The following is a 57671-nucleotide window of genomic DNA, read 5'->3' on the forward strand; positions in this document are numbered from 1 at the left end:
ATGTTACCTATGCCCATATGATCGGATTGATTTCCGAAAGCGAGCTGGATCGAATTATCCGTGTTTTTGAGGCTATCGGTTTTGATCTACATTTTCCTGTGGAATCCGAAGCTGAAATCAACCGTTTATTAAATGGAATCGAGGAATTTAGGGAGCATCTCGGTGGACAGCTGACCATAACCCTGATTTCCGGAATCGGTAAAAAGCATGACGTTCACAAAATCGATAACTTTCTTATGAAAAAAGCGTTACAAAGCGTCAATAAAACAAGTAATTCAAAAATTCTCTAGTGTGCGAATCTCTAACAATTCTCATCTAACTTATTGCACGAACATCCATCCCGGACAGGATTGGATAACCACGTTCGACAGCCTAAAAACAAATGTTCCCAAAATAAAATCCCGGGTTTCCAAGGATAAACCTTTCGGATTGGGACTGCGCCTATCCAACAAAGCCAGTGAAGAATTGGGGTTGGGGGAAAAGCTGTCGGATTTCCGAAAATGGCTGTCCGACAACGACGTTTATGTGTTTACGATGAACGGTTTTCCCTATGGAAATTTCCACAACGAGCGGGTAAAAGATCGGGTGCATGCGCCGGATTGGACCACGGATGAACGGGTGACCTATTCGAAACGCCTTTTCGATCAACTTTCCGCCCTTTTACCGAATGGTATGGAAGGCGGAATTTCAACCTCCCCTATAAGCTACAAATATTGGCATTCATCGGATGATGCCACGAAAAAAGCCTTCACCAAGGGCGCTGAAAATCTAACAGGAATTATTCTTTATTTGTACCATCTGGAAGCTAAAACGGGAAAGTACCTGCATTTGGATATCGAACCCGAACCCGACGGGATGCTGGAAAACAGTGACGAAGTAATCCAATTTTTTGCGGGGTATCTATTGCCTATCGCCAAGCCCATCCTTAAAAATACCTTAGGGAAGAATGATGCGGAGGTCGTAGCGCTCATCCACAGATATATTACCGTATGTTATGATATCTGCCATTTTTCGCTTGCCTTTGAAGAACCTGAGGCGACTTTTGCGAAGTTTTCCGAGGCGGGCATCAAGGTTGGAAAGATTCAGGTAAGCGCCGCTTTGAAAATACTTTCAGATTCCAGTGGAAACGATGCCGATGGCAACGATACCATTTGGGAGGCTTTGTCACAATTCGACGAGCCAACCTATCTGCATCAGGTCACCGAGAAAGTAGAGGGAAAGGTCTTGACCTATAACGATTTACCAATTATCTTAAAGAACAGAAAACCATTCAAAGAATTGCGGGCGCATTTTCATGTCCCCATCTTTTTGGAACAATTCGGAGTACTCCATTCCACTCAGGATCATATTTTAAAAGTAATCGAATATTTGAAAAGCAACGTAGTATCCCAACATTTGGAAATCGAAACCTATACTTGGGATGTGCTTCCGACTGCGCTTAAAAGGGATATTTCGGAATCTATCATACGGGAAATCGAATGGTTTACCGATACCCTTTAGAACGTCTTAGAAATGAAAAAAACAGTAGTGATAAATGTAGTGGGTTTGACCCAACGACTAATCGGAGAGCATACCCCCTTTATCGAATCCTTTTTGAAAAAGGGGAAATCCGCCTACATCCATCCCGTGGTACCGGCCGTTACGTGCTCCGCGCAGTCCACGTATCTGACCGGCACACTACCTTCGGAACACGGTATCGTCGGCAATGGATGGTATTTTAAGGATGAATGCGAGGTAAAATTCTGGCGGCAATCCAACAAATTGGTACAATCGGAAAAGATTTGGGAGAAATTGCAGAAGATGGATCCGCACTTTACCTGCGCCAATCTCTTTTGGTGGTACAATATGTATTCCACCGCAGATTTTGCAGTAACCCCACGGCCCAATTATTTGGCCGATGGGCGCAAGATACCCGATATTTATTCCCATCCCGCGGAATTACGGGATACCCTACAGACGGAATTGGGACAGTTTCCGCTGTTCAATTTTTGGGGTCCTAAAACCTCCATCAAAGCTAGTAAATGGATAGCGGATGCCGCCATACGCACCGATCAAATCCACAATCCGACCCTATCACTGGTGTATCTGCCCCATTTGGATTACAACCTGCAACGCCATGGCATCGATTTTCAGAAAATAAAAAAAGATCTTAAGGATATCGATGCTGTTGTACAGGAACTGGTCGAACATTTCCAAAAGCGGGATACGAACATCATATTGTTATCCGAATACGGAATCACCGACGTTAAAAACCCCATTCATTTAAATCGGATTTTGCGTTCAAAGGGCTTTTTGGCGATTCGTGTGGAAAGGGGATTGGAATTATTGGATGCCGGCGCCAGTCGTGCATTTGCGGTGGCCGACCACCAGATTGCCCATGTGTATCTGAACGACCCATCTGCAAAATTGGAGGTAAAAGCTTTGCTCGAAACAGTTTCGGGCGTAGAAAAAGTGCTTTCCGGGGAAGAGATTAGGGCAGCAGGCCTGAACCACGATCGCTGCGGCGACCTAGTGCTGCTTGCAGATGCGGATTCATGGTTTACCTATTATTTCTGGTTTGATGATGCCAAGGCTCCCGATTATGCCCGAATGGTCGATATCCATAAAAAACCAGGTTACGATCCGGTCGAGATGATGACCGACCCGAAAGATTCTATGGTAATGGCCAAAGTAGGGGGGAAACTGCTAAAAAAGAAATTAGGTTTTAGAACCGTTTTGGACATTATCCCCTTGGATGCCACCCTGATAAAAGGTTCGCACGGGCGTGTTCCGGAAGACAAGGCCGATTATCCCATTTTTATCTCCAATGATACCACAGCCGATTTCAAGGATGAAATCGAAGCAACCGATGTTTTTGGTATTTTGGAGGGGCATATTGTGAAATAAGTTTATACAAAGGCTATTCTTAGTAACGCTTAGTTTATTGGTGTAGGAAAACTGCTGTTACGTTAAAAAGCGTTCCATCTGCGATTTCTACAATGAGTAAGTGTATTCAAAGGGTTTTATCATTTTTCGATTTGAAATAGCTTGAGAGTTTTTAGACAACCCTCAAAATTTCAATTTTTACAATTATCTGTATATCGGCATTTTAAAAATTAATGCGCTGTATACATACTACAAATGAGCCAATCTCTATATTTTAACACAACAGAACTAGTTTAGGAATTCAAATGTATAAATAGAGCAGTTTAAAGGTCAGATTGGACAAATCATCCAGAGGACCAATTAGAACAAGCAAATAATACACAGTCCATACAGAGTATAGTAATACTATGAAAACTTTCTTCAAAATCTTCGCCGTTATTTTCGCAGTTTTGTTTGTATGGGCAGTCGTATTACAGTACAACGACCCCGACGCCTTGCTCTGGTATGTCATTTACGGATTGGCAGCATTGGGATCGGTAGTCTTCACTTTCGGTCGCTTGAACCTTATGATTGCCACCCTGTTATGCGTTACCTATCTGGTCGGGGGCTTCCTATCTTGGCCTGAAACCTTTGAAGGTTTTGAAATCGGCGCAGGTGATATCGTAAACGTTGAACGTGGCCGAGAGGCTTGTGGGTTGCTCATTGTAGCCAGTGTGTTTTTAGTATACGCGCTGCGGATTCGATACAAAAGTAAACGCTTTGAAAATTTTAGGAAACATTAGAAAATTGCAGCTCTAAGTTCGATTTAAAGTAAACTGAAGGGGCGCTTAAGGCAAAAGACGAATTGGATCATGCGACGATTTTAGGTAATATAGCACGAGATATCACAAATCCAAATCAAACGTCTGTCGCAGCAAATCAATAGCGGGATTTTTCTCCCGTAACTTTTCGTACTTTTCCTCGGGAGTGAAGGCGTATTTCTTGGCGGTATCTTCGTTTACGGTAATTCGAAGGGATATAAAGTGATTTTTTAACTGGTGCTTGAGATAGACCATCAGGTCGTACTGTTCCCTTTCTACCTCTTTTTTCATGGTATCGTTGGGCAGTTCGATCCAAATAGTGGTTTCGTCGAACATTTTGGGGACATCGGTGGTCAGGCTCGAGGCTAATATTTTCTGGCCATCGCTATCAATTTTTTCTACGAATTCCGCCCAATGCTTTTGCATCTGTTCTTGGGTGAATGCCTCATTGGGCAATTGACTTTCATCGATTTCTTCTCCCTTTTTCGAGAGTTGATGCTCTTTTTTGGCCTTTAGACTTGAAATGGACAGTGCCGAAACCCGCTTGGAAGCAAGATCTAGCTGTATTTTTTTTTGCGAGTCCGGTTTTTTGATTTCTGTTTTTAAGGGGGATTCCGCAACTTGGGTCTCTGTCGTATTGACCGCAACTTCGATGTCGTGTTCTTTTTTATCCACACGCTGTCTTTCTGGCCCATCGACGTTTATTTCGACGTCGTTTTCCTGTTCCCCCGTAATTTTTGTCCGAGCCTCATTGACACGTATTCGCGAATCATTTTCCAATGCTTCCGCAGCATCCTTCACCAATTTACCGCTAGCGATATCCGTGTTTTTTTTCTGGGGTGCTGCAATAGGATTGGGGGAGTGGGCCACCGGAATCGCTACATTTTTTTGATCGGTTTCTACCTCGGAACCTGAGGCTTGAATATCGCTTGCCGGTTTCGAATCTGAATGCGCCCCTTTTCGATCCTTAAAATAGGAAGCCGGAACAATAGCATTAACCCCAGAATCGTCAGATGCTACGGATTCAGGATTTTTTTTTTGCCCATCGAAGTCGATAGAGGCTAGTTTCATCAGCGTAAGCTCTACTAAAAGCCGCTGGTTTTTGCTGGTCCTGTATTTAAGGTCACAATCGTTGGCCAGATCCAAAGCCTTCAAAAGAAAGGGATTGGCGGTCTTTTTAGACTGCTCTAAATAATGTGCTTTGGCCGTATCGCCCACTTCAAGCAAGGCTATGGTGGCCTGATGTTGGCAAACCATGAGGTCGCGGAAATGCGAAGCGAGTCCGCTTATAAAATGGTGGCCGTCGAATCCTAGGGACAGGGTCTTGTTAAAAAGTAATAATAGTTCGGGAATGTTATGCTGCAAAATAAGATCGGTCGCGGAAAAATAGGTGTCGTAATCGAGTACGTTTAGGTTTTCGGTGACCGCTTTTCGGGTGAGCTGTTTTCCTGAAAAACTGACGACCCGGTCAAATATAGAAAGTGCATCACGCATGGCACCGTCCGCCTTTTGGGCGATGATATGTAGGGCATCGTCCTCGGCATCTACGCCTTGTTCCTTGGCGATGTATTTCAGGTATTCTGCCGCATCCTTGACGGTAATCCTCTTAAAGTCAAATATTTGGCAACGAGACAAAATCGTCGGGATAATCTTATGCTTCTCGGTAGTGGCCAAGATAAAAATGGCATGTTTCGGCGGCTCTTCCAAGGTCTTTAAGAAGGCATTGAATGCGGCTTGGGAGAGCATGTGCACCTCGTCTATGATGTATACCTTGTACTTACCCACTTGTGGGGGTATCCTGACTTGGTCGGTCAGGTTACGGATATCGTCGACGGAGTTGTTCGAGGCCGCATCGAGCTCAAAAATATTGAAGGCAAAATCCTCATCCTTTTGCTCGGTGCCGTCCTGATTGATCTGTTTGGCCAAGATTCGGGCACACGTAGTCTTGCCTACCCCACGTGGCCCACAGAACAATAGCGCCTGGGCCAGATGATGGTTTTCGATCGCATTGGTCAGGGTATTGGTAATGGCTTCTTGGCCCACAACATCCTTAAAGGTCTGGGGCCTGTATTTCCGTGCCGATACGATGAAGTGTTCCACTGGGCTTGTTTGTTGCAAATATAAAAATAGCAAGCCTTCTACATGGGTATTTCAACGGGATTAAATCCTTTTTTATCAACAATTCGGCTACCTTTGTCCAAAGCAGGCCACTCTATCGCTTTATGCTGAACTTGTTTTAGCGCCTTCCGATTGAGATGGGTCCCGAATCAAGTTCGGGGTGAAGAGGAAAGTCCGGACACCACAGTGCGGCATAGCGGGTAACACCCGTCTCCCGGTGTTACATCGGGACGGACCAGTGCAACAGAAAGAATGTACAGGTTATGCTGTAGTGAAACCAGGTAAACTCTATGCGGTGAAACGTCATGTAAATCGGTGTTTGAGGGCTGCACGTCCGAGCCGAAGGGTAGGCGGTAAGAGCTTTTGGGTAACTGAAAGCCTAGATAAATGATAGGGAGACCCTGAAATTGTTTCAGGGTATACAGAATCCGGCTTATGGCCTGCTTATTTATAAAATTCCAAGCACCAAATTCCAAGCACCAAAATCTAAAACACCTTTATGGTTCCACACAGGTTTTATCCTATCCATTCAAAAACCCCTAGGTCTTATTAAAAAAACTAAAAGCACTCCCCCCATACTTTCGTTTTTCGCTAAAGTGATCGAGTGGAGACAGATCTATCCGGCTGGTATGTTCGATAATCAGAGTGCCGTTTTCCAATAGCAGATTCCGCTGGAATACCAATCTCACCACTTTCTCGAAATCCTCTTCGGCCATATTGTAGAACGGGTCGGCAAAAATAATATCCGCTTGGGCAGTGGATTTTTCCAAATAGTCGAAAACATCCTTTTTAAACGTTGTAATACCCAAGTCCATTTCCTTCGAAATACGATCTATAAAACGGATGCATCCCGAATCGGCATCCACGGCCGTGATATGTTCCGTACCTCTTGAGGCAAATTCATAACTGATGTTGCCCGTACCCGCAAAGAGGTCGATGATCGAAATATCCGCAAAATAATAGCGATTGTTCAAGATGTTGAAAAGGGCCTCTTTGGCCATGTCCGTTGTAGGACGTACCGGCAGGTTTTTGGGTGCCAAAATACGTTTACTCTTGTATCGACCGGATATAATGCGCATTACAGGGCGTTTAATACGGTGAAATCAATGCTTTCTTCATGTGGACTGGTCAAAGAATGATCAACGGCGTAAGGAGAGAAAATGGCCACGTTGCGTATATACTGGTAGCATAGCTCATAGATGTCGTCATCTTCATCGATATCACCGAAAAGTTTAACGGTAACGGATGCGGTATCAAGTTGTAACTGCTCTAAGGTAAAGAGTAGATAGTACAGAAAATCTTCTTTGGTGACGAAACTGAAATTATTGTACAGCAGTAATTTATTTTGTGCGATGATGGTGACATCCATTTGTCCTTCGAAAACATACACGTAGCAAATCGGTTCTTTGCCATGGGCCTTGGATTGTTCCCCCAGACGACGCTGCCCTTCCGGTAACTGAATCGTTTGGTTACCTAGAAGTTTGTGCCGGTTAAGTAATGATTCAACCATTACGGTGCCGTGATGTTTGAAGGTAAACGCCCCGAAAAGTCCATAGATATAGTTATTGATGTTTACAAATGGAACATATACATTGACAAGACCGAAAGCATCTATTTCATCGTAGGCTATATGATCGTTGACCAGTATCTTGGTGTTGAACTTCACATAATTGGCCAATTCATCGGGATCAAAAAATGGCTGGGGTACGAACCCGAACAGATTGTTCCGGTGTACCGCTACAACTTCCGAAAATTGGCCTTGATCTATTTTATGTTGCTGAAAAAGCTGCTTTACCCGTTTAAGAAGGGCATAGGGAGTAAGCTGTTTCACGAAAACCACGTTTTCGGTCTGGATAACGGTATTCGCCGGAGTATCCAGAATACAAAAAGAAAGTCCATTCAAGCTAACCTGAATGGACAATTTAGTATGATTTTCCACGGATGTCTACCTATTACTGTTGATCTCCTCTTCCGTCATAGATAGGTGGCCAATTTCCGCTGGTACTGACTTCGGAAAGTGATCCGACCTTTATCCAGTTGCCGTTCACTTCGTCCACCCCGATTTGGGAGTTTTCGTTATCCAAAAGGGCTTTTGGCTGATCGTACAGCACCACCTTTTTTTCGACCTTCGCCTCGAACACTTGAGCTTGAAAGCCACTTTTATTAAGTGTGTTGGCCTCCATTTGAAATTCTGCATCACCTTCAGCGGCAGGCACTTTGGCCAAGTTTTTATAGCGTCCGTCTTCCCCAAAGAGAGAATCCTTGACGGAAACCGTACCCAGGGTATCGATGAGCCTGACTTCTTTCAACATATCGATTTGATAGGTCTTGTCATATTCCATATACGATGAATCCCTTTGTTGGGTAATGGTATAGTTTGCCGTGTCGATAAACTTGATCAAACTGGGGAAATCTTTGGCGTATCTTCGGTTGACCGTTTTGTACGCTTCTTGCGCCGAACGGATATCCTTTAGTTTTGCGATGACCTGAGCATAACGTTCCTGTTTGACTTCGTTAAAACGGATGGGTCCTGTAACGGATTGATAGATAAGATAGCCCAAGCCTATACAAACTATCCAAAGTACGATTTGAATTACGGTTTTCATTTCTTAGTGTTATTTAATTTAGTGGTTAAGAGCCTACGCCGTAAAATCGGGACGCAGAATTCGTTTATCCTCATATAATTTACAATAGCCTCTAACACAAATCTACAATTTTTTTTCAATCGTAAAAGTTTTTCTCCTAAAAATACTGATTATCTTTGAACCTATGGCTGCTCTTACCGATGCTTCGTTCTTTAAACTACTGTTAGAAAAATTCCCCCATGAACCTACTCTAAAGCAATCGGTCGCACTACAAAATTTTGCGGGCTATATACTTTCCAAGGATACCGATAAGGTATTTTTGTTAAAGGGATTTGCAGGTACCGGAAAAACAACTTTGGTCGGTACCTTGGTCAACAGTCTCTGGAAAACGACCCAAAAGTCCGTTTTGATGGCACCAACGGGAAGGGCCGCCAAAGTCATGGCGAACTACGCTAAAAAACAGGCGTTTACCATTCACCGAAAAATATATTTTCCTAAAAAACAGCGGGGCGGGGCCATACATTTTGAGTTGGCGCCCAACAAGCACCGCGATACTATTTTTATTGTGGATGAGGCCTCGATGATTCCCGATGCGCCGAGCGATTCAAAACTTTTCGGGAACGGTTCACTGCTGGATGACCTTATATTCTATGTGTACTCCGGTCATAACTGTAAACTGATCTTGATAGGGGATACCGCGCAATTACCTCCCGTGCATTTGAATTTGAGTCCTGCCTTGGATGCCGATAAATTAAGCCTGAACTATAATAAGGAAGTCATCAAACTGGAATTGGACGAGGTGGTGCGCCAAGCGGAAGATTCAGGAATATTGGTCAACGCGACGCTACTTAGAGAGCAATTGCAAAACGGATTTTGCGATGCTTTCCAGTTCGATGTCGATCCGTTCAAGGATATCGTCAGGTTGGTAGACGGTTATGAAATACAGGAAGCAATCGATTCTTCCTACTCGGAAAACGGGAAGGAGGAGACCGCATTTATAGTCCGTTCGAACAAAAGGGCGAACCTGTATAACGAGAGCATCCGCAGTCGGATTCTGTTTCTGGAAAACGAACTCGCCGTTGGCGATTATATGATGGTCGTCAAGAACAATTATTTTTGGCTCGAACCGAAATCCGAAGCCGGATTTATAGCCAATGGGGATATTATCGAGGTACTCGAAATCTTCGCCATCAAGAATCTATACGGGTTCCGTTTTGCGGAAGTCCTCGTAAAAATGGTCGATTATCCCAACCAAAAACCCTTGGAGACCGTCTTGCTATTGGACACCGTAACCGCCGTTACTGCCTCATTGTCTTACGAAGACGGCAACCGATTGTACCAAGAAGTGATGATGGACTACGCCGAGGAGAAATCCAAATATAAAAAATTCCAATCCGTAAAGAACAACAAGTATTTCAATGCCCTGCAGGTAAAATTCTCGTACGCCATAACCTGCCATAAATCACAAGGCGGCCAGTGGGATACCGTTTTCGTGGAGCAACCCTATTTGCCCAACGGTGTGGACAAAGAATACCTGCGCTGGCTCTACACCGCGGTCACCCGCGCCAAAAAACAGTTGTACCTGATCGGATTTAAGAGCGATTTTTTTGTTGGCGGGGAATAAAGTAAATTCGTGTATGACTTCCGAAACCATAATCAGCATTTTCTTGGGCATAGGCCTGTCCGCCTCAGTAGGCTTTCGCGTCTTTCTTCCCCTGTTCGCGTTGAGCTTGGCCTCGTATGTCGGATTATGGGATTTGAACGATAGCTGGCAATGGATTGGGAGTCTTGCTGCGATCATTGCCCTGGGCGTTGCTACCATTGTTGAAATTTTTGCCTATTTTATTCCTTGGATCGACCATCTTTTAGATAGTTTTGCAGTGCCATTGGCGGCCATAGCAGGTACGGCGGTCATGGTATCGACGGTAGCCAACCTCGATCCGGTAGTCACGTGGTCGCTAGCTATCATCGCAGGTGGCGGCACGGCGACCGCTATAAAGGGTGCCAACGCCGCGGGCAGGGTAGCCTCGACCGCCACGACAGGGGGTTTGGCCAACCCCCTGGTTTCCACCGTGGAGACCGGCACGGCCGTAGTAGTCACCGTAGCCTCTATTTTTGCGCCTATAGTTGCTGCCCTATTCGTCATTATTATCCTTTTTATAATTTTCAGCATATATAGGAAGATCAGACCAAGGATGAGTAAAGAGTGAACCCCTGTTGTAAGCGTAGTCGAAGAATTGAATCACAGACAATCAATAGTATTTAATCAATAATTTCCCAGTGAAAATAATCGCCATGATACCCGCCCGCTACGCGGCGTCCCGCTTTCCGGCCAAGTTGATGCAAGACCTTTCTGGCAAACCCGTAATTTTGCGTACTTACGAAGCTGCAGTCAAAACTGGGCTTTTCGACTCGGTCTATGTGGTCACCGACAGTCCCGTAATTTTCGATACGATTACCGAAGCCGGGGGAAAAGCCTTGATAAGCCATAAGGAACATGAATGCGGCAGCGACCGTATCGCCGAGGCCGTAGCGGATATGGAGGTCGACATCATCGTCAATGTACAGGGCGACGAACCTTTTACCGACCGTGAGAGCTTGACCGGGGTTTTAGAGGTGTTCCGCAGCGATCCAGATCAAGAAATCGACTTAGCTTCCCTCATGGTTAAGATTACCGATAGGGAAGAAATCGAAAATCCAAATACAGTAAAGGTTATCGTCGACAACCGTAATTTCGCCCTCTACTTTTCACGTTCGCCGATTCCCTATCCCCGAAATCAAGAAATTGAGGCTATCTATTATAAACACAAGGGCATCTACGCCTTCCGGAAAAGGGCGTTGATGGATTTTCAACGTTTGCCGATGCTTTCGTTGGAAGCCACGGAAAAGATTGAGGCCATTCGGTATCTCGAATATGGCAAAAAGATAAAAATGGTAGAGACGAACGTTTCAGGTATAGAAATCGATACCCCCGAGGACCTTAAAAGGGCACAACAGGCATGGAAGTAGATTTCAGCGCGATACAGGTTATCGGTTTCGATGCCGATGATACCCTATGGGTCAATGAAACCTATTTTAGGGATACCGAAGAGGCCTTCGCGGCCCTTTTGGAAGATTATGAGACCAAGAACAAGATCGATCAGGAACTGTTTAGGAAAGAAATCAAAAATTTGGAAATCTATGGTTATGGTGTAAAGGGATTTGTGTTGTCCATGGTAGAATCCGCCCTCGAAATTTCGAACAACCAGGTTTCGCAGGTAACGATTTCCGAAATATTGAATCTGGGCAAAAAAATGTTGGAACAACCGGTGGAATTGTTGCAGGGGGTGCCAGAGGTTTTACGGAAGTTGAAGCACAAATATCGTTTGATCGTTTTGACCAAAGGGGATTTACTGGATCAAGAACGGAAATTGGAGCGTTCCGGTCTATCCGAATATTTTCATCATGTGGAGGTTTTAAGCGACAAGAAAGAAGAAAACTACATACATTTGCTAAACCATTTGCAGATTGATGTTAAGGAGTTTTTAATGATCGGCAATTCCCTGAAATCCGATGTTCTTCCCTTGCTCGGTATTGGGGCACAGGCGGTACACGTTCCCTTTCATACCACTTGGAAGCATGAAGAAGTATCCATGAAGGAAAATGGCTACAATTATTTAAAAATTAGTAGATTGCAGGATATACTGGCCTATTTGAAGTAAATATATGGAGTTAAAAAGAGATATTGCCGCAAGACCACAAGTTGTCAATAGCGTCAAAAACCAGTTTAGAAACTTCCCGATGGTACCTCGAGTGGTATTCGGTAGAGGATGTTTCGATCAGTTGGGAGACATCCTGATTTCTAGACGACAACATTCCGATGCTCCTTTTATTTTTTTGGTGGATGACGTTTTTGAGGGGACGGAATTAGTTCAGAGAATCCCTCGAATTTTTAACGACCAGCTTATTTTTATCTCCGCTGATCGGGAGCCTCGGACAGCACAGGTGGATGCGCTTGTAAAAAAAATCCAAAATGATTTTGATGACGTTCCTTCCGGTATCGTGGGTATTGGAGGCGGAACTTTACTAGATCTGTCCAAAGCGGTCGCTATCATGTTGACCAATACCGGAAGGGCTGACGAGTACCAGGGCTGGGACTTGGTGAATAAACCTTCGCTCTATCACGCAGGCATACCCACAATCAGCGGTACGGGGGCGGAAGTATCAAGGACTACGGTGCTGTTGGGGCCCGATAAAAAATTGGGTATCAATTCCGATTACACCACGTTCGACCAAGTAGTACTGGATCCGGATTTGACCCAGGGTGTCTGCAAGTCACAATGGTTCTACACGGGTATGGATTGCTTTATTCACTGTATCGAATCCCTCAAGGGCACCTATCTCAATGCCTTCAGCCAAAGTTATGGGGAAAAAGCCTTAGAGCTCTGTAAGGAAGTATTTTTAGAAGAGCTTGAACCGGCGGAATCCCGCGATAAGTTGATGATGGCCTCTTGGCATGGCGGTATGAGCATCGCCTATTCCCAAGTGGGGGTGGCGCATGCCATGAGCTATGGCCTTGGTTTTCTGCTGGGGGTAAGGCACGGTATCGGCAATTGCCTCGTATTCCAACATTTGGAGGAATTTTATCCCGAAGGTGTAGCCTTGTTTGACAAGATGCGCCAAAAGCACCATATCGAATTGCCTACAGGAATCTGTGCCAACCTTGATGACAACGAGTTCGATACCATGATTTCTGTCGCCATGGGCATGGTCCCCCTATGGGAAAATGCCCTGGGTAAGGATTGGCGTAAAGTCATTACGTCCGAGAAATTGGAAGCTATTTACCGGAAGATATAGGTCTCCAGTACTTGTGTTGGCTCCCGTTTGTAAAGACTGTTCAAGTAACCATTTTAGAACCGCTTATAATCCTTAACCATTCCTAGTGCAAAAACTGGCCCGATTTATCTACTTCAAACTGCTGGGCTGGAAGGTTGTCGGCACCTTTCCCGGCCATCTTGATAAATTCGTAATCATAGTCGTTCCCCACACCAGCTGGGTCGATTTTTTTCTCGCTCTTCTTATTCGGAAAGTCTGGAACGAGCAGATCAACTTTATTGGTAAAAAAAGCCTCTTCGATTCCCCTTTCGGATGGTTTTTTCGATGGACGGGCGGCACTCCCATAGATCGTAGCAAGAGTAGTGATACAGTTACCGCTACGGCAAAAATTTTTAAGAGAAAAGATAAATTCCGCTTGGCCTTGTCTCCCGAGGGCACTCGTAAGAAAGTGGACCAATGGAAGACGGGATTCTACTTTATCGCCAAGACTGCCGAGGTACCTATCGTGATGGTAGCCTTCGATTTTGGTGAAAAGCAAATCAAGGTTTCTGAACCTTATTATACTACGCTTGACAAGGAAACCGATTTCAAAATTTACAAGGCTTTTTTTAAGGGGGTAGTGGGAAAAAAAACGGCTAAAACTAGTTTTTAAATGAATTCAACACCTTTGTCATTTAAACAATTCGTCTAGAGTTGTTTTTTACTTCCTTTTTTCAGATTTTACATGCTTGTTTTGTCCTTGTGGCGCAATGTGGCTAATGACGTCCTGCTCAAATAAGCCTTTGAGGGCACAAAATCCAAAAACCTCGGTTCGAAAATACAACTCAAGACAAGTTCAAATTCCCAGATTCCATATTTCGGCCAGCTCGTAAATAGGGTTTTGGTTTTTCCGAGTATACTGAAATGAGGAAACTCCTTAAAAATTCTGATTTAGACCCTTTGGTATCGGGCAATATACGGCAGAATCTTAAATAGAGGCAGTTCCTTAAAAATCGCTAGACTCATAAATTTTCGTGTGTCGGAACTCGATGACAAATACTTGACTCCCTTGTTTTTATACCATAAAATCCATTCCACTTGAAAGGATAGGCTTAAGTCAATTGTAGGAGTATCTTACAGTAGACTAACGTATTGAAAACTAATCTCTTTTTGACAGAATGACCAGTTTAGAACAATCGTGCATTTTATCGATCTAATATAGAATTTAGTCGATTTTAAATTTTCTTTTAACGGCATCGAAGCAAAAAGGACCATATTTGACTTGTAACCAAAAATAGATATAACACTGTTTTTTTGATCAAATTCTACTTTAAATAGGTTTTTGTTACGAAAATCCTACAAAATGTACCCTGACATTAAACATTAGTCTTTTAGGTTTACCCTTTCATAAAAGATCCCAAATCTTAAAATGAACAAACTTATTTATGGTTACACCAAACCGACCATTGATGGGAAACTTTTACGCTACCAATACCTCGATTTACTTTTCTGGCCCTCCGAGGGGCAATCTGCCCATGGCCGTGGTGGAAATTGCAATATATTTTTTAATTCTTTCTCGGGATACCGTCTTCAAGATCGGTAATTCCGATATGCCGTTATTGGCCCTACCTTGTTTAATAATCTCCAACTTTAATTTTAAATACCCGTCCGCATTATGAAAAATTTTACGCCTCGCCCTAGGGCCAAATTGCTTGTTTTCTTATGTTTACTATTTGCTCTACCGGTCTTTACCTTGGCACAGGAGGGCAACTTTATCAATGTGCCCGCTTCGGTAACGGTTGAGCCGGGGGGTACTTTCTCCGTTCGCATTGACGCTCAAACAGGCGGTTTTCCCGTTAATGGGGCCGAGGTACATCTCAATTTTGACCCAACTATTTTACAGGTTGCCAATGTAAATGTACTCACTACGGAGCTACCGATACCCATTGGTGCCGGTTCCGACATCATCGATAACTTACAGGGGCAGGTCGATGTTATCAGAGGCACTTTTGGTGCCGGTATATCGGACGACTTTGACTTTTTTGAAATTGATTTTCAAGTAGTAGGTACCGGTAATACTTCTATTTCTTACAATAGCGTCTTTCCAAGAGAGACCAATATGACTTCGGGCGGCAACAGTATTTTGGGGACGCCCGAATCCATTCCCATTACGATTGCGGCCCAGACCGAAGACCCTATAGCAAGCTTTACGGCAACTCCGACCTCGGGTACGGCGGCCTTATTTGTGAGTGTCGATGCCAGTGCTTCCTCAGATCCTGACGGGGGCAGTATCGTAAGCTACGATTGGGACTTTGGCGATACGAACATGGCCACGGGAGTTACAGCGGACAATAATTACACCCAACCTAATACGTATACCATTACCTTGACCGTTACCGATGATGAGGGTGAAACGGATACTGCGACACAGAATATAACAGTAGATGGCGTTACGATTACTTCCTATACCGTTACGGCCAGTGCAGGACCCAACGGAGCTATTGATCCTACTTCAGCGCTGGTTGAGGAAGGTACCGACCAAACTTTTACCATCACTCCCGACACCGGCTATGAGATTGCCGGTATTTTGGCAGGCGGTACTTCGGTCGGCGTTTCGAATCCATTCGTACTAACCAATGTAGTGGCAAATACAAGCGTTGAGGTATCGTTCAGCCTGATCAACGACGATTCCGTTCCCGTAATTTCATTAGATGCCACCGCTACCGTCAACGAAGGCGGTAACATAAGCGTCCCCCTGTCAATAACCGATGGAGACGGCGATGCCCTGACGGTGACTATTACCTCGGCATCGAACGAACCGCTAGAGCTGCGGTCTAACAACGATCCCGCTGGGCCACAGGTCGAGCCCTATCCTTTTGATGCTTCCGGCTTTCTGACCGAGAATATCAACACTGATCTTGACGGCCTGTACAGCTCCGATCTGGTGTTCGCACCGACCTTCGGCGATGGAGGCTCCAACGGCGATGGAAGTGGTGTTTATACCGTCACGGTAAACGTTTCGGATACCGATGGCAACACAGTGGAAAAAACTTTGAATCTTACGGTAAACGACACGCCCCAGTTGATTTCCGATGCGTTTGTTGCGACCCTTCAGGCGGAATCTTTTGATAATCAAGGTCCTGCGAATACAGGTTCGGGAGATAACGGTATCGGCGTCGAGGACAATACGCCCGGCGGCGTCATAAATATCGGCTTTACCACGAACGGAGACTTTGCGGAGTATCTGATCGACGTCGCCACAGCCGGCACCTATTCCTTCGACTTTTTCGTTGCCAAAGCAAGTGGACCGGTCGGAACCATGACCGTCAACGGTGGCCCTGCATCGATATCGGTAAACAGCACCGGTGACTGGCAACAATATAATCCGGTCAGCACGAATGTGGTGCTACCCGAGGGGCGACAGACCCTGCGATTCGATTGGTCCGGATCCACCGGTTTCCTTTTTAATATGGATTATTTTGTCGTTACGTTTGTGGGCGGCGTCAACAATCCTCCGGTAATTGAAACGATTGCCGATGTTGATGCGAACGAAGGTACGATAGTAACTGTAGATGTTCCGGTAGATGATGATGGTGGCTCCCCGTTGGAGGTATCTCTAGAAATATATGATAAAAGTATAGGAGGTGGCGCAAATACGGTACCCTTGACGTCAGGACTGACCGTTCCACCCACTGATTATTCCTTTTCCGATGAAGGTAATGGCACGTACAACTTGATTTGGGATACGGATACCACGGATGGTCGGTCCTACTCGGCGACCATTACCGCCAACGATGGGATAAATCCGCCTGTCAGCGAAACGTTTACCATTGATTTGGCGCAAAACATTGCTGATGGGCCAATAAAGGCGACGACATTTAACTACCCAATACCTTATTATGGCAGTAACCCGACTTTGGGATACACGGTTGCCGTCGAATCAAGCAATAATAACATTGGATATATCGATTCTGGTGAGGCGGTTGAATATTTGATTAATGTTCCTTCTGCCGGTACCTATGAACTTCGTGTAAATGCTTCGAAAGGTTCTAACGGCGGTGGTAATCCTACGACGTTAACGATATCTGAAGATATTGATGGATTCTCCCCAATTGGAACTCTATCCATTCCAAATACAGGATGGACCCCATATGTAAACTATACCGTCCCTGTTATTTTTACCAATGCCGGGGTACAAAAACTTCGATTCGATTTTGGGGGAACGATGAACATACAGGAATTTGAACTAACGCCCTCTACAAGCAATACCCCTCCGATTGTCGAGATTCTAACCCCGAATGATGGATTGAACGTTGAACAAGGCGTTGCCATCAATTTTACCGCTACAGCCGACGACACCCAAGACGGTGATGTCGCAGCAAGTTTGGTCTGGAATTCCGATATCGATGGCGATTTCGGTACGGGTAGTAACGTAAATACCTCCGCTCTCAGCATTGGAACACATACCATTACCGCTACAGTGACGGATAGCGACACCACACCACTGACGGGCTCGGCCTCCATAACAGTATCGATTATCCAGACCGCTCCTGCCTGTGATGTACGTTTTAGGGTAAATGCGGGAGGATCTTTGCTCGCCAATTCCACGGGCAATTTTGAAGAAGATCAAACTGTGGCCGGGACTAACGGAACTTCCCAGACGGGGACTCCCTCACCCTATATTGACCTATCGGGAACGGCCTTCGACAAGACTTTTGGTTCGGTTGCTCCCTTGGTATCCAATACCACCGGTTATCCGGATGTCCTTTTTCAAACGGAACGTTACAGCGATGCAGCGAATCCGAACAATATGAATTGGACGTTCCCGACCGAAAATGGCATCTATGACGTTAAAATTCTGTTCAACGAAAACTATACCGGAGAAATCGGTGACCCCCGTGTTTTTGATGTTGAAATAGAAGGCGACATCGCCTTGGACGACTATCGTCCATCGGGCCCTACCGGTGCCGATGTGAACGTAGCAAAGGTAGAGATATATCAGGCTACCGTAACTGATGGCGAACTGAACATTAATTTTATAAAGGGAACACAAAACCCCTCCGTAAAGGGATTTGATATCTGCTTTATCGCGCCGGTTTCCGATACGGCTCCTGTGGTAGCTATTAACGCACCTTTGGATGGGGCGAACCTTGGTCGTAACGTCGACGTTTCTTTTTCAGGGGTCGCCACCGATGTAGAGGATGACGACACCACGCTTACCGCGGCCCTTTCTTGGAACTCTCCCACCGAACCTAGTTTGGCCGGTACGGGTGGTAGCTTTACCGATAGGCTATTTGTACCAGGACCTCATACGATTCAGGCCAGTGTTACCGACAGCGATGACAATACCGTGGTTGAAACGATTACGGTAAATGTAGCAGTGCCCGGCGTCGCGATTACTTTCCCAGAGGAAGATGCCGTCTTGGCGAATACAGATATACGGTTCACCTGGTCTACCGAGAATATGTTGTTGTTCAGTCCGTATGACGAGCATGTACACTTTTACGTAAACCCGGTTGACCCAAATAACCCGGATTACGACGATAGGATTTCTACGGTATCCGATATAGGCCAGTTATTTTGGGACCTCAATGCCGATGATGGTATCGTCGAGGGCGAAAACACGGTGGTCATTATCGCTGCGGACGGCTCGCACACAGAGTTCACCAATCCCGAAGCCCGTGATATCGTCAACTTCACGGTCTGTTCCACAAGTATTTCCAATATCGTTGCCTCTGACCCTACGGAATGTGGACTGAATAATGGCGAAATCGTAATCGAGGCTACGGGAACAAATCTTGAATATAGTATAGACAACGGCGCGAACTTTCAGGCCGCGAACAGCTTCAACGGAATTTCCGCCGGCACTTACGACATCGTAGTCCGTCAAATAGGAAGCAATTCCTGTTCGGCGACGGACACAGTGATTTTGGAAAGTCCAGCGGCGGCTACGCCTATCGTTTCCGGTCCAACCACCTATTTGGAAGGCTCCGGAGGTGTTACTTTGGATGCGGGAGCTGGATATGCCTCCTACCTTTGGTCTCCCAATGGGGAAACCACACAGACCATAACCGTCTTGGAAGGCACCTACTCCGTAACGGTAACCGAGGCAAACGGATGTGAAGGAACTTCAATTGGCATTATAGTCACCGAGGAGGACGATATAACTCCACCGGAAGCCATCTGCCAAAGCATAACCGTTCAATTGGACGAAACGGGCAATGCAAGTATTACGGCGGCGGACATCGATAATGGTTCGAACGATACCTCCGGTATCGCCGATCTATCGATAGACACAAGTTCTTTCGACTGCTCGAATATCGGGGCCAACACGGTTACCCTTACCGTTATGGATAACAATAACAATATCAGCAGCTGTACCGCAACGGTAACGGTAGAAGATACCATAGCACCTGTAATTACCTGCCCTGGTAACATCGAAATGTTGAGCAGCAGTTCGCAGGTATTGAATATCATTCCAGCCACGGCCACGGATAACTGTGGTAATGCAGCGGAGATTACCTTCGAGAGAAGCGATAATCCCAACTTGACACTGAACGATCCATTCCCACAGGGAATTACAACGATACAATGGACCGCTATGGATGCTTCGGGCAACACCGACAATTGTGAACAGACAATAACCATTACCTTACCACAATCCACTGCCAATGAGATCGTTGCTTTCTCGGTAAGCGGACAAGTAGGCGCGGAAACCATAGATTCGAACGCGGGTTCGATCAACCTAACTGTTGCCATCGGCACTGATGTTACCTCGCTTTCCCCGTCCATCGATATTTCCCAACTCGCTACCATCAGCCCCGATTCAGGTTTGGCCCAGAATTTCTCGGCACCCGTGGACTACGTGGTGAGCGCTGAAGACGGTTCTACAAAGCAGTGGACGGTCAGCGTGACGGTGCAAGACGATACTACCGACCCCGAAATTGCCTGTCTAAGCAATATCCAAGTCAATAACGATATCGGCGAGTGCGGTGCGGTGGTTACCTATGAAGAACCTGTAGGAACCGATAATCTTCCGGGAGCTACTACGGAACAGACTTCAGGTTTGCCCAATGGCGGAATTTTCCCAATAGGCATTACGACCCAGACGTATAGGGTTACGGATGCGGAAGGCAATATAGCATCCTGTAGCTTTACCATTACCGTAATCGATGCGGAAAATCCGGTCATTACCTGTCCAACGAACGTTTCGGTAACGATTGCTTCCGGACTAACGTCATCCGTGGTCACCTTTGAAAATCCAAGCATTTCCGATAATTGTGTCGGGAGCGTTTTGGCTCAGACCGCGGGACTTCCGAGCGGTTCTGAATTCCCCATTGGTACTACGGTCAATACCTTTCAGGTTACTGATGCCGTCGGAAACACAGCTACCTGTAGCTTTGAGGTAAGGGTGGAAGAAGAAGTGGCCAATAGCGTACTTTCTGTAACAAGTTTCACGCTAATCAATGCGGATACGGACAATGACCTGTTTACACTTACGAATGGCATGGCCATTGACGTCAACAGCCTTCCTACCCTCCATTTGGACGTACGCGCCAATACCACGGACGACGTGGAGAGCGTACGTTTTGTTCTGGGAGGGAATAAGGGGCGGACATCAACGGAAAGCGTTCCTCCCTATGCACTATTTCAAGACTTTCCCACAGGTAACTATAGGGGAAGCGATTTAACCACGGGCAATTATACGCTAACGGGCACGCCATATTCTGGCAATAGTGCTGGGGGTAATCAAGGAACATCACTAACAATTGGGTTTGAACTGATCGACGGAGACCCCGTTTGCGCGAATGTGAAGGTAACGGTGCAGACCGCTACCAATCCTACCGGCTGCGGTCTTGCCGACGGTAGCATCGTGTTGAACGTTGTAGGAACTACCGGTAACTTGGATTACGATTGGGGTCATGACGCCGATCTGGAATCAGCTACAGCCACGGGACTTTCCGCGGGCAGCTATTCCGTAACGGTCACCGATGCGAACGGATGTACGAACACCGTATCTGCGGTACTTGAGGGCCCAACGTCTCCAACTGTAAGTTTGTCCCCGTTTGCCGATATATCGGAAACGGCATCGCCCATATCCCTTTCCGGCGGCTCGCCCTCGGGTGGTACCTATAGCGGGATTGGTGTGGACACCAACGGTGTTTTCAGTCCTTCCATAGGTGTGGGTACCTATGTTGTTACGTACAGCTACACGGATCCCACTACGGGATGCGACGGCTCGGCGACCCGGACCATCAGGGTAATATCGTCCATAACCGATTCGGACTTGACCGTTGTAAACGCGAACACCGATACGCCGCTTTACGCGCTCGTCGACGGACTTAAAATCCAAAAAAGTGACATAGGTAATACGCCCATCGGGATAGTCTTTGAGCCCGGGAACAACCCTAGTAGAGTGAAGTTTACCCTTACCGGCCCGATTTCGCGTAAGACCACAGAAGGTAAGACACCCTATTCCCTGTACGGGGACATCGGGGTAGACATTCAGGGACGGGTATTCCCTATCGGTGCCTATACCCTAGTAGTGGAACCCAGCAATGCTCCCACTATACGGGTAAATTTCGAGGTCACCGATATCGATCCAATATGCGCCGGTTTCAATGTTGCGGTACAGTCCGTCAACAATCCCACCGTCTGTAATGGTACGGACGGAAGCCTGGGCCTTTCGGTCACGGGCGGTGCGGCCCCCTTTGATTTCAATTGGAGCCACGATAGTTCGCTGGAATCCGGTAACGCCATGGGCCTTTCCGCAGGCAGATATACGGTAACGGTTACCGATACGAACGGATGTATGGAAACCTTGACCGCAACGCTACAGGCTCCGCAGTCGCCAAGAGTGACCCTGTCGGCGCTCGCTAATGTTTCCGACGACGCACCGGCGTTCGCCTTAAGTGGCGGTTCCCCGGCCGGCGGAACGTATAGCGGAACGGGCGTGAACGCCAACGGTGTTTTCAATCCTTCGATTGGCGCGGGCATCTATACCGTTACGTACAGCTACACGGATCCCACCACGGGATGCGATGGCTCGGCGACCCGGACTATCAGGGTAACGTCACCCATAACCGATTCGGACCTTACTGTTGTAAACGCCAACACCGACACGCCGCTCTACGCGCTCGTTGACGGACTCATAATCCAAAAGGAAGACATAGGCAACACGCCCCTTGGGATTATCTATGAGCCCGGGAACAGTCCGAGCAACGTGAGGTTCACATTGACCGGTCCCATTTCGAGGAGTTATAGCGAAGGTAAGGCACCCTATTCGCTGTACGGTGATATCGGGGTGGATATCCAGGGAAGGGTATTCCCCGTCGGCTCGTATACATTGGTGGTGAACCCTAGTAATGCGCCTGCTATAACGGTAAACTTTAGCGTGGTTCAAGGGATTTCAAATACAGCCAAATCCGCCCCACAGATGATGATTTTCCCCAACCCGGCCATCGATATAACTACGGTGAGTTTCCCCGAACCTGTACAACTGACACAGTTCTATGTATATGATGTAACGGGCAGATTGGTCAAAACGATTGCATCCGAAACGGCCGAAGACATAGATAGCATAGAGCTATCGGTCTACGACCTTCCCATCGGAACCTATTTTGTGAGGACAACCGATACTTCGGGCAAAGGGTTTCAGCAAAGATTGATCATCGAAAAGTAAGCCTCAAAAAAGAATTTAAGAAAGTAGAAATGGAAAATATGAATTCAACCAACCATAGCATCCGGGCCATTGCATGCCCAAACACATCCTTAATGAACCTGTTTTCGTCCCGAATTTTGAAGGTAAATGCCCTGATAGTTTTTCTATTGGTTTTGGCTACCGGTAATTTATGGAGTCAATCCTTTGATCAGGATAACCTGGATTTTAATGGTAATCCCGGGGTGAACAATGCGACATCGCTCGAATTCGGTCCCGACGGTAATCTCTATGTGGCCGAAGAGAATGGTTTGGTCAAGATTTATACGATTCAACGAAACGGACTGGCCGATTACTCGGTTACCGGTTCCGAAGTGCTGACCTTAGTGCAGTCCATTCCCAACCACGATGATGACGATGGGGGTCTCGGTGGCCCGAGCAACCGACAGGTAACAGGCATCACCGTAGGGGGTACGGCCGCCGACCCGGTCGTTTATGTATCCTCCAGCGATAGAAGACGTGGCGCTGGCGGCGGCGGCGGCGATTCTGGTCTCGATACGAATTCGGGAGTGATTACCCGTCTGAAAAAGAACGGGGGAAATTGGCAAGCGGTCGATATGGTCCGCGGTCTCCCCCGATCCGAAGAAAACCATGCGACCAATGGTATGCAGTTGGTGACCATCGGTACCAAGAATTGGCTGTTGGTAAGCAACGGTGGTTTTACGAATGCGGGCAGTCCTAGTAATAACTTTGCTTATATTACTGAGTATGCCTTGTCCGGTGCCGTTTTGGCTATGGATCTGCAGGCCCTGGAGGCCATGCCCATCTTGACCGACGGTTCAAGATCTTATATCTACGATCTTCCCACCCTAGATGACCCCACACGAGTCAATGCCAATGGCATCGAAGACCCTGATACTCCCGGCTATGATGGTGTCGATATCAACGATCCCTTCGGAGGTAATGATGGCCTGAATATGGCTATGTTGGTACCGGGCAGTCCTGTTAAGATGTTTTCCCCCGGCTACAGGAATAGCTACGATCTCGTCGTTACAGAAGACCGTAAAGTATATGTGACCGACAATGGCGCCAATGGCGGATGGGGCGGTTTTCCCGAATTTGAGGGTAATTCCAATCTGGTAAATAACAACTACCGATCGGGCGAACCTGGGAGTACCGGATCCGATGCCGCACCGAACAGCACTCCTTTCGACGCGCAGGTCAACAATAGCGATCATCTTAATTTGGTAACGACCAATGTAGATTCCTATGTTTTTGGTTCCATCTATGGGGGACATCCCTGTCCGGTCAGGGCGAATCCCAACGCAGGGCTTTTTACCCGCGGCACACATTCGGCCGGGGGAACGGGTCAGGCTTTTTCCGATTCGTATTTTAGGACCGAACGCTATGATCCCAACGGGTCGCGTGACAATTCCGAATCCGATCCCCTAAAGGCGTTACCTGCCAACTGGCCACCAGTCGATGTAAGCCTGCTGAATGGTGATAACGCCGATTTCAGGCAACCCACGCTTTCGCCGAATCAGAATCCTGACGGTCCTGATGATATCATCGTGGTCAATTGGGGCAACAATACCAACGGTATTGCGGAGTATACTGCTTCCAATTTTGGGGGGGTTATGAAAGGAGATCTCATTGCCGGAAAAGGCGGTAACCTGCACCGGGTTGACAGGGACGCTTCCAATGGAAGTATCCTCAATGTCGAACAGAACAAATTTAGCGTTAACGGTAATGCTTTAGGGGTAGATTGTCAAGGGGATTCCGATATTTTTCCTGGGACAATCTGGGTCGCAAACTACGATGGTGACGGTATCGTGATACTCGAACCCAACGATTTTGTAATTTGCATACTTCCTGAAGATTCGGGATATAACCCGTTGGGCGATAACGATGCGGACGGATATACCAATGACGATGAGGCGCAAAACGGCACGGATATGTGCTCGGGAGCCTCTAAACCCACCGATTTTGACAAAGATCTGATATCGGATCTTTTAGATTTGGATGATGATGGAGATGGTATAAACGATAGTGTAGATGCCTTACAATTGGGTGCCGCCTTCGACCTTCCGGTGGAAAACGAACTCTTTCTGGGTACCGACCTGGGTGGATATTTGGGCCTCGGATTCACCGGATTGATGAACAACGGGGACCCTAATCCCAATTATCAAAGTTGGCAGGATGACCCGCTGGCATCCGATACAGACACCGACGATATTCTCGGCGGGGCGATAGGGGCTACCACCATGTTCCAGACTACCGGCGATGCCGCCAACAACGATCAGGAAAAGGCGTATCAATACGGCATCAATGTGGACAGCGGATCAGGCACATTTATGGTTCAAGGAAGAATGTTTCCTCCTTTTAATAATTTCTCGGCAACGGAATCACAGGGCATGTTCATCGGCGACGGATTTCAAGATGACTATGTAAAACTTGTTATGGGCCAAAATAATGAAATAAGCGTGGTAGGGGAAAACAATGGCACCCCGGTGACCTATGTTCCATCGACTTCCATAGGTTTCTCGCCATCGGCGACCACCAACAATTTGGATCTATATCTTGTAGTGAATTCCGCCACAGGCAGCGTTCAGGCCAGGTACGCCATTGATGATGGTGTTACGAACGATGTCGGGGCGTCCTTCACATTGGAGGGAAAAGTACTTACCGCCTTACAAAGTAGTTCACAAGCTTTGATCGTGGGGATGATTGGAACCGCGGATACCGACGATGCCTATGGCGCAAACTGGGATTTCTTGAACGTTGCAGGGAATACTCCTTTCGTAGTCCAACAAATTTCCGATTTGGAACGCACAATCGGTGCTGCATCTGACGTTATCGGACTAGATTCGTATTTTGCGGACGATACCGGGGTCGAGAATCTAGTTTTTTCGGTAGCGGAAAATACAAATACTAGCATAGGCACTTCCATCTCTGGAAACAACCTGACAATTACCTATCCTACAGGCACCGCATCTACTTCGATTACCGTTCGGGCTACCGATGCCGATAATTTCTTTGTCGAGCAGACCTTCGATGTGAACGTCAGCGATCCACCATCGGTACTTTTTCGTGTGAATGCCGGGGATGCCCTAGTGGCCGCAACCGACGCTCCGAACCCGGATTGGGCGGCCAATACCGGTACCGGTGCCCAGATGGGGACTGGTTTCGAAGTCAATCTCGGGAGTATTTCCACGCACAACACCACCGGGCGGGATGCCTCCGTACCGACATATGCCCCGCAGGCACTTTTCGCAAAAGAGCGTTGGGATCCAGTAGGTGGAGAAGAGATGGAATGGAAGTTCAACACCGGTAACGGAACCTTCACCGTGAACCTCTATATGGCCAACGGTTATGCGGGAACTGCAGATCCCGGCACCCGTATTTTCGATGTCAATATGGAAGGCGCGCTGACCGTCGATAACAAAGATCTTTCCGCGCAATATGGAAGCGGTGTCGGCGCCATGGAAAGCTATCAGGTGAACGTAAGCGATGGAGTCTTGAATATTGAATTTATCCATCAAACCGAAAATCCTTTGATTAATGCCATTGAAATATTGGGAAACAGCGGTACGGTAAATTCCCCCATTACCTTGAATCCTGTCGCCAATCAATCAAACACATTGGGTGAAACCCCCGTATTAAGTATCGTTGCCAATGGCGGGGACAATAACGAAACCTTTACTTTCGAGACTACCGGATTACCACCGGGCCTGACGATAGAACCGACCAACGGATCTATTTTGGGGACCATATCCAGTGCCCCTTCCGGTGCTGGCAACTATACGGTCGAAGTTACGGTGAGCAAACCCTCATCGACCCCGGTAACCGATACGTTTACTTGGACGGTTACCGATCCCAACGTATCTAATGCTATTTTATATCGGGTCAATGCCGGTGGGGCGTTGACGAACGCGACCGATGGATCTCCCAAAAATTGGGAAGAAGATCAATCAGCCGCTGATGCCAATGGAAATGCGGCCACCGGAACCCCGTCGACCTATGTGAACAATACAATACAGGATATAACCTATGGTGCCGCCTTGCCTGGTGCGTTCGTCAACAACACGGGCTATCCAAACAGCTTGTTTACTACAGAACGATATAATTCGAATCCAGTACCCACAAATATGCAGTGGGATTTCCCCGTAGCCAATGGCACCTATACCATCAATCTAATTTTTGCGGAGGTATGGACAGGCGCCCAAGCGGCCGGAGTGCGTGTCTTCGACGTAGAGATTGAAGAGAATACAGTGCTCGATAATTTCGACCAGACTGCTAAGTTCGGTTGGGCAAATGCCGGTGTCGAAACCTTTACGGTAAACGTCAATGATGGTAATTTGGATATCGATTTTATCATGGGCGTCCAGAACCCCAATATCAAGGCGATAGAAATTTTGGGTGGAGGAACTCCGCCCGTATCGCAACTATGGTCGGATCAGACCGATGACGAAAACTATACCGCAAGGCACGAATGTTCGTTCGTGCAGGCCGGCGAAAACTTTTATTTGTTCGGGGGCCGCGAAAATCCGGCTAATCTCGATGTGTACGACTACAAGTCCAAAACTTGGAGCACTATTGCCAATTCCGCGCCTTCAGACTTCAACCACTTTCAAGCCTTGGAATATAATGGGCTGATCTGGGTAATCGGTGCATTTAAAGATAATGGGTATCCCAACGAAACTCCAGCGGATTTTGTATACGCTTACAATCCCGCTACGGACAACTGGATTCAAGGCCCTGCGGTACCCGCGGGTAGAAAAAGGGGCTCGGCAGGTCTGGTAGTCTACAATAACAAATTTTATATCGTAGCAGGCAATACGATCGGCCATAACGGTGGATATATCCCTTGGTTCGACGAGTTCGATCCCGCAACGGGTACGTGGACGGTGCTCGATGACGCACCAAGGGCGAGAGACCATTTTCACGCTGCGGTTATGGGCGATAAGCTTTATGTAGCCGGCGGTCGCCAGTCCGGTCCTTCCCCGGGGGCGGTTTTTGAACCTTTGATTGCAGAGGTAGATGTGTATGACTTCACCTCCGGTACTTGGTCAACGTTGCCCAGTACCCAAAATATACCTACTCCAAGGGCAGCGGCCTCAGTCGCCGTATTTCAAAATGAATTGTTCGTGATTGGGGGGGAAATAGGCAAAGACCTACAGGGGAATACGGTCGACGATGCCCAAAAAACTACGGAATCCTTTGATCCGGTGACGGGGAATTGGTCCACCCAGGCCGATTTGATTACGGAAAGGCATGGCACTCAAGCTATTGTCTCCGGAGACGGAATCCATCTGACCGCAGGCTCCAACACCAAAGGCGGCGGCGGAAAGATGAAAAACATGGAATTTTTTGGAACAGATAATCCGACCGGTGTGGCCTTGGTGGCCGGCCAGTTGACCGTACCCCCTTCCGTTGAGATTCCGGCAGGAGCATCCGAAACGTTTTCCCTGACCCATAGTTCGGGAAATACCGGCATAATCGTGACCAATGTGGAACTAAACGGTGCCGATGCGGGGGAATTTACGATTGAAAATACCGTTGGCTTTAATCTGATCAATCCCGGACAAAGTCTAGATTTAACCGTCACCCACACCGGTACAGAGGAAGGAAAAACGGCCGCCCTTACGGTAACCTATGACGACGGTTCTACGGTTGCGGTACCGGTATCTTCCGGTCAAGGCGTATCGTCAACGACGGTACTCTACCGGATAAATACGGGCGGGCCCTTGGTTACCGCTACGGATTCCCCGAAACCCGATTGGACGGTCGACACCGGTAATTCAGGTACTACGGGCAACTCCACATATCTAGCGGCTATTTCTACCGGCGGCAGTACCTACGCCCAGACTAGTGCGAATGCGTATACAGGTGCCATCGATATGACGGACCCTTCCCTTCCCCCCGGTACACCGAGTTCCATTTTTCAAACGGAACGCTATGATGCGACGAGTGATCCCGAAATGATATGGCAGTTCCCGGTAACTTCAGGAACCCAGGTAGAGGTCAGACTGTACTTTGCGGAATTATTCAACGGAATAACCGAGGCGGGACAGCGGGTTTTTGATGTTTCCGTCGAAGGAACGGTCCCCCCGGCGTTCGACAATATTGATCCTTTTGGTACTACGGGTCCCTTGGGTGCCTTTATGGTATCTCACGTTCTGACCGTTACGGATGGGACGCTGGACCTAGAATTTATCCATGGCATAGAAAATCCGGCTTTAAAGGCCATTGAAATTATCGATATTACCGATGCCGAGACCGGTTTGGAACCAGTGGTCACCAATCCCGGGGCACAGATCGGGGTCGAGGGCGACTTGGTAAACCTATCGATAATTGCGACCGATGGCAATACCGTAGCCTGTGGCCCCTTGACGTATAGCGTGGAAAATTTGCCCCAGAATTTGGAAATCGATCCGAATACCGGCGTCATTTCGGGCACCTTGCTTCAAGGTACGGGAAGCGGTACGGCGGGCGCATTTATCGAGGAAAATGGCATCGTCGTAATTGAAATGGAGTCTGCGGACAACCTGCCCGGCAATTGGGTAAAATCCGCCCAAGCTACCTCGCCCAATGTCAACAGTCCCGGTAGTGCCACGGGTGGAGATTTCATCGTATGGGAAGGTCAGCAGTCCCTTGGGAGCCAAGGAAACGGACTTATCAATTATCCCATAGAAATAACTACTCCTGGTGTCTATAGATTCCAATGGCGAAACCAAGTCGGTTTAGGTACCACCTCGACGGACTATAACGATACCTGGTTAAAGATCGATGCGGATGCGTTCTACGGACAAAAAGGCTCTGGCGGAGCTATCGTGTGCCCCATAGGCTTTACCGGTTCATCGAATGACTGTTCAGGAAACACGCCCCAGGGTGCCGGCGGCAACGGATGGTTTAAGATTTATTCGAGCGGTGCCACCAATTGGAGCTGGTCGACCAATACCAGCGATAACGATCCGCATCAGATCTATGCGCGTTTTGATGCGCCCGGTATATACAATATTGCGGTATCCGCACGTTCGAGCAACCATGTCATCGATCGAATGGTGCTGTCGCATGTTACCCAATACAGCGGCAATCCACAAAGTACGTCCATTGCCGAATCCCAAAGGGGGGTCGGTACCGTAGCCGGTGCCTCCGCAGATAGTCCCTATGAGGTCTTGGTTACAGTGACCGATGCCTGTGTGCCTCCGCTTAGTACGGAAGTGGCGTTTACCTGGAACGTTACCGCGACGGATGTCGGAAATCCGTCGGCAAAAGTTACGGTGACCGGTGGTAGTAGTTTGGGATCTTCTACCTTTGGCGACAATTCGTTCGTTATACAGAATACGGGCGATGATGATATTGTAAATATTACGGTTAATACGACTACGGGCTTTATGCAAGACGTAGTATTTGATCCTGTGGGAACCGCCGGCGATGCCGTGGCAAAATGCCTGACTACAGGTAATGGGGGCAATACCGCGACCCAAGTCGGCATTACGGTGCCGGCCAATGGGGGAAGCGATACCGAAGATTGTGTCAGTGTATTCGATCAATTGCACAACGGGGTAGACGTTGAGGAAGGTTATGATATTTTAAGCTTGGACTTTACGGATTTCAATCCTGGTGAATCCTATAATTTCGGGGTTGACATGGATCCAACTACTATAAAAGGCGATCTGACCTCCGGCGATGCTGGTTCGATTTCTGGATTTGAGTTGATTGGGGCGACTATCAGTATCGAGTTCGCAAGCGGGGTGGTTTATACCTCTAGTCTGTTCGATGAAGGTTCTGCTGGTGGTTCCGATGTCATCATCGATAAAATTAGCAATGCGCTTGTTGCACCTTCGTTAGCAGTCGACGGATTTGACACTTCGCGTCTGGTGACCTCAGCCAATCAAACGGTACAGGTTACCGGAGAGCCAAACGCTTCGATAACCCTACTCAGGGTCGACGGGCGATTGTATATTGATCCGGGCAACCCTAGCGTAGGCTACGATATCGACCTGTTCGAGGCGAATGAAGCGATGGCGAAAGAACTGTACACCGTACAATTGAACGGTAGCGGAACTGCGGACATCCCCGTAACCCTGACACAGACAACTGGTGCTACTGGAACACCGAACGGAGGCCTTAACCATTTTATAGCCGTTGTCAATGGGCCTGCCGGAGAGAACAGTAGCGCTTCAAATGTAATCGTGCTGGAATTCGATCCAGTTGCAATTATCGGTCCGTCTGTTCTAGTGGAAATTACCCCAGATGGCGACTTGGATGCAAGTACCTACGGTGCCGGTAGCCTTCAGATAACTAACAATTCCACCGGGGGATTACAGATAACCGGAGTAACTATTGATTTGAGTACGGGCATTCTTCCGGATATCGTCTTTGATCCGACAGGGGCCGGCGGCGATGCAACGGCAAGCTGTTTCACCCCAAATACTGGAGCGACCCAAGTAGGCCTGGTCACACCAACGGACCCCTGTGCCGATCCGTTCTCGCAGCCGCGAAACGGTGGTTTTGACCAACTGAGCCTCGAATTTACCGAATTTGACCCGGGGGAATACTTCACCTTCACAACCGATATAGATCCCAATAGCATTCAAGGGGTGCCCGGGGCAGGTGCGGCAGGTGCGGTATCCGGCTATGAACTTATTGGCGCTACCGTTACTATTACGTTCAGTGACAACTCTACCCTTATAAATACTATTTACGAAGACGGAAGTCTAGGAGGTGGACAGGCCATAGTCGCCGCAGACGCCCCGCTAGCACCGTCGATTTCGGTGGTAGGTTTAGGAGCAGGGCCTGCAACGGTGAACTCGCTGAACCAGACGGTAGTTGTTTCGGGAACTGCGGGCGATGTGGTCTCATTATTGCAAATGGATTCCAGGCTATATATTGCCTCCAACGATCCGCCTTTCAATGTTTCCGATCCAACCTACTATGCCAATGAGGCCATGTCGGGCAAAGCGCTCTATACGGGTTTAATAGGCGATGGGGGAATCCTGGAAATTCCCGTTACTTTACTACAGACCCAATATGGCAACGGAACCCCCGATGGTGGTCTAAATCAGTTTGTAGCGGTTTCCTCGAACGGGGCCTATGCGGCGGACAAACCGGTAAGCCGAATCTCGAACGTAATAACCCTGCTTTATGATGCAAATGCAGTGTTGACGGGCGACGTTACCCTAAGCTACAGCATGCAAGGAAGAACCGATTATACCGTAGATCTGACGGTCGATGTCTATCCGCAAGGTTCGACTACGCCAGCCTATCAGTTTACACCTACCGGTACTGTAGCGGGCGAAGCCGTTGTAACCGGAATGGCTCCGGGCACCTATGAAGTGGCCATCAAGTCATCGAACTATCTGCAAGCGATAGAGACGTTTACGGTTATTTCCGGTGCAAATACGCTCGACATGGGTGAATTGAAGGCTGGGGATGCCAATAATGACAACAAGGTAAGTTTGGAAGATTCCTCCATTACCTCAGGTACTTTCAATGTGTTGCCCGGTGGAACCGGTTTTGACCTACGGGCCGATTTCAACGGGGACGGGAAGGTTACCTTGGAAGACTTCTCGCTGATGGCCGGAAATTTCAATACCGCTGGCGATACTGTAGAGTAACCAATTATGCTAATCCATTTTTAGTACGCTGCCTGGACAATTCTGTCCGGGCAGCGTTTTTTATTGGGCCTGTTTATATCGGTAAAATTAGTAATCCCTTGCTCGTGAGTATGCAGGTATGTGTAGCTGGTCCTTCTACCACTTTGGGTAATCCGATTGATGTTGCCTATGATTCCGAAACGGATGCTATTTATATTTCGGAGGTCGGAAACGGAAAAGTTTTGGGTTATACTGCCATTGGCGATGGGGGAGATTTGGCCCCATCCTATAGTCAAGATTTAATGGCCGCCTCTTCTATCTATTTTTCCAGTGACGAAACCGAGGGAAACAGGGGAACCGAAAGCGTGGCGCAGCAGACCTTGCTGTAAACTACCCTTATTACCAACGGCAACGTTGCGCCGACGGTTCACACGGATCTGATGTCCGCATCTTCGATTTATCTTTACAATAATTAATACCCATTACCTGCTGACCGGAAAGCCCAATATCTTTTTTTAGAAAATGGGATTTTTTTATGGGATTTTCTACTAGGTTCGTTTGAATGCAATCATGGACCGGCTTCTTTTTTGATTTCAAAAACCAAAAACCCCTTGATTTCCGTTCAGTTTTAATGAGCTCTAATAGGATTTTCTTTGGTTACTCTTCCATTGAATGATAGACATTCTGCACATCATCGTCTTCTTCAATTTTTTCAAGAAGTTTTTCGACATCTTCTTGATCAGCTTCCGAAAGGGCTTTGGTGACTTGCGGGATACGTTCAAATCCTGAAGATAGAATTTCCAAGTTACGGTTCTCCAGTTCTTTTTGGATGTCGCCAAAACTTTCGAAGGGGGCGTAGATTAAAATTCCATCATCGTCGACGAAAACTTCCTCAGCCCCGAAATCGATCATTTCAAGCTCTAGTTCCTCTGCGTCGATACCTTCTGCAGGAATCCGGAAATTACAAGTATGGTCGAACATAAATTCCACAGACCCGGAGGTACCCAGACTGCCATCACATTTATTAAAATAACTGCGAATGTTGGCTACGGTACGGGTATTGTTGTCCGTAGCGGTCTCGATTAAAATGGCAATGCCGTGCGGGGCATAGCCTTCGAATAGCACTTCTTTGAAGTCGCCAAGACTTTTATCAGAGGCCCGTTTGATGGCCCTATCGATATTGTCTTTGGGCATGTTGACGGACTTTGCGTTCTGGATAACGGCCCTAAGCCTAGAATTGGCGTCCGGATCAGGTCCACCTTCCTTGACGGCCATAACGATATCCTTCCCAATACGTGTAAAGGCTTTGGACATCGCCGCCCAGCGTTTCATTTTTCGTGCCTTTCGAAATTCAAAAGCTCTTCCCATAATTTCGCTACTTTTTAATCGCTTAGGATTGAATTCCCCAATTCTATGATTAAAACAGGTTTGTTTCGAGTAGTATTTACTGACGGCAAATTTAATAAAAATGCGAACTGTAGCAAGTACCAAAAAAATTCCAAGAACTAAAATCCAATTTCCTTTAAATTTGGTATTTGGTACTTGGAATTTATCAGTCAATTACTACCGCCAACAAACTCTAATCCGAGTCAATTATTCCCTCGATACTTTGGGCCAATTTGAAATCCTTCTCGGTAACTCCTTCGGCATCATGTGTGCTGAGGCTAATAGTTAGGGTATTGTAAACGTTGCTCCAATCGGGATGGTGGCCCTGAGCCTCGCATTCGAAGGCGATTCGGGTCATGACCGAAAAAGCTTCCTTAAAATTCTCGAATTGAAAGGAAGTCTCAATGGCGCCGTCGACATATTCCCATCCCTTTAGTTTTTCCAATTTTTTTTCGATGTCTTTTTCTGATAATTTTTTCATAAATAAAGTTTATTTTTTGTCAAACTAAATATACGGGTTTAGGTACGTATTGACGGTTTGCAAATCAAACTAATTTTGACGGAATCGATGAATAATTCGAAATTTGTTTTTGAAAGTACTATTCAGAACAACCTCTCTCAGCCGATGCCTAGCGGCGCAAGGTAAGCTAAAGCGGTGGTCAAGCGTCACGGAGGATTGCTAAGTACGGTTTTATAAATTGGAATTTGGTCGCGAAATTTCGGGGGAATTTTCTATCTATTTACATGATGGTCAATAACTTCCTGGTAACCCACCTGTAGGTTTTTGGGCAATTTGTTGTCTTTGGGAAGTACGGCCAAATAGCGATCTTCGTTCGTTGTATAAACCCTTTTGTAAATGGGGTTGAAGTTGCCGATGCGCTCGACCACTTCCTTGATAAAATCTTCGTGATGTACTAAATCTTTACTTCCCAAATGATAGATGCCCGTTTTATTCCGGTTGATGAGATAGTGGATTTGTTGGGTCAGCTTATCGTCGCTGGTTACATTAAATATCAGGTTGGGAAAAACCTCTATGGGCTCGTTTTCCCAAATGAACTTTTTAATTTCCTTGATGCGGGGAGAACCGTTACCGAAAACCATGGGTACCCTCAGAATCCCCATTTTCTCTTGAGGAAGCCTGAGCAACATGTTCTCGATCTTGATTTTTAAGCGTCCGTAAACGCTCTCGGAAAGGGTCTTCTCATATTCATACGAAGGATACTTGCGGTAGGCATCAAAAACATTGGCCGACGAAAGAAAATAAAGCACACAATCATTTTGTGATATATATTCCACAACATGTTGATGTGCCTGTATCTGGGCGGCAAAATTACCCCTTAGGGCGGAGATGATACAATGTGGTCGGACTTTTTCCAATATTCGGAATATATCGTCCTCCTCCATATTATATCGGAAGAATTGACGATTGTCTTCATAGGACTTCCGTGCCGAAAAATAGGTGCCATAGGTGTCGAAATACTTACAGAGTTCTTTGTAAATGGCGTTCCCCAAAAAACCACTTCCCCCTAAAATTAGAATCCTTTTGTTTCCTTCGTCTTTCTTTCGCCTTTCTTTCGCCATAGAGATTGATTATCTTTTGTAAAAAGGAAGTTTTACAACGGTCGCGGGTACCGTATTTTTTCGAATTTGGATATGGATTTTGGTGTCCGGTTTCGATAGGTTTGATGGCACATAGCCCATTCCGATTCCTTTGTTAAGTGAAGGCGACATGGTACCGGAGGTGACTACCCCGATTTTCTTGCCCTGCTCGTCAACGATATCGTAGCCCTGGCGTGGTATGCCCCGTTCGTCAAGCTCAAAACCAATAAGCTTTTGGTCGGCACCCTTTTCCTTTTCTTTGGCCAAGGCATCACTGTTCACAAAATCTTTGGTGAATTTGGTGATCCAACCCAGACCTGCTTCAAAAGGGGAGGTTTTATCGTCGATATCATTTCCATAAAGACAATATCCCATTTCTAGGCGCAGCGTATCCCTGGCACCCAATCCAATGGGTTTAATATCGAAATCGGCTCCTGCCTCAAACACTTTATCCCAAATCTGCTGGACTTCGGTGTTCTTGCAATAGATTTCAAATCCCCCTGAACCCGTGTATCCCGTAGCGGATATAATCACGTAATCGATTCCTGCAAAATCGGCAACTACCAAATTATAGAAGTTAATAGCTTCCAAATCCACGGAAGTCAGGGATTGCATCGCTTTGATAGCTTTCGGACCTTGAATGGCCAATAGTGAAAATCCTTCGGAAATGTTTCGCATATCCGCAGCTATGTCCTCGTTGTATTTTGAAATATGCGTCCAATCTTTATCGATATTCGAGGCGTTGACCACCAAAAGATAGGTTTCATCTTTTATCCGATAAACGATCAGATCGTCGACAATTCCCCCGGTTTCGTTGGGCAGATAGCTGTATTGGGCTTTTCCGACTGTCAATTTAGAAGCGTCGTTCGAGGTCACCTTTTGAATCAATTCCAATGCTTTTGGTCCCTCGATCAAAAATTCCCCCATATGCGAAACGTCGAAAACCCCGACGCCTTTGCGTACCGTTTCATGTTCGGCATTGACGCCTTCGTAGGAAACGGGCATATTATATCCTGCAAAGGGTACCATTTTTGCGCCAAGGGCGATATGGGTATCGGTAAGGGCCGTGTTTTTCATTTTTAAAAAGTTTAGAAGTTTGGTTATTTTAAATCACTTATCAATGTCTACCGCAACTGCTACTGCCCACTGAAATGCAAAGCTATCGAAATATTTAGGGATAGTAAATTGCTTGTTGTTATGTTTTGCACAATATTTGTGTACTCTAGGGAACTAGTATCAACTTAAAAATGAATTGACCATGCCAAGAATCGTTTTTTGTTTTGTAGTTATGCTGTTCACTTTTGCGCACACAGACGCTCAAGATATGCCAACGGATTACCTGTCCGCCGATTTCCACAAAGGTCGAAGGGAACTCGTTCGCGAGATGATGCCCGCGAACAGTGTGGCCGTATTTTTTGCCAATGCCGAGCGCAACCGGGCCAATGATGTGGACTATATTTACCACCAAGACCCCAATTTTTATTATTTGACGGGATACCGGGAACCAAATGCCGTACTGCTTATTTTCTCAGAAAACCAAAATAGTGGCGACGGTACCGCGTTCAATGAAGTTCTGTATGTACAGGAACGAAATCCAAGGGCGGAACAGTGGAATGGCAAACGGCTCGGCGTCGAAGGCACAAAGTCCAGATTAGGTTTTGAAATGGTTTTTAACGGAAGCGAATTTTCAAAGGCATCAACGAATTTCAAAAACTTCGATTCGGTGCTGTTTTTTGATTTTGAGAACGATTATCGCAATACCGGAGACGAGGCCGATCTTTTCAACCTTATAAAGCATTTTAAGAAAAAAACCAATTATCCCTCGGATTATGATCCCGCTAAACAGCGCTTGTATGCTATGATAAAATCCACCGAGATTGAAAACAGCGCCAATGTGGCCCAAATTTTGGGACGCTATCTCAGCAGGGACGAGGCTCTTAAAGAAGATGAGCTTTTAAGTGGATTCGTAAACGCTTCCGATAATACATTACGCAGCGAGATAAAGGATAAGGTTGCTCTACATTTGAGTGCGAATAACCTGAACTCGGCAAGGCTCGGGGAAATAATGGCCACGTTGCGTGAGACGAAAACCGATGAAGAAATGGTATTGCTCAAAAAGGCCATCGAGATATCTGCAGTGGGCCAGGTCGAGGTAATGAAAGCCATGCATCCGAATATGTCCGAAACCGAAATTCAGGGTGTGCATGAATATGTCTACAAAAAATATGGAGCTGAATACGAAGGTTATCCCTCCATCGTCGGTGGGGGTAATAATGGCTGCATCCTGCACTATATAGAAAACAATAAACCTAAAGTTGGAAACGACTTGGTGCTGATGGATTTGGGCGCGGAGTACCGCGGTTACACCGCCGATGTTACCCGTACAATTCCCGCTAATGGCAAGTTCAGCAAAGAACAAAAGCAGATTTATGATATCGTTTACGAAGCCCAAGAAGCGGGAATAAAGGCAAGCGTGGTCGGTGCGGCTTTTCAGGCTCCGGGCCAAGCAGCGAGCAAAGTAGTCACCGAAGGATTAATCCAATTGGGCATAATTTCAAAGGATCAGGAGGCAAGAACCTACTTTCCCCACGGTACTTCACATTATTTGGGATTGGATGTTCATGATCAAGGTACTTATCAGGTGTTCAGACCGAACACGGTAATTACTGTAGAACCTGGTATTTACATTCCCGAAGGCAGCGATTGCGACAAGAAATGGTGGGGCATCGCCGTACGGATCGAAGATGATATTCAGATTACCGCGGACGGTCCCGTCAATCTATCGGCCATGGCACCGCGAACGACGGAAGCCATAGAAAAAATGATGGCCAAGCCCAGTCCGTTGGATGATTTTGAACTGCCGGAATTGGATTGACCGGAATTGGATTGAATGGTAGTGGGATTCTCAAAAGGTCGGCTCTACCGGACAACAACCCAAACCATTTTCGTTTTTTTGACTACCTATACTGAATAACCGTTAAGAGATTTTAACTCTCGTCCAATAGAAACTCCTTCAGCTCCCCATAATTTTTTATCGGGATGGATTTTTTCACCCTATGCATTACCTGTTCGATTTGCGGCGGGATTTTGAGGGTTGCCCCGATAGTTTCCACCACCACATCCAAAAACTTTACAGGGTGCGCGGTTTCCAAAAAGATGCCATAGGTATCCGGATGGCTTTCCCTATATTTTTTTAAGCCGAGATAGCCAACGGCCCCATGAGGGTCGGAGATATAGCCGCTAGTCTTGTAGATTTTTAGGATAGCGTTCCGCGTTTCTTCATCCGTGAATGCAAAAGAGGAAAGATTCTTTTTCAAGGCCACATAATCATCGGTATACAAATGTCGGATACGGATAAAATTGCTTGGATCTCCAACATCCATAGCGTTGGAAATGGTCGCTGTAGAAGGTTTCGGATTGTATTTTCCGGTTAGCATGAATTCGGGAACGGTATCGTTCACATTGGTGGCGGCCACAAAATGTTTGACGGGCATGCCCAAGCGTTGGGCGACCATACCGGCACAGATGTTCCCGAAATTCCCGCTTGGAATGGAAAAGACTATCTCTTTTGCTTTGGATTTAACGGCCTTATAGGCAAAAAGAAAATAGAACATTTGCGGCAGCCATCTTGCCACGTTAATCGAGTTGGCCGAGGTGAGCTGCATTGCCGCCAGTAGCTCTTCATCCAAAAAGGCGGTCTTGACCATTTTTTGGCAGTCGTCGAAAGTACCGTCCACTTGCAAGGCGGTAATATTTTTCCCCAAAGTGGTGAGCTGTCGTTCCTGGATATCGCTCACTTTTCCACTGGGGTAGAGTATGACCACCTTTACGCCGTCAACCCCTAAAAAGCCGTTGGCCACAGCACCGCCAGTATCTCCGGAAGTAGCCACCAGTACGGTTACTTCTGATTTTTTTCCACGGGAAAAATAGCTAAGGCATTGTGCCATGAACCGCGCGCCCACATCCTTAAATGCCATAGTGGGACCGTGGAAAAGTTCAAGCGTAGCCACCTTATCCTCTATTTCGACGACCGGAAAGTCAAAGTCCAACACTTCCTGTAAAATATCCTTTAGAACTGAATCGGGAATATCGGCTGAAACAAATTGCCGAATGGCCTGAAGAGCGATTTCATGGTGTGATAAATTCTGGATATCCGTAAAGAACGAATCGGGTAGGGGAGTGATACTTTCGGGGAAATATAATCCCTTATCAGGAGCAATACCTTGGATAACGGCATCTTTAAAGGATACGTCGGGAGCTTTTTTGTTAAGGCTGTAATAGTTCAATGGTTCGATTTTAAAACCTGCCCCTCTGGCAAGCGGGTTTATGAATTTGATGCTTTGAAAAAGGCGGATGTAGGATTCACGATTTTTTTAAAAGCTATCATCTTTTAGAAAAAGCAGCGTTTTTTTCATGGTGGCTTCCTTTACAGTGCACGAACGCCGTCGACATTCACCTTTGAAACATGCACGTCATAATCTATCCCGATTTTTTTATAGACTTCCTTCATAGCACCTGCAACCTTTTTGGCTGTCTCTTCTCCTTTGCTAAACGCAAAAATCGATGGCCCAGAACCCGAAATGCCACATCCGAGCGCCCCGGCTTCCAAGGAAACGGATTTAACCTTATCAAACCCGGGAATCAAAATGGAGCGGATGGGTTCTACAATATGATCGATCAGGGAACGGCCGATGAGGTCGTAATCCTCGGTAAAGAGTCCCGCTACCAATCCGCCGAGGTTTCCCCATTGTTTTATGCCATCGGCCAAGGTGATATTCGTCTTCAATATTTTTCGGGAATCGGAGGTTCGTATTTCGATTTGAGGATGTATCACCGTAGCCCACAATTGCGGGGGACTTGGAATCGCAACAATATCCAACGGATGATAACTGCGTACCAACGTAAAACCCCCGAATAGGGCAGGAGCGACGTTATCGGCATGGGCGACCCCGCTGGCCAGTCGCTCGCCTTCCATGGCAAATTTTACCAATTGGAGTTTTGAAAACGGCCGGCCGAGTAGTTCGTTCATGGCCCAAACGGCACCTGTAGAACTGGCCGCGCTACTACCTATACCGCTACCTGCCTTGATTTTTTTGTGGATTTCTATTTCGAATCCGCCTTCATAATCGCTTTCGGCCAATAATGCCAGTCCGGCTACACCGGCCACGTTCATATGGGTTTCAATGGGCAGGTCCTGGCCGGTCAATTTTGTAATACGGATACCTTTCTGGTCGACTTTCCGGATAATCATTTCGTCACCGACGCTTTCCAATGCTACGCCAAGCACATCAAACCCGCAGGAAATATTGGCTATTGTGGCGGGACAAAAAACACTAATATTTTTCATTTTGGTTGTAATTGCGAGCGGAGCAAAGCAATCTATTCAGCATTCTAAGATGTGTAAGAAATAGCCGCGCCGCTCTTAAAATTTTTCGGCCATTTCAACCCTGCCGTTCGCTCCTCGCGAACGCATTGTTAAAAATTACCGATTCGAATAATATCCGCAAATATCCCCGAAGCGGTTACATCCGCACCCGCACCCGCGCCTTTAATAATCATCGGTTGATTCGGGTAGCGTTCGGTATAGAACAGCACAATATTATCACTTCCTTCGAGATTGTAAAAATCGTGGCCTTTGGGAATCTGCTGTAAGCCGACGCTCGCTTTCCCATCTTCGAATTGGGCCACATACTTTAATTTGCTATCCGCTTTTTGGGCATCCGTATATAATTTTTGAAAACCGGTTTCGTGCGTCTTAAGGGAAGCGAAGAAATCTTCATTATTGTCAGTATCAAGGCTTTCTTTCGGTAAGAAGGGTTTGTTCTTGATATCGGAAATGTCAAGTTTATTCCCGCTTTCTCTCGCCAAGATCAAGATTTTGCGCATCACGTCGATTCCACTAAGGTCGATTTTGGGATCGGGCTCGGTATACCCTTCCGCTTTCGCCTGTTCCACCACGTCGTGAAAGGTAGTATTTTCGTTAAAATTGTTGAACACGAAATTGAGACTTCCGGATAGTACGGCCTGGATTTTAAGAACCTTATCCCCCGAAGCTATCAAATGCTTCAAAGTGTCGATAATCGGCAACCCCGCACCCACGTTAGTTTCGAAGAGGAAAGGGGCGTTGTAAGTTCGCGCCAGATCTTTCAAGCTTTTGTAATTCTCATAGTTCGATGAGCACGCAATTTTATTACAGGTGACGACCGAAATACTGTTCCCCAGATACGAGTGATAGGTCGATGCTACTTCGTCGCTGGCCGTATTGTCCACAAAAATGGAATTCCTGTAATTGAGGTTTTGCACCGTTTCGAAAAATCCTACTTTGTCCGCCTTTTGACCTTGGGCCAATACGGATTCCCAATCTTTTAGCGGGATGCCATTTTCGTCAAATACCATGGTGCGGGAGTTCGATATGCCGATGACCCGAATGTTCAGTTTTAGGTTTTCCTTTAAAAACTTGCGCTGTTGCCGTACCTGCTCCAAGAATTTGGCGCCTACATTGCCAACACCCATGACAAAAAGGTTGAGCTGTTTGATGTTTTCCTCGAAAAATTCCTCATGAAGGGCGTTCAGGGCTTTTTTTACATCACTTTTTATGATAACTGCGGAAATGTTCCGTTCCGAAGCCCCTTGAGCGATTGCCCTGATATTTACATTGTTACGTCCCAAAGTACTGAACATCTTGCCGCTCAGGCCTTGATGGTGTTTCATGTTATCACCTACAAGCGCGATAATGGCCAGATCGATTTCGGCGATGGTTGATTTTATTTTTCCGCGTTCGATTTCATACTCAAAAGCCGTGTTGACCACATCTACCGCATGATGTACATCGTCTGCCGAAATTCCGACGCAAATGGAATGTTCGGAAGACGCTTGGGTGATAAAGACGACGCTGATTTCGGCTTGGGAAAGTACTTCGAAAAAACGTTTCGAAATTCCCGGGATACCTACCATTCCGGGACCTTCTAAAGACAGCAGCGCCATATTGCCCACATGGGTAATGCCCCTAACGGTCTTTCCTTTTTCGTTCTTGTTCTTTGTAATCAGGGTGCCGGCATCTTCAGGCGCCAAGGTGTTTTTGATATGGATGGAGATCCCTTTCGCCAAAACGGGCTGTATGGTCGGAGGATACAATACCTTAGCGCCAAAATGGGATAGTTCCATGGCCTCTTCGTAGGATATATGCGGAATCGCCTTGGCCTGTTTGACCAGTTTTGGATTGGCAGTGAACATGCCGCTGACATCCGTCCAAATTTCGAGAACCTCGGCATCGATTGCAGCCGCCACTATGGCAGCGGTATAGTCGGAACCGCCCCTTCCCAAAGTGGTAGAGCTTCCATTTTCCGAAGAAGCGATAAAGCCTGGCATTACGATAACTTTGTTCGGTACCTCGGAAAAATAAGTAGCACAGTTGGTATTGGTTCGTTCGAAATGAACACTCGCCTTTCCGGTGCTATCACCGGTCTTTATGAGTTCCCGGCTATCCTTGTAAACGACATCCATCTGTTCCTGCAAAAAGAACTCGCTAATGATATAGGAAGACAAAAGTTCGCCGTAACTCACGATTTTATCGGATAGTTTGGGCGTAATTTCTCCGATCAGATAGGCGCCTTCCAACAAGGTTTCCAAGGTGTTGATATCACTTTTTACCTTGCTCAAGACCTGGCTCTGATCCTTTATGGAAATCAGCTCCTTGATCGTGGCCAAGTGCCGGTCCTCTATTTCCTTTAAAACTGTTTTATAATCCCTGTTTTGAACGGAGGCTAATAGCGCGGCATGCAAAAGCTGATCGGTAACCCCACCAAAGGCGGAAACAACGACAATGATTTTATCCGCAACCGTATGAGCTACGATATTTTTGACCAAGCTTATATTTTGGGCGTTGGCAACGGATGTGCCCCCGAATTTTAAGACTTTCATGATAAGGGTAGTATTAACGAGTGATTTGGGAAAGCGCGCTGTAAATTGCCAAAAGTGTAGAATTTTTTTTGGTTATCCCAAGGGGATGAACCGGCCAATGGAAAGGGTGTACGCATTATAAAATGGGATATAGTCTAGTTTTATGTCCGTTCAAGCTAAAAACATACGGTTTCGAAAGCTTCAAAAGTAGTATTTTTAGGCGCTTAATCAAATTTTTTCTATTCCGTTATTGGGTTTCCGGGTTATTCAGATTTAGGGTTGGCCGAATAGGGAACTTAGTTGTCAATAACCTAAATAGTGACAGCAAAGAGATTCTTACTTTTACAGGGATGACAACAAAATAGCATTTTTATGAAAATATTCTCCGCCGAACAAATATACGCCGCTGATAAAGCCACTATAAAAAAACAGGATATCACGAGCGATGCGCTGATGGAACGGGCCGCAACGCAGTTGTTCAACTGGTTGCACCTGCGATTGCAGGGCGACCAGGTCAAGATCCATCTGTTCTGTGGTATCGGAAACAATGGCGGCGATGGCCTGGCATTGGCGCGGCAGCTTCAGGAACACGGCTATACTTGTACGGTCTACGTGGTCAATTACAGCAAAAAACGCTCCGATGATTTTTTGACCAATCTCAAACGTTTGAAGGATCGAGAGGTGTGGCCCGAATTTCTGGAGGAAGGCGATGACCTGCCCGAAATCGGTCGGGAGGATATTCTAGTCGATGCCATTTTCGGATTGGGACTGAACCGTCCGCCAGACGATTGGGTCGTCGAAATATTCGAACATCTGCACCGCTCGGATGCTTTTACGCTTTCGGTGGATATTCCATCGGGATTATTTACGGATAAAGTGCCTGCCGATGAAAAAGCGGTCGTTAAGGCGAACCATACCCTAAGCTTTCAAGTACCTAAATTAATCTTCTTCCTCCCTCAAACAGGAATCTACACCGAACAATGGGAACTATTGGATATCGGTTTGGATACGGAATTTTTGATGAACACGGAGACGGATTATGAACTCATCGGGAAGAACGAGGTGCTATCCTATTACATTCCAAGAGAAAAATTTTCGCATAAAGGCACCTATGGCCATAGTTTGATTATTGGTGGTAGCTATGGAAAAATTGGTGCGGTTCATTTGGCTGCTAAAGCCTGTTTGCATACGGGAAGTGGACTGGTCACCGTCTATGTGCCACAATGCGGATATATTCCATTACAGACCAATTTTCCCGAAGCTATGGTTATTACGGATGTGGATGAAAGACACATTTCGAACATTGATTTTGATATTTCCCCTACCGTGATTGGCATAGGCATGGGTATGGGCAAGGATAAAAAAACGGTAAAGGCTTTTATCGATTTTTTGAATAGCAATGATACGCCTTTAGTGGTCGATGCCGATGCGTTGAACATTCTCTCTGAAAGCAAGGAACTTCTAAAGAAACTACCTTCTCAAACTGTTTTGACCCCACATCCCAAAGAACTCGAACGCCTGATCGGAAAATGGGACGGTGATTTCGAAAAATTGGAGATGGCCAAAGCCTTCTCTAAAATGTATGATTGTGTACTGGTCATTAAAGGCGCTAATACCATTACTGTTTACGATGGAAAAGGCTATGTGAATACTACTGGCAACCCCGGAATGGCAACGGGCGGCACCGGCGATGTGCTTACGGGGATGATTACCGGACTTGTTGCCCAAGGTTATGAACCTTTGCGAGCCTCTATTATCGGGGTGTATCTGCACGGTCGGGCAGGTGATATTGAGGTGGAAAAGACAGGTTATCAAGCGTTGACGGCCTCTAGCGTCATTGAAGGGATTGGGCGCGCGTTTTTAGATTTGTTTGCGGTGAATGAAGAACTGAAGTCAGGAAGGGAACAGTCCTAATCAAGCACACTCAAAACTTTCTTTCTCTACCTAGGCATCATCTATTAATTTATTGGTCATTTCTATACTACATTCTAAATATCCATATTCAAGATTATTTGCCACCAACGGTTTTCTAAAGCTACCATAGTTGCATTGAACTCCTTCAGAGGTATTGTTTGCTACCGAGAATATTGGCTTTTGAGGTCAGATGAAGTCATTGTTTAACAGCATAACAGGGCTCCGGTTTTCAAAATGAGGAGATAGGACCTGAAAATGTGATATTCGTAGGTGAAAGGAAAAGTCCAAATTAGTTCATTATTCTCTTTTCTTTGGCCCCCAGCTATTTTAATTCGATTCCGCATAAAACACAGCTATAAGATTCAAAACACATTTCGTGGTTTCGAAAGTCTGATTTAGGTTTTGGAAACGAGCATTAGTTGTGGTAACTTACTGACATCATAATTCAATTGTAAAACTATGTCTACGTTCAACGTCAATGCAGACTTAGTTCCCCTCTTCCGTGGATTGGTAATCGGTTTACAGCCATTCGCCAATGCCCAACAGGTCGCCCTGTACTTTAATGCGGACGTCCGGCATTTGCATGCCTCTTATAACTCTGCTGACGCACTTTCTAACATAACGGCCCTGTTAACCCGTATCATCACCTTTACCCCTCAATCGTATTCCGTTACTGTGTCCATTGGCACTTGCAGCGATACCATAGATGGTTGTATGCTGACCATCGAAAATACGGGAGTAGACCTTTCACGGGTTGTTGAAATCGTATCGACGGTTAGCGATGGTCTTCGTTTGGAAAAAGTAAATAGAGGTACCCGTTTTGTCATTGAAATACCCGTAATGTACGAGGCTGCGCCGGTAAAAATTCAGACCGGAAACGGAGCGCAACAGAACAATAATCACTTCTATTTAACCCGCCTTTTAACCCAAGCCAACGCATTATCGTATTCAATAAAAAACTTCATAGGTTTCTTATAGAACAGCTTTTCGATCTTAAAGTTGTGCATATCGATTTCCTTGACGGAAACGATGGCGAAGGCCTTTAGGTTTTCGAGTTGCCGTAGATAGGTGTAGATGGTAGGATCGACGGCGTAGGAATTTTTGCGTAGGCTGATAAAACCAAAATTTTTATTTCTGAAATGTATTTCAGAGATACCGATAATTTGGTAGGCTCTTTCTAAAGTAAGGGTGGCGTCTTCTTCAAAAAGCGATACCATATAATTCTCATAAACCTGAATTTTTCCGATCTCTAAATCATACTCCCTAACGATAACTCTCTTCTTCGGCCGTTCCACTTTCATTATATATAAATTATAGTGTTCTAAATGCTCTGCCACGAAAGTAGTAGTAAGCAGTGCATTCGGATAAAATACTAGACTAAAAGCGAAAATATCGTTTGTACTGCTAATAAGTGGGGCTTACGGTATCGATTTTCGTTTTATCCCACCTTTGGTCATTAAAAAAAGGAGCCAAATTAATGACTCCTTTGGTATTATAGTTTGAAAATATTTCCGCTTTGGAAACAGTAACTTTTTTCTCTAAAACTTGCGTATTTTGCTATTACCTACTCCGTTTTAGAGGATTCCTCCGCCTTTTTAATCTCAATGGTAAGCTCCTCACTTTTCTCGTCAAGGTCCATGTTGATGGTATCGCCTTCCTGGAGTTTGGAATTTACGATTTCCTCGGCCAGCGCATCTTCGATATATTTCTGGATGGCCCGTTTTAGCGGTCTCGCACCATACTGCTTGTCAAAGCCTTTTTCGGCGATGTAATCTTTGGCCTTGTCGCTTAGCTTCAAATCGTAACCGATATCCTTGATCCTTGCAAAAAGTTTACGGAGCTCGATATCGATGATTTTATGGATATCTTCCCGTTCGAGGGGATTGAATACCACAACGTCGTCTATACGGTTCAAAAACTCTGGGGCGAAAGCCTTTTTAAGTGCGCCCTCGATGACACTCTTCTGATGGGTATCTTCTTGTGCTTTCATCGCCGAGGTACCGAAACCGACACCTTGTCCAAAATCCTTCAATTTGCGGGCCCCGATGTTCGAGGTCATAATGATGATGGAGTTTCGGAAATCTATTTTTCTTCCCAAACTATCGGTCAGATAGCCGTCGTCAAGTACCTGTAAAAGCATGTTGAATACGTCGGGATGCGCTTTTTCGACCTCGTCTAGCAATATGACGGAATACGGTTTGCGCCGCACTTTTTCGGTCAATTGACCTCCTTCTTCGTAACCTACGTATCCCGGAGGTGCACCGACCAATCGCGAAATGGCAAATTTTTCCATGTATTCGCTCATATCGATACGTATGAGCGCATCTTCGGAATCAAAGAGTTCTTTGGCCAATACTTTCGCCAATTGGGTCTTACCGACACCGGTCTGTCCTAAAAATATAAAAGACCCAATAGGTTTATTGGGATCTTTAAGTCCCGCGCGATTTCGCTGAATAGCTTTCGCAACCTTCGCTACCGCTTCGTCTTGACCGATAACATTAGCTTTAATGAGCTTAGGAAGTTCAGCCAGCTTATTGCTCTCGGCCTGTGCGATACGGTTTACGGGTATACCGCTCATCATCGAAACCACATCGGCGACGTTGTCTTCGCTAACGGTCTCTTTATGCTGCTTGCTGTCCTCTTCCCATTGTTCTTGTGCCAAAGCAAGGTCTTTTTCCAACCTCTTTTCATCGTCCCGCAATTTGGCGGCCTCTTCGTACTTCTGTTTTTTGACCACGGAGTTTTTCAGCTCCCGAACGTCTTCCAGCTTTTTCTCCAGTTCCAAGATCTGTTTGGGTACATCCATATTTACGATATGTACGCGCGAACCGGCTTCGTCAAGGGCATCGATGGCCTTGTCAGGAAGAAAACGGTCGGTCATATACCGGTTCGTCAATTTAACGCAGGCAATGATGGCCTCGTCGGTATATTGGACATTATGGTGGTCTTCGTATTTTTGTTTGATATTTTGGAGGATTTCAATGGTTTCCTCTACCGTGGTAGGCTCTACGATCACTTTTTGAAAACGACGTTCCAAGGCACCGTCCTTTTCGATATACTGTCGGTATTCATCTAAGGTAGTTGCCCCGATACATTGGATTTCGCCCCGTGCCAAGGCCGGTTTGAACATATTGGAGGCATCAAGGCTTCCCGTGGCGCCCCCTGCACCGACAATGGTATGGATTTCGTCAATAAATAGGATAACATCGTTGTTCTTTTCCAATTCGTTCATCACGGCTTTCATCCGCTCCTCGAACTGGCCCCGGTATTTCGTACCGGCTACCAAGGATGCCAGATCCAAAGTGACCACCCTTTTATTGTACAGAATGCGGGATACTTTTTTATTGATGATCCGCAATGCGAGACCTTCGGCGATGGCACTTTTGCCCACACCGGGTTCCCCGATCAATAACGGATTGTTCTTTTTTCTCCTGCTCAGAATCTGGGAAACGCGTTCGATTTCCTTCTCCCTTCCTACGACCGGATCCAAACGGTTTTCTTCGGCCATTTGGGTGAGGTCGCGCCCGAAGTTGTCAAGTACGGGGGTCTTGGATTTCTTATTTCCTTTTTGGCCCGTAGTAGAACCAAAAGCTCCTTCTTTGCCGTCGTTGTCGTCGCTATCACTGGGAAAGGATTCCGCAGTAGGCGAATCGATTATATTGTCGTCGCTTGTGATCATAAATTTGAATTGTTCTTTGACGCCATCATAGTCCACTTTCAATTTGTGCAGTAATTTGGTCGTGGGGTCGTTCTCGTTGCGCAAAATACAAAGCAGTAGATGGGCGGTGTTTATCGAAGAGCTCTGAAAAAGTTTGGCCTCTAAAAAAGTGGTTTTTAACGCACGTTCTGCCTGCCGGGTCAGGTGCAGGTTCTTTTTATCCTTTTGAATGGTATTGGGGTTGGGGTTGGAAGGACTGAGGATTTCCACTTTTCTTCGCAAATGGTCCAAATCGACCTCTAAGGCATCCAAAATACTGATAGCCTTCCCGTTACCATCCCGCAAGAGGCCCAGCATTAAATGCTCGGTTCCTATAAAATCGTGTCCGAGACGTAGTGCTTCCTCTTTGCTATATGCAATTACATCCTTTACTCTTGGTGAGAAATTATCATCCATAAATAGTATCCTTTCGTCAGTATTACGTCTTCCAAATACATCCCCAAACTTCTCGGAAATCCTTTGGTATGCGTATAAAATTAATAAAACTCTACCAATCTAACGCAAATAGTGTTCCTATTATTAGCCAAAGGGGCTCGAAATGTCAAAAAAACCATTGAAACGCTAGGTAGTTCAGTAATTTAAACGCCAAGGAAGTTATTCTCAAATAGTGTTGATAAATTGTTCATTAATGTGGATGAAAACTGCTTTGAAGGCCGTGATTTTGCGTATATTGGCGTGTTTTTCAAAGAAGGATTATTTAACCAAATATTTAGGAAGTAAACATGGCGGAAGGTGAAAAATTGATCCCGATCAATATCGATGATGAAATGAAATCGGCCTACATCGACTATTCGATGTCGGTCATTGTGTCACGTGCCCTGCCCGATGTCAGGGATGGCTTAAAACCGGTACACCGAAGAGTTTTGTACGGGATGCATGAATTGGGGGTTCGCTCGTCGAGTGCCCACAAAAAATCGGCCCGTATCGTAGGGGAGGTATTAGGTAAATATCATCCTCATGGCGATACCTCGGTCTACGATTCGATGGTGCGAATGGCGCAGGAGTGGAGTTTGCGATATATGTTGGTAGACGGCCAAGGAAATTTCGGTTCCGTAGATGGCGATAGTCCCGCCGCAATGAGGTACACCGAAGCTCGAATGCGTAAAATAGCAGATGAGATGCTGGCCGATATCGACAAGGATACGGTCGACCACCAGCTTAACTTCGACGATTCTTTGGAAGAGCCGACCGTACTACCGGCCCGAGTGCCCAATCTATTGATTAACGGGGCGTCAGGTATTGCGGTGGGTATGGCAACGAACATGCCACCCCATAACCTATCCGAAGTGATCGACGGCACTGTTGCATATATCGAGAACAATGATATCGAGATCGACGAACTTATTACACACATCAAAGCACCTGATTTTCCGACAGGCGGTACCATTTATGGGTATGGCGGCGTGAAAGAGGCCTTTCATACCGGTCGCGGCCGGGTCAAGATCAGGGCCAAGGCCAATATTGAAGAAGTACAGGGAAAGGAGTGTATCATCGTGACCGAAATTCCCTATCAGGTCAACAAGGCCGATATGATCAAAAAGACGGCGGACCTGGTCAACGAGAAAAAAATCGAAGGTATTTCTACCATTCGTGACGAATCGGACAGAAATGGTATGCGCATCGTTTATATATTGAAACGTGATGCCATTCCGAACATTGTGCTCAACACCTTATATAAGTATACCGCATTACAATCTTCTTTTAGCGTCAACAATATTGCCTTGGTCAACGGCCGGCCGCAGTTGCTGAACGTAAAGGAAATGATCCATTACTTTGTCGAACATCGGCATGAGGTGGTCGTTCGCCGTACGAAATACGAACTTAAAAAAGCCGAGGATAGGGCGCATATCTTAGAAGGCCTTATCATTGCCTCGGACAATATTGACGAGGTTATCGCCATCATCAGGGCTTCTTCAAACGCCGATGAGGCTCGGGAAAAACTGGTGGAGCGCTTCAAGCTGAGTGAAATTCAGGCCAAGGCCATTGTTGAGATGCGCCTACGTCAGCTGACCGGGCTGGAACAGGATAAACTGCGGGCCGAATTTGACGAGATTATATTGACCATAGCCGATCTGAAGGACATTCTCGACAAAAAAGAGCGAAGAATGCAGATCATCAAGGACGAGCTCTTGGAGATCAAGGAAAAATATGGCGACGAACGTCGATCCGAGATCAACTTGGCCGGTGGAGACCTCAGTATCGAGGATATGATTCCCGACGAGCAGGTCGTCATCACCATTTCACATGCAGGCTACATTAAAAGAACACCGCTGTCGGAATACAAGACACAGAATAGGGGCGGGGTAGGCCAAAAAGCATCCTCTACACGAAACGAGGATTTCTTGGAGTACCTGTTCGTGGGTACCAACCACCAATACATGCTGTTCTTTACCCAAAAAGGCAAGTGCTTCTGGATGCGGGTCTACGAGATTCCAGAAGGCAGCCGAACATCTAAAGGAAGGGCAATACAGAACCTGATCAATATCGAACAGGACGATAACGTTAAGGCCTTTATCTGTACCCAAGATCTGAAGGACGAAGAATACGTGAACAGTCATTATGTCATCATGGCAACCAAAATGGGTGTGGTGAAAAAGACTTCTTTGGAACAATATTCACGGCCACGCCAAAATGGTATCAATGCCATTGGGATACGTGATGAGGATGAGCTTTTAGAGGCAAAATTGACAACAGGTACCAGCCAGATATTTCTCGGACTCAAATCGGGCAAGGCCATACGTTTTGAGGAGGGCAAGACCCGACCGATGGGAAGAAATGCATCCGGGGTAAGAGGCATCCGCCTGGCGAACGATAAAGATGAGGTCATCGGCATGGTCTCCGTACACGATTTTGAAGAGGATATTCTCGTAGTTTCCGAAAACGGATACGGTAAGCGATCGAGCATTGACGATTATCGCATCACCAACAGGGGCGGTAAGGGTGTTAAGACAATTTCCATCACCAAAAAGACCGGCGGATTGGTCGCCATCAAGAACGTTTCCGATTCCGATGACCTGATGATTATCAACAAATCGGGAATCGCCATCCGGATGGGTGTCGAAGATCTTCGAGTCATGGGCCGGGCCACGCAAGGCGTGCGGTTGATCAACTTAAAGGACAATGATTCCATTGCTGCCGTTGCCAAGGTCATGAAGGACGAAGATGAGCTTGAAGATTCCGATATAAAGGATATCGAGGTGAGTCCCGATGAGGTAGCTCCCGATACTAATGGCACGGACCTTGATACGGATGCTACCGATGAGGTCAAAGAATAGTGCAATACCATTATGGTATTTCCATAAAAATTGTATTTTGCGACCAGAATCGGAGAATTTTGTTACCTCCAAATTAATCACTAATTAAATCTATACGAAAATGAAAACTAGATTTTTAATATTTGCAATGCTGTGTTTTTCCATAGTCGGATTTGCGCAGAAAAAAGAAATGAAAAACGCTGAAAAAGCACTTGAAGACGGCAATGCAGCGGAAGCAAAAAATCTCTTGCAAAGCGTTGAAGGGGCGATAGCCGGGGAAGACGCTAAAGATCAGGCCGAATATTACCTGATAAAGGGCAAAACCTATGCTAAATTAGCTAAAGACGGGGACAATAGTGCCTTTGACGAAGCCCTCACCTCGTTGCAAAAGGTAAGCACAATTGAGGAGAAGAGTGGAAAGGCCAAATTTAGCGACGAGGCTAAGCAACATTTACAGGCTATGACAGCGGACTTAGTGAATTCAGCCGTTGAGGACAATGGGAACAAAAAGTTCAAGGAAGCTGCCGATAAGCTCTATACCAGCTATAAGATAAGTCCCCAGGACACCTCTTATCTTTATTATGCAGCAAGTAGTGCCGTAAACGGAGGTCATTATGAGCAGGCATTGAAATTTTATGAAGAACTACAGGAAGTAGGTTACGATGGTAGCGGAACAATATATAAGGCGACCAACGTTGAGACCGGTGAGGTAGAGGAAATGGACAAGACCCAACGCGACCTTATGGTCAAATCGGGTACCTATAAAGACCCACAAGATGAAAAAGCTCCTTCAAAAAAAGCGGAAATTGTTAAAAATACCGCGTTGATATACACGCAATTGGGTCAGGACGATAAAGCTTTGGAAGCATATAAAACCGCAAGGGAGAGCAATCCCGAAGATGTCAACCTTATTCTTAACGAAGCCAACTTATATTATAAAATGGACGATAAGGAAAAGTTTAAAGAACTCATGGCGGAAGCTACAGCAATGGCACCCGATAATCCCGACCTGCAATATAATATCGGAGTTATCAATATGGAGCAAGGCAATTTGGAGGCTGCCCGCGAGTCTTACAAGAAAACGTTGGAAATCGATCCAGGCTATACCAATGCTCAGTTGAACCTTTCTACAACTTATGTGAACGAAGGCAACGCCTTGATCGACGACATGAACGCTTTGGGCAATTCAAAGGCCGACATTGCGAAATATGATGAATTAAAGCAGCAAAAAGACGATTTGTTCATGGAAGGTGCCACCGTTTTAGAAGACGCCTTAAAAACGAATCCCGGGAACCAAGGCATTCTTACACAGCTCAAAAATATTTACGGTGCCATGGGGGATAACGACAACTTTATGCGCCTGAAAAAATTATTGGAGGATGCAGGAGGCCAATCCGAAGACACCAACGAAGGCCAATAACTCGCTTCGCTGTATCGTTCGGTATAAAAAATTCCTGAGATTGTACAATCTCAGGAATTTTTTTATGCAATTCGGTGTTTTTTGTCTTATGTCCATTAAATTAGTTTCTTGATTACCCGTAACTGGTACGTATATTTACCATCTTCTGCATTGAAGATTCCGGTATGATCCAAACGGTCGATACGAACTTTTCCATCAACATGAATAACATAGTTATTATCCATAATAAGACCCACGTGATGGATTTCCCCTTCGTTATTATCAAAAAACACCAGATCGCCTGCTTCACTTTCCTCGATAAAACTAAGCGGACTGCCCTGTTCCGATTGTTCCTGAACCTTTCTTAGAAGTCGGCATCCGTTAATTTTATAGACCATCTGGGTAAAACCTGAGGCGTCGATACCGAATGGGGTCTTGCCGCCCCAGAGATAAGGGGCGTTCAAAAAGAGTAGTGCGGTTTGCACAAGATTCGCCTTTTTGCTATTTCTAGGGAGATGGTTTCCGTCAAACTTATGCGACAATAAGGAAGCGTTTTGCGACGAGGATCCCAATAGAATGGGGAGTAGAATGGACTCTTCGGTTTCTACGAAGGAAACGAGGTCGTTGCTGTAAAGAGGATTTTTTGCTTTTTCAAGGGTATTGAAAATATCCTGTTCTATAAATTTAATTTGATGGTTGCTCATCCATCCCTCACAACCGTCAAAAGCGATACGGATTTTGCTCCAAAATTTACGGCATTCCAAAACTTTAAAATGTTCCCCGTACAAAACTTGCGAAACCATTTCAGAAGTGTCGTCGGCACTTGATCGGACGGAAACTATACTTAGGGGACAAATACCAAATTGCATGGGCGAGGCTTACTGACGTATCTACTTGTTATGTCTTTCTATGATTATTGCGGAAGCCCCGCCACCGCCATTACAGATGGCCGCCGCCCCTATCTTGGCATTGTTCTGTTGTAGTACCCCGAGCAGTGTAATCAAAATTCGGGCGCCGGAACAGCCCAAGGGATGGCCTAGGGAAACGGCACCTCCGTTCACGTTGACATTTTTGTCCGTAAGTCCCAGTAATTTCATATTGGCCAGTCCTACTACGGCAAAAGCTTCGTTGAATTCGAAAAAATCAATGTCCTTAATTTGCAGTCCTGCTTTGGCAATCGCCTTTGGCAAAGCCTTTGCCGGTGCGGTGGTAAACCATTTGGGCTCTTGCGCGGCATCGGCATAGCCTCGGATCGTTGCCAAAGGCTCGAGATTTAATTCTTTAGCCTTTTCAGCGCTCATAAGCACAAGGGCGGCCGCCCCGTCGTTTATGGTGGATGCATTGGCAGCGGTCACGGTGCCGTCTTTTGAGAATGCAGGTCGCAAATCAGGGATTTTATCGATTTTTACGTTTTTAAATTCCTCGTCTTCGGAAACCACTACGGGCTCTCCGCGGCGCTGGGGTACTTCAACGGGAACGACCTCATTGTCGAACTTTCCGTTTTTCCAGGCTTCCGCCGATCTTTTATAGGATTGAATGGCGTAATTGTCCTGATCTTTCCTGCTGAACTGGTGTTCGGAAGCACAGGCATCGGCACAAACACCCATGGCATTTTGATCGTAAACGTCAACAAGGCCATCCTTTTGCATACCATCTATCAAGGTAGCCGGGCCGAATTTTTGCCCGTTGCGCAGATATATGTAGTGGGGAATAAGGCTCATGTTTTCCATTCCTCCGGCAACAGCAATCGAAATATCCCCCAAAGCTATAGCCTGTGCGGCCTGCGTCACGGCTTTCATACCCGAAGCACATACCTTATTGATCGTAGTACACGGCACCGAATTGGGAAGTCCCGCAAAAAGAGCAGCCTGGCGCGCCGGAGCTTGGCCCGTACCCGCTTGTACCACGTTTCCCATAAGCACTTCGTCTACCAAATCGGGATTCAAATTAATTTTCTCCAAAGCCCCCTTAATCGCGATTGCGCCTAATTTTGGGGCGGGAATGGTAGATAACGATCCCATAAAACTTCCTATCGGTGTACGTGCCACCGAAACTATTACCACTTCATTCATACGTTCTCGGATTCTGTCCGTAAAATTAGCAAATTCAAAATTAGGAAATTAATGTGTTATTCGGGATGTCGGTACCAGGCTCAACTAAGATTACCCATTTGGTCTGAATTATATCCGTAGGTACGCAAAACGCTTCGCAGGTCAAGCTGATATAGCAGGAGTGTAAATTCCTTGTGCTTAGAAATCACGGTTTTTGTCTCTTTCGTTTCCCTTTTGTGGCGTTAAAATTTTCAGCCATAACTACGGCTAAGTTTGAGAATATTGCATTGTCAAAGAAAAAAACAAATTTGCCAAAATCCCGGAATTTCTAAATGGCACGAGTATATTTTCTATTTTTGATGCAGATATCGTTTCCATGCAGAAAATTTTGGACCGGATTTTTAGAAATCAATCCCTCGTATATAAATACTTCTTATATGTGGTCTCGGTCGCCTGCATCGTTTTCTTCTTTCCAAAAGGCGGAAAGTTTAAATATGAATTTCAAAAAGGGAAGCCTTGGCAGTATGAAAACCTGTACGCCCCCTTCGATTTTTCTTTAATAAAAAATAGTGAAGAGCTTTCCCGAGAGCAAGATTCGGTACAACGGAACAGCATCGTGTATTTCCGTTATAACGATTCCATCAAGAAAGGGGTCTACGCCAATTTTGAAAAGGAATTCCCCGTTGCTTTTCCAACGCCAAAATATAGCGCCAATGGATTAAGGGCTCTTGAAAAGGCGGGGAATGAAATTTTGGACAGTCTCTATTTAAACGGGATTTTAGAAAAGACGAACGGCAAGCAGTCCCGCAAAAAAATCTATCTGGTCAGGAACAACGAGGCTAGCCCGATTCAGTTCAAAGATCTCGTCCGCATCCAAAATTTGGAAACTGTAGTAAAGACCATTTTAAATAAAAATAAGCTGACGGACTTCGAGGAGAGCTATCAACAGCTGTTTTTTAACATAGTTAGGCCCAACGTGTCCTATGACCAGAATGTTTCGGAAAAAGGCCTGCAAGATGAACTTTCGAATATTTCTACCACTAGGGGTTCCGTCGACGAAGGAAAGTTGATTGTCGCCAAGGGTGAAGTGGTGGAGGCCGAAAACCTAAAAATATTAAATTCACTCAAAGCAGAATACGAATCCGAACTATGGGCAGCGCACAACTACTATTACATTCTTTTCGGATATACAGTACTCGTGGCACTGGTGTTATTGATGCTGTTTTTATTTCTCCATAAATACCGACCAGATATTTTTGATCACAATACCAAGGTAACCTTTATATTTTTCAATATTCTTTTGATGGTATTTATCACCACCTTAGTGGTTAAATACGAAGAAAACTACGTATTCGCAGTTCCTTTATGCATCCTGCCCTTAATACTGAAAACATTTTTCGATGCCCGATTGGGACTTTTGGTGCATGTACTTACGGTATTGATATTAGGTTTTGTGGTGCCCAATAGTTTTGAATACATTTTTCTACAGATAATCGCCGGTATCGTCACCATATTGACGGTATCCGAACTTTATAAAAGAGCCAATCTTTTTATAACCGTAGGGCAGATTACCTTAATCTACGTGATAGGATATCTCGCCTTTCATCTCATACACGAGGGTAATCTCAACAATATTATGTGGTTTACTTTGAGCCTGTTTTTATTGACCGGCATGATTACTCTGTTCGTACAGCCCCTGATCTATGTCTACGAGAAAGTCTTTGGGTTGGTCTCCGATGTATCCTTATTGGAATTGTCGGATACGAACTCCAAATTGTTGAAGGAACTCTCGAATAAGGCACCGGGCACCTTTCATCATAGCCTTCAGGTCGCCAATCTCGCAGAAGCGGCAGCCAATGAAATCGGGGCCAATGCCATGCTCGTTAGGGTAGGAGCCCTGTACCACGATATTGGAAAGATGCTGCACCCGAGCTATTTCACCGAAAATCAGATTACCAACGTTAATCCGCATGATGAATTATTACCGAAGGATAGCGCAAGAATTATTATAGATCATGTAATTGACGGT

Annotated in this window: 35 protein-coding genes and 1 other RNA gene (2 of these 36 cut by a window edge); 21 read left to right on the plus strand and 15 right to left on the minus strand. The window is 46.1% G+C overall.

Annotated features, from left to right (window positions below; genetic code table 11):
• The 4 genes from BLT07_RS15225 to BLT07_RS15240 all read left to right on the plus strand — a co-directional run.
• A protein-coding gene (locus tag BLT07_RS15225) for a 3-dehydroquinate synthase (protein ID WP_217633326.1) crosses the window boundary here: on the plus strand, window positions 1-290 show its 3' end. 874 nt of this gene lie to the left of the window's left edge; only the last 290 of its 1164 coding nucleotides appear in the window; the start codon falls outside the window, past its left edge; the stop codon is at window positions 288-290.
• 1 nt (window position 291) lies between these two features.
• On the plus strand, window positions 292-1500 hold the full coding sequence (eboE, locus tag BLT07_RS15230; protein WP_091870839.1) for a metabolite traffic protein EboE: 1209 nt from the start codon (window positions 292-294) through the stop codon (window positions 1498-1500).
• 12 nt (window positions 1501-1512) lie between these two features.
• Window positions 1513-2886: an alkaline phosphatase family protein gene (locus tag BLT07_RS15235; RefSeq protein ID WP_091870843.1), complete on the plus strand. Its 1374-nt coding sequence runs from the start codon at window positions 1513-1515 to the stop codon at window positions 2884-2886.
• A 386-nt stretch (window positions 2887-3272) separates the two neighbouring features.
• Window positions 3273-3647, plus strand: coding sequence for a transmembrane 220 family protein (locus tag BLT07_RS15240; protein WP_091870846.1), 375 nt, complete (start codon window positions 3273-3275; stop codon window positions 3645-3647).
• A 102-nt stretch (window positions 3648-3749) separates the two neighbouring features.
• Here the strand turns inward: BLT07_RS15240 and dnaX are convergent, their stop codons facing one another.
• Complete coding sequence (gene dnaX, locus BLT07_RS15245; protein ID WP_091871081.1) at window positions 3750-5765, minus strand: DNA polymerase III subunit gamma/tau; 2016 nt, start codon at window positions 5763-5765, stop codon at window positions 3750-3752.
• Window positions 5766-5864: 99 nt separating this feature from the next.
• On the opposite strand from dnaX, the gene rnpB reads away from it, so the two are divergent.
• Window positions 5865-6234, plus strand: an RNA gene (gene rnpB, locus BLT07_RS15250) — RNase P RNA component class A.
• Window positions 6235-6322: 88 nt separating this feature from the next.
• Here rnpB and BLT07_RS15255 read toward each other — a convergent pair.
• From BLT07_RS15255 to BLT07_RS15265, 3 genes are read right to left on the minus strand one after another with little or no spacing between them, the layout of a single operon-like run.
• Window positions 6323-6862 carry an RsmD family RNA methyltransferase gene (locus tag BLT07_RS15255; RefSeq protein ID WP_091870850.1) on the minus strand — a complete coding sequence of 180 codons (540 nt, stop codon included), beginning with the start codon at window positions 6860-6862 and terminating at the stop codon, window positions 6323-6325.
• Window positions 6862-7722: a DUF3822 family protein gene (locus BLT07_RS15260; protein ID WP_245726570.1), complete on the minus strand. Its 861-nt coding sequence runs from the start codon at window positions 7720-7722 to the stop codon at window positions 6862-6864. Before BLT07_RS15260 ends, BLT07_RS15255 begins: the two co-directional genes overlap by 1 nt.
• A 13-nt stretch (window positions 7723-7735) precedes the next feature.
• Window positions 7736-8389: a hypothetical protein gene (locus BLT07_RS15265; protein WP_091870854.1), complete on the minus strand. Its 654-nt coding sequence runs from the start codon at window positions 8387-8389 to the stop codon at window positions 7736-7738.
• 163 nt (window positions 8390-8552) lie between these two features.
• Between BLT07_RS15265 and BLT07_RS15270 the strand changes: the two genes are divergently transcribed.
• The 10 genes from BLT07_RS15270 (at window position 8553) to BLT07_RS15315 (ending at window position 32811) form a co-directional block, all read left to right on the plus strand.
• Window positions 8553-9992 carry an ATP-dependent DNA helicase gene (locus BLT07_RS15270; RefSeq protein WP_091870859.1) on the plus strand — a complete coding sequence of 480 codons (1440 nt, stop codon included), beginning with the start codon at window positions 8553-8555 and terminating at the stop codon, window positions 9990-9992.
• A gap of 13 nt (window positions 9993-10005) precedes the next feature.
• Window positions 10006-10578 carry a DUF4126 domain-containing protein gene (locus tag BLT07_RS15275; RefSeq protein WP_091870862.1) on the plus strand — a complete coding sequence of 191 codons (573 nt, stop codon included), beginning with the start codon at window positions 10006-10008 and terminating at the stop codon, window positions 10576-10578.
• Between the two features lie 85 nt (window positions 10579-10663).
• A complete protein-coding gene (kdsB, locus tag BLT07_RS15280; RefSeq protein WP_175455352.1) occupies window positions 10664-11377 on the plus strand; it encodes a 3-deoxy-manno-octulosonate cytidylyltransferase in 714 nt (237 codons plus the stop codon).
• Entirely contained in the window at window positions 11368-12069 is a 702-nt protein-coding gene (locus BLT07_RS15285) for an HAD family hydrolase (protein WP_091870869.1), read from the plus strand. The genes kdsB and BLT07_RS15285 overlap by 10 nt, the downstream gene beginning before the upstream one ends.
• A 4-nt stretch (window positions 12070-12073) precedes the next feature.
• Complete coding sequence (locus BLT07_RS15290) at window positions 12074-13204, plus strand: iron-containing alcohol dehydrogenase family protein (RefSeq protein WP_245726571.1); 1131 nt, start codon at window positions 12074-12076, stop codon at window positions 13202-13204.
• 85 nt (window positions 13205-13289) lie between these two features.
• Complete coding sequence (locus tag BLT07_RS15295) at window positions 13290-13835, plus strand: 1-acyl-sn-glycerol-3-phosphate acyltransferase (RefSeq protein ID WP_091870875.1); 546 nt, start codon at window positions 13290-13292, stop codon at window positions 13833-13835.
• Window positions 13836-14591: 756 nt separating this feature from the next.
• Complete coding sequence (locus tag BLT07_RS21055; RefSeq protein ID WP_175455346.1) at window positions 14592-14765, plus strand: hypothetical protein; 174 nt, start codon at window positions 14592-14594, stop codon at window positions 14763-14765.
• 72 nt (window positions 14766-14837) lie between these two features.
• On the plus strand, window positions 14838-22844 hold the full coding sequence (locus BLT07_RS15305) for an HYR domain-containing protein (RefSeq protein WP_091870882.1): 8007 nt from the start codon (window positions 14838-14840) through the stop codon (window positions 22842-22844).
• Between the two features lie 92 nt (window positions 22845-22936).
• On the plus strand, window positions 22937-32443 hold the full coding sequence (locus tag BLT07_RS15310) for a malectin domain-containing carbohydrate-binding protein (protein WP_091871087.1): 9507 nt from the start codon (window positions 22937-22939) through the stop codon (window positions 32441-32443).
• 98 nt (window positions 32444-32541) lie between these two features.
• Entirely contained in the window at window positions 32542-32811 is a 270-nt protein-coding gene (locus BLT07_RS15315; protein ID WP_175455347.1) for a hypothetical protein, read from the plus strand.
• Between the two features lie 268 nt (window positions 32812-33079).
• Here BLT07_RS15315 and BLT07_RS15320 read toward each other — a convergent pair whose 3' ends face one another.
• The 4 genes from BLT07_RS15320 to gcvT form a co-directional block, all read right to left on the minus strand.
• The gene (locus BLT07_RS15320; protein WP_091871091.1) at window positions 33080-33790 is read right to left on the minus strand and encodes a YebC/PmpR family DNA-binding transcriptional regulator; all 711 of its coding nucleotides are present in this window, start codon (window positions 33788-33790) and stop codon (window positions 33080-33082) included.
• A 211-nt stretch (window positions 33791-34001) separates the two neighbouring features.
• Window positions 34002-34289 carry a 4a-hydroxytetrahydrobiopterin dehydratase gene (locus tag BLT07_RS15325; protein WP_091870885.1) on the minus strand — a complete coding sequence of 96 codons (288 nt, stop codon included), beginning with the start codon at window positions 34287-34289 and terminating at the stop codon, window positions 34002-34004.
• 251 nt (window positions 34290-34540) lie between these two features.
• Window positions 34541-35389, minus strand: a complete 849-nt coding sequence (locus BLT07_RS15330; protein WP_091870890.1) for a sugar nucleotide-binding protein — start codon at window positions 35387-35389, stop codon at window positions 34541-34543.
• A gap of 9 nt (window positions 35390-35398) precedes the next feature.
• Window positions 35399-36484 (minus strand): glycine cleavage system aminomethyltransferase GcvT, encoded by a 1086-nt coding sequence (gene gcvT, locus BLT07_RS15335; RefSeq protein WP_091870894.1) that lies wholly within the window; start codon window positions 36482-36484, stop codon window positions 35399-35401.
• A 181-nt stretch (window positions 36485-36665) separates the two neighbouring features.
• Here gcvT and BLT07_RS15340 point away from each other — a divergent pair, with 181 nt between their 5' ends.
• Window positions 36666-38282 carry an aminopeptidase P N-terminal domain-containing protein gene (locus BLT07_RS15340; protein ID WP_091870898.1) on the plus strand — a complete coding sequence of 539 codons (1617 nt, stop codon included), beginning with the start codon at window positions 36666-36668 and terminating at the stop codon, window positions 38280-38282.
• A 112-nt stretch (window positions 38283-38394) separates the two neighbouring features.
• Here the strand turns inward: BLT07_RS15340 and thrC are convergent, their stop codons facing one another.
• The 3 genes from thrC to thrA all read right to left on the minus strand — a co-directional run bounded on the left by thrC (window position 38395) and on the right by thrA (window position 43327).
• The gene (thrC, locus tag BLT07_RS15345; protein WP_091870902.1) at window positions 38395-39693 is read right to left on the minus strand and encodes a threonine synthase; all 1299 of its coding nucleotides are present in this window, start codon (window positions 39691-39693) and stop codon (window positions 38395-38397) included.
• A gap of 140 nt (window positions 39694-39833) precedes the next feature.
• Window positions 39834-40754, minus strand: a complete 921-nt coding sequence (locus tag BLT07_RS15350) for a homoserine kinase (protein ID WP_091870907.1) — start codon at window positions 40752-40754, stop codon at window positions 39834-39836.
• Window positions 40755-40882: 128 nt separating this feature from the next.
• On the minus strand, window positions 40883-43327 hold the full coding sequence (gene thrA, locus BLT07_RS15355) for a bifunctional aspartate kinase/homoserine dehydrogenase I (protein WP_091870911.1): 2445 nt from the start codon (window positions 43325-43327) through the stop codon (window positions 40883-40885).
• 351 nt (window positions 43328-43678) lie between these two features.
• On the opposite strand from thrA, the gene BLT07_RS15360 reads away from it, so the two are divergent.
• Window positions 43679-45220, plus strand: coding sequence for an NAD(P)H-hydrate dehydratase (locus BLT07_RS15360; protein ID WP_091870915.1), 1542 nt, complete (start codon window positions 43679-43681; stop codon window positions 45218-45220).
• A gap of 459 nt (window positions 45221-45679) precedes the next feature.
• Window positions 45680-46198, plus strand: a complete 519-nt coding sequence (locus BLT07_RS15365) for an ATP-binding protein (RefSeq protein ID WP_091870918.1) — start codon at window positions 45680-45682, stop codon at window positions 46196-46198.
• Here the strand turns inward: BLT07_RS15365 and BLT07_RS15370 are convergent.
• Window positions 46126-46521 carry an STAS/SEC14 domain-containing protein gene (locus BLT07_RS15370; RefSeq protein WP_091870921.1) on the minus strand — a complete coding sequence of 132 codons (396 nt, stop codon included), beginning with the start codon at window positions 46519-46521 and terminating at the stop codon, window positions 46126-46128. The two genes, BLT07_RS15365 and BLT07_RS15370, sit on opposite strands and share 73 nt — an antisense overlap.
• Window positions 46522-46784: 263 nt before the next feature.
• The gene (locus BLT07_RS15375) at window positions 46785-49334 is read right to left on the minus strand and encodes an ATP-dependent Clp protease ATP-binding subunit (RefSeq protein WP_091870924.1); all 2550 of its coding nucleotides are present in this window, start codon (window positions 49332-49334) and stop codon (window positions 46785-46787) included.
• A 326-nt stretch (window positions 49335-49660) separates the two neighbouring features.
• On the opposite strand from BLT07_RS15375, the gene gyrA reads away from it, so the two are divergent.
• The gene (gene gyrA / locus BLT07_RS15380) at window positions 49661-52213 is read left to right on the plus strand and encodes a DNA gyrase subunit A (RefSeq protein ID WP_091870927.1); all 2553 of its coding nucleotides are present in this window, start codon (window positions 49661-49663) and stop codon (window positions 52211-52213) included.
• A 100-nt stretch (window positions 52214-52313) separates the two neighbouring features.
• The gene (locus tag BLT07_RS15385) at window positions 52314-53612 is read left to right on the plus strand and encodes a tetratricopeptide repeat protein (protein WP_091870933.1); all 1299 of its coding nucleotides are present in this window, start codon (window positions 52314-52316) and stop codon (window positions 53610-53612) included.
• Window positions 53613-53707: 95 nt separating this feature from the next.
• On the opposite strand, the gene BLT07_RS15390 is transcribed toward BLT07_RS15385, so the two are convergent.
• Window positions 53708-54460 (minus strand): C40 family peptidase, encoded by a 753-nt coding sequence (locus BLT07_RS15390; RefSeq protein WP_091870936.1) that lies wholly within the window; start codon window positions 54458-54460, stop codon window positions 53708-53710.
• A 21-nt stretch (window positions 54461-54481) separates the two neighbouring features.
• Window positions 54482-55663, minus strand: a complete 1182-nt coding sequence (locus tag BLT07_RS15395) for an acetyl-CoA C-acyltransferase (RefSeq protein ID WP_091870940.1) — start codon at window positions 55661-55663, stop codon at window positions 54482-54484.
• A 355-nt stretch (window positions 55664-56018) separates the two neighbouring features.
• On the opposite strand from BLT07_RS15395, the gene BLT07_RS15400 reads away from it, so the two are divergent.
• On the plus strand, window positions 56019-57671 hold the 5' portion of the coding sequence (locus BLT07_RS15400; protein WP_091870945.1) for an HD family phosphohydrolase. The gene runs 396 nt beyond the window's last position; only the first 1653 of its 2049 coding nucleotides appear in the window; it begins with the start codon at window positions 56019-56021; its stop codon lies off the right edge, out of view.

Source organism: Pricia antarctica, assembly GCF_900101815.1.
Lineage (GTDB): Bacteria > Bacteroidota > Bacteroidia > Flavobacteriales > Flavobacteriaceae > Pricia > Pricia antarctica.

What these genes read in the sequence shown, in the direction of transcription:
- BLT07_RS15235 (WP_091870843.1), top strand. Translation starts at nt 1,513, where the DNA reads ATGAAAAAAACAGTAGTGATAAATGTAGTGGGTTTGACCCAACGACTA.
- BLT07_RS15240 (WP_091870846.1), top strand. Translation starts at nt 3,273, where the DNA reads ATGAAAACTTTCTTCAAAATCTTCGCCGTTATTTTCGCAGTTTTGTTT.
- BLT07_RS15255 (WP_091870850.1), bottom strand. Translation starts at nt 6,862, where the DNA reads ATGCGCATTATATCCGGTCGATACAAGAGTAAACGTATTTTGGCACCC.
- BLT07_RS15265 (WP_091870854.1), bottom strand. Translation starts at nt 8,389, where the DNA reads ATGAAAACCGTAATTCAAATCGTACTTTGGATAGTTTGTATAGGCTTG.
- BLT07_RS15270 (WP_091870859.1), top strand. Translation starts at nt 8,553, where the DNA reads ATGGCTGCTCTTACCGATGCTTCGTTCTTTAAACTACTGTTAGAAAAA.
- BLT07_RS15275 (WP_091870862.1), top strand. Translation starts at nt 10,006, where the DNA reads ATGACTTCCGAAACCATAATCAGCATTTTCTTGGGCATAGGCCTGTCC.
- kdsB (WP_175455352.1), top strand. Translation starts at nt 10,664, where the DNA reads ATGATACCCGCCCGCTACGCGGCGTCCCGCTTTCCGGCCAAGTTGATG.
- BLT07_RS15285 (WP_091870869.1), top strand. Translation starts at nt 11,368, where the DNA reads ATGGAAGTAGATTTCAGCGCGATACAGGTTATCGGTTTCGATGCCGAT.
- BLT07_RS15290 (WP_245726571.1), top strand. Translation starts at nt 12,074, where the DNA reads ATGGAGTTAAAAAGAGATATTGCCGCAAGACCACAAGTTGTCAATAGC.
- BLT07_RS21055 (WP_175455346.1), top strand. Translation starts at nt 14,592, where the DNA reads ATGAACAAACTTATTTATGGTTACACCAAACCGACCATTGATGGGAAA.
- BLT07_RS15305 (WP_091870882.1), top strand. Translation starts at nt 14,838, where the DNA reads ATGAAAAATTTTACGCCTCGCCCTAGGGCCAAATTGCTTGTTTTCTTA.
- BLT07_RS15310 (WP_091871087.1), top strand. Translation starts at nt 22,937, where the DNA reads ATGAACCTGTTTTCGTCCCGAATTTTGAAGGTAAATGCCCTGATAGTT.
- BLT07_RS15320 (WP_091871091.1), bottom strand. Translation starts at nt 33,790, where the DNA reads ATGGGAAGAGCTTTTGAATTTCGAAAGGCACGAAAAATGAAACGCTGG.
- BLT07_RS15325 (WP_091870885.1), bottom strand. Translation starts at nt 34,289, where the DNA reads ATGAAAAAATTATCAGAAAAAGACATCGAAAAAAAATTGGAAAAACTA.
- BLT07_RS15330 (WP_091870890.1), bottom strand. Translation starts at nt 35,389, where the DNA reads ATGGCGAAAGAAAGGCGAAAGAAAGACGAAGGAAACAAAAGGATTCTA.
- gcvT (WP_091870894.1), bottom strand. Translation starts at nt 36,484, where the DNA reads ATGAAAAACACGGCCCTTACCGATACCCATATCGCCCTTGGCGCAAAA.
- BLT07_RS15340 (WP_091870898.1), top strand. Translation starts at nt 36,666, where the DNA reads ATGCCAAGAATCGTTTTTTGTTTTGTAGTTATGCTGTTCACTTTTGCG.
- BLT07_RS15350 (WP_091870907.1), bottom strand. Translation starts at nt 40,754, where the DNA reads ATGAAAAATATTAGTGTTTTTTGTCCCGCCACAATAGCCAATATTTCC.
- thrA (WP_091870911.1), bottom strand. Translation starts at nt 43,327, where the DNA reads ATGAAAGTCTTAAAATTCGGGGGCACATCCGTTGCCAACGCCCAAAAT.
- BLT07_RS15360 (WP_091870915.1), top strand. Translation starts at nt 43,679, where the DNA reads ATGAAAATATTCTCCGCCGAACAAATATACGCCGCTGATAAAGCCACT.
- BLT07_RS15365 (WP_091870918.1), top strand. Translation starts at nt 45,680, where the DNA reads ATGTCTACGTTCAACGTCAATGCAGACTTAGTTCCCCTCTTCCGTGGA.
- BLT07_RS15370 (WP_091870921.1), bottom strand. Translation starts at nt 46,521, where the DNA reads ATGAAAGTGGAACGGCCGAAGAAGAGAGTTATCGTTAGGGAGTATGAT.
- BLT07_RS15375 (WP_091870924.1), bottom strand. Translation starts at nt 49,334, where the DNA reads ATGGATGATAATTTCTCACCAAGAGTAAAGGATGTAATTGCATATAGC.
- gyrA (WP_091870927.1), top strand. Translation starts at nt 49,661, where the DNA reads ATGGCGGAAGGTGAAAAATTGATCCCGATCAATATCGATGATGAAATG.
- BLT07_RS15385 (WP_091870933.1), top strand. Translation starts at nt 52,314, where the DNA reads ATGAAAACTAGATTTTTAATATTTGCAATGCTGTGTTTTTCCATAGTC.
- BLT07_RS15390 (WP_091870936.1), bottom strand. Translation starts at nt 54,460, where the DNA reads ATGCAATTTGGTATTTGTCCCCTAAGTATAGTTTCCGTCCGATCAAGT.
- BLT07_RS15395 (WP_091870940.1), bottom strand. Translation starts at nt 55,663, where the DNA reads ATGAATGAAGTGGTAATAGTTTCGGTGGCACGTACACCGATAGGAAGT.